Annotated in this window: 60 protein-coding genes, 3 tRNA genes and 3 pseudogenes (1 of these 66 running past the window's edge); 42 read left to right on the forward strand and 24 right to left on the reverse strand. The window is 49.8% G+C overall.

Features of this window, described 5'->3' with window-relative positions:
• Positions 1-255: 255 nt before the first annotated feature.
• The 7 genes from fliA (at position 256) to sdiA (ending at position 5,970) form a co-directional block, all read left to right on the forward strand.
• A complete protein-coding gene (fliA, locus tag FHD02_RS05030; RefSeq protein WP_016153479.1) occupies positions 256-975 on the forward strand; it encodes an RNA polymerase sigma factor FliA in 720 nt (239 codons plus the stop codon).
• Positions 976-1,031: 56 nt separating this feature from the next.
• Positions 1,032-1,583 carry a flagella biosynthesis regulatory protein FliZ gene (gene fliZ / locus FHD02_RS05035; RefSeq protein WP_069323574.1) on the forward strand — a complete coding sequence of 184 codons (552 nt, stop codon included), beginning with the start codon at positions 1,032-1,034 and terminating at the stop codon, positions 1,581-1,583.
• Between the two features lie 100 nt (positions 1,584-1,683).
• Positions 1,684-2,484, forward strand: coding sequence for a cystine ABC transporter substrate-binding protein (gene tcyJ, locus FHD02_RS05040; RefSeq protein WP_137370714.1), 801 nt, complete (start codon positions 1,684-1,686; stop codon positions 2,482-2,484).
• Between the two features lie 107 nt (positions 2,485-2,591).
• Positions 2,592-3,578: a D-cysteine desulfhydrase gene (gene dcyD, locus FHD02_RS05045; RefSeq protein WP_220393656.1), complete on the forward strand. Its 987-nt coding sequence runs from the start codon at positions 2,592-2,594 to the stop codon at positions 3,576-3,578.
• Between the two features lie 21 nt (positions 3,579-3,599).
• On the forward strand, positions 3,600-4,268 hold the full coding sequence (tcyL, locus tag FHD02_RS05050; RefSeq protein ID WP_006684074.1) for a cystine ABC transporter permease: 669 nt from the start codon (positions 3,600-3,602) through the stop codon (positions 4,266-4,268).
• The gene (tcyN, locus tag FHD02_RS05055) at positions 4,265-5,017 is read left to right on the forward strand and encodes an L-cystine ABC transporter ATP-binding protein TcyN (RefSeq protein ID WP_003030477.1); all 753 of its coding nucleotides are present in this window, start codon (positions 4,265-4,267) and stop codon (positions 5,015-5,017) included. Before tcyL ends, tcyN begins: the two co-directional genes overlap by 4 nt.
• Before the next feature lie 230 nt (positions 5,018-5,247).
• Positions 5,248-5,970, forward strand: a complete 723-nt coding sequence (sdiA, locus tag FHD02_RS05060; protein WP_220393657.1) for a transcriptional regulator SdiA — start codon at positions 5,248-5,250, stop codon at positions 5,968-5,970.
• A 66-nt stretch (positions 5,971-6,036) separates the two neighbouring features.
• Here the strand turns inward: sdiA and FHD02_RS05065 are convergent, their stop codons facing one another.
• Positions 6,037-6,261 carry a DUF2594 family protein gene (locus FHD02_RS05065; protein ID WP_006684077.1) on the reverse strand — a complete coding sequence of 75 codons (225 nt, stop codon included), beginning with the start codon at positions 6,259-6,261 and terminating at the stop codon, positions 6,037-6,039.
• 460 nt (positions 6,262-6,721) lie between these two features.
• Between FHD02_RS05065 and uvrY the strand changes: the two genes are divergently transcribed.
• The 6 genes from uvrY to FHD02_RS05095 all read left to right on the forward strand — a co-directional run bounded on the left by uvrY (position 6,722) and on the right by FHD02_RS05095 (position 10,262).
• The gene (uvrY, locus tag FHD02_RS05070) at positions 6,722-7,378 is read left to right on the forward strand and encodes a UvrY/SirA/GacA family response regulator transcription factor (protein WP_006684079.1); all 657 of its coding nucleotides are present in this window, start codon (positions 6,722-6,724) and stop codon (positions 7,376-7,378) included.
• The gene (uvrC, locus tag FHD02_RS05075) at positions 7,375-9,207 is read left to right on the forward strand and encodes an excinuclease ABC subunit UvrC (protein WP_042307718.1); all 1,833 of its coding nucleotides are present in this window, start codon (positions 7,375-7,377) and stop codon (positions 9,205-9,207) included. Before uvrY ends, uvrC begins: the two co-directional genes overlap by 4 nt.
• Positions 9,208-9,262: 55 nt before the next feature.
• Positions 9,263-9,811 carry a CDP-diacylglycerol--glycerol-3-phosphate 3-phosphatidyltransferase gene (gene pgsA / locus FHD02_RS05080; protein WP_038641531.1) on the forward strand — a complete coding sequence of 183 codons (549 nt, stop codon included), beginning with the start codon at positions 9,263-9,265 and terminating at the stop codon, positions 9,809-9,811.
• Between the two features lie 151 nt (positions 9,812-9,962).
• Positions 9,963-10,038: transfer RNA gene (locus tag FHD02_RS05085), tRNA-Gly, on the forward strand.
• A gap of 51 nt (positions 10,039-10,089) precedes the next feature.
• Positions 10,090-10,163, forward strand: a tRNA-Cys gene (locus FHD02_RS05090).
• Between the two features lie 12 nt (positions 10,164-10,175).
• Positions 10,176-10,262, forward strand: a tRNA-Leu gene (locus FHD02_RS05095).
• Positions 10,263-10,375: 113 nt separating this feature from the next.
• On the opposite strand, the pseudogene FHD02_RS05100 reads toward FHD02_RS05095, so the two are convergent.
• From FHD02_RS05100 to FHD02_RS05120, 5 genes and pseudogenes are all read right to left on the reverse strand, one after another.
• A pseudogene (locus FHD02_RS05100) lies at positions 10,376-11,389 on the reverse strand (integrase).
• Complete coding sequence (locus tag FHD02_RS05105) at positions 11,389-11,640, reverse strand: DUF4224 domain-containing protein (RefSeq protein WP_137370754.1); 252 nt, start codon at positions 11,638-11,640, stop codon at positions 11,389-11,391. Before FHD02_RS05105 ends, FHD02_RS05100 begins: the two are co-directional and overlap by 1 nt.
• 79 nt (positions 11,641-11,719) lie before the next feature.
• The gene (locus FHD02_RS05110; protein WP_137370755.1) at positions 11,720-11,998 is read right to left on the reverse strand and encodes a hypothetical protein; all 279 of its coding nucleotides are present in this window, start codon (positions 11,996-11,998) and stop codon (positions 11,720-11,722) included.
• On the reverse strand, positions 11,995-12,633 hold the full coding sequence (locus tag FHD02_RS05115; RefSeq protein WP_255597059.1) for a DNA cytosine methyltransferase: 639 nt from the start codon (positions 12,631-12,633) through the stop codon (positions 11,995-11,997). The genes FHD02_RS05110 and FHD02_RS05115 overlap by 4 nt, the downstream gene beginning before the upstream one ends.
• A gap of 140 nt (positions 12,634-12,773) precedes the next feature.
• Positions 12,774-12,932: a hypothetical protein gene (locus FHD02_RS05120; RefSeq protein ID WP_170975150.1), complete on the reverse strand. Its 159-nt coding sequence runs from the start codon at positions 12,930-12,932 to the stop codon at positions 12,774-12,776.
• A gap of 124 nt (positions 12,933-13,056) precedes the next feature.
• Here FHD02_RS05120 and FHD02_RS24680 point away from each other — a divergent pair.
• Positions 13,057-13,362 (forward strand): annotated as a pseudogene (locus FHD02_RS24680) (LexA family transcriptional regulator).
• A 139-nt stretch (positions 13,363-13,501) separates the two neighbouring features.
• Here the strand turns inward: FHD02_RS24680 and FHD02_RS05130 are convergent.
• From FHD02_RS05130 to FHD02_RS05160, 7 genes and pseudogenes are all read right to left on the reverse strand, one after another.
• Positions 13,502-14,479, reverse strand: a complete 978-nt coding sequence (locus FHD02_RS05130) for a glycosyltransferase (RefSeq protein ID WP_220393658.1) — start codon at positions 14,477-14,479, stop codon at positions 13,502-13,504.
• A gap of 54 nt (positions 14,480-14,533) precedes the next feature.
• The gene (locus FHD02_RS05135; protein ID WP_061381075.1) at positions 14,534-14,944 is read right to left on the reverse strand and encodes a type II toxin-antitoxin system HicB family antitoxin; all 411 of its coding nucleotides are present in this window, start codon (positions 14,942-14,944) and stop codon (positions 14,534-14,536) included.
• A gap of 22 nt (positions 14,945-14,966) precedes the next feature.
• Positions 14,967-15,145, reverse strand: a pseudogene (locus tag FHD02_RS05140) (type II toxin-antitoxin system HicA family toxin).
• A gap of 308 nt (positions 15,146-15,453) precedes the next feature.
• A complete protein-coding gene (locus FHD02_RS05145) occupies positions 15,454-16,263 on the reverse strand; it encodes a glycosyltransferase family 32 protein (RefSeq protein WP_249935516.1) in 810 nt (269 codons plus the stop codon).
• 127 nt (positions 16,264-16,390) lie between these two features.
• On the reverse strand, positions 16,391-16,642 hold the full coding sequence (locus FHD02_RS05150; RefSeq protein WP_137370758.1) for a DinI family protein: 252 nt from the start codon (positions 16,640-16,642) through the stop codon (positions 16,391-16,393).
• Positions 16,643-16,652: 10 nt separating this feature from the next.
• Positions 16,653-16,922, reverse strand: a complete 270-nt coding sequence (locus FHD02_RS05155; RefSeq protein WP_137370759.1) for a hypothetical protein — start codon at positions 16,920-16,922, stop codon at positions 16,653-16,655.
• Positions 16,923-17,287: 365 nt separating this feature from the next.
• Positions 17,288-17,632 (reverse strand): hypothetical protein, encoded by a 345-nt coding sequence (locus tag FHD02_RS05160; RefSeq protein ID WP_220393659.1) that lies wholly within the window; start codon positions 17,630-17,632, stop codon positions 17,288-17,290.
• A gap of 327 nt (positions 17,633-17,959) precedes the next feature.
• Here FHD02_RS05160 and FHD02_RS05165 point away from each other — a divergent pair, with 327 nt between their 5' ends.
• The 5 genes from FHD02_RS05165 (at position 17,960) to FHD02_RS05185 (ending at position 21,265) form a co-directional block, all read left to right on the forward strand.
• Complete coding sequence (locus FHD02_RS05165) at positions 17,960-18,430, forward strand: SRPBCC family protein (RefSeq protein ID WP_137370944.1); 471 nt, start codon at positions 17,960-17,962, stop codon at positions 18,428-18,430.
• 206 nt (positions 18,431-18,636) lie between these two features.
• Positions 18,637-19,779: a transglutaminase-like domain-containing protein gene (locus FHD02_RS05170; RefSeq protein ID WP_137370945.1), complete on the forward strand. Its 1,143-nt coding sequence runs from the start codon at positions 18,637-18,639 to the stop codon at positions 19,777-19,779.
• Positions 19,757-20,113: a mercuric transporter MerT family protein gene (locus FHD02_RS05175; protein WP_137370946.1), complete on the forward strand. Its 357-nt coding sequence runs from the start codon at positions 19,757-19,759 to the stop codon at positions 20,111-20,113. The genes FHD02_RS05170 and FHD02_RS05175 overlap by 23 nt, the downstream gene beginning before the upstream one ends.
• The gene (locus FHD02_RS05180; protein ID WP_042307732.1) at positions 20,110-20,391 is read left to right on the forward strand and encodes a heavy-metal-associated domain-containing protein; all 282 of its coding nucleotides are present in this window, start codon (positions 20,110-20,112) and stop codon (positions 20,389-20,391) included. The genes FHD02_RS05175 and FHD02_RS05180 overlap by 4 nt, the downstream gene beginning before the upstream one ends.
• Before the next feature lie 208 nt (positions 20,392-20,599).
• Positions 20,600-21,265, forward strand: coding sequence for a YecA family protein (locus FHD02_RS05185; RefSeq protein WP_042307734.1), 666 nt, complete (start codon positions 20,600-20,602; stop codon positions 21,263-21,265).
• Positions 21,266-21,292: 27 nt separating this feature from the next.
• On the opposite strand, the gene tyrP is transcribed toward FHD02_RS05185, so the two are convergent.
• A complete protein-coding gene (gene tyrP, locus FHD02_RS05190; protein WP_042307736.1) occupies positions 21,293-22,504 on the reverse strand; it encodes a tyrosine transporter TyrP in 1,212 nt (403 codons plus the stop codon).
• A gap of 226 nt (positions 22,505-22,730) precedes the next feature.
• On the opposite strand from tyrP, the gene FHD02_RS05195 reads away from it, so the two are divergent.
• Positions 22,731-22,970, forward strand: coding sequence for a YecH family metal-binding protein (locus tag FHD02_RS05195; protein WP_042307738.1), 240 nt, complete (start codon positions 22,731-22,733; stop codon positions 22,968-22,970).
• 45 nt (positions 22,971-23,015) lie between these two features.
• Here the strand turns inward: FHD02_RS05195 and ftnA are convergent, their stop codons facing one another.
• Positions 23,016-23,513 carry a non-heme ferritin gene (gene ftnA / locus FHD02_RS05200; RefSeq protein ID WP_042307740.1) on the reverse strand — a complete coding sequence of 166 codons (498 nt, stop codon included), beginning with the start codon at positions 23,511-23,513 and terminating at the stop codon, positions 23,016-23,018.
• 191 nt (positions 23,514-23,704) lie between these two features.
• On the reverse strand, positions 23,705-24,040 hold the full coding sequence (yecR, locus tag FHD02_RS05205) for a YecR family lipoprotein (RefSeq protein ID WP_042307742.1): 336 nt from the start codon (positions 24,038-24,040) through the stop codon (positions 23,705-23,707).
• Between the two features lie 267 nt (positions 24,041-24,307).
• Between yecR and FHD02_RS05210 the strand changes: the two genes are divergently transcribed.
• Positions 24,308-24,946 carry an RpiB/LacA/LacB family sugar-phosphate isomerase gene (locus FHD02_RS05210; RefSeq protein WP_061381085.1) on the forward strand — a complete coding sequence of 213 codons (639 nt, stop codon included), beginning with the start codon at positions 24,308-24,310 and terminating at the stop codon, positions 24,944-24,946.
• 33 nt (positions 24,947-24,979) lie between these two features.
• Here the strand turns inward: FHD02_RS05210 and FHD02_RS05215 are convergent, their stop codons facing one another.
• A complete protein-coding gene (locus FHD02_RS05215; protein WP_220393660.1) occupies positions 24,980-26,401 on the reverse strand; it encodes an MFS transporter in 1,422 nt (473 codons plus the stop codon).
• A 128-nt stretch (positions 26,402-26,529) separates the two neighbouring features.
• Here FHD02_RS05215 and FHD02_RS05220 point away from each other — a divergent pair, with 128 nt between their 5' ends.
• Complete coding sequence (locus FHD02_RS05220; protein WP_005127709.1) at positions 26,530-26,781, forward strand: DUF2766 family protein; 252 nt, start codon at positions 26,530-26,532, stop codon at positions 26,779-26,781.
• Positions 26,782-26,918: 137 nt separating this feature from the next.
• Here FHD02_RS05220 and FHD02_RS05225 read toward each other — a convergent pair whose 3' ends face one another.
• Positions 26,919-27,422, reverse strand: coding sequence for a non-heme ferritin-like protein (locus tag FHD02_RS05225; RefSeq protein WP_038641501.1), 504 nt, complete (start codon positions 27,420-27,422; stop codon positions 26,919-26,921).
• A 556-nt stretch (positions 27,423-27,978) separates the two neighbouring features.
• Between FHD02_RS05225 and FHD02_RS05230 the strand changes: the two genes are divergently transcribed.
• The 6 genes from FHD02_RS05230 to otsA all read left to right on the forward strand — a co-directional run bounded on the left by FHD02_RS05230 (position 27,979) and on the right by otsA (position 34,850).
• Positions 27,979-28,536: a DJ-1/PfpI family protein gene (locus tag FHD02_RS05230; RefSeq protein WP_220393661.1), complete on the forward strand. Its 558-nt coding sequence runs from the start codon at positions 27,979-27,981 to the stop codon at positions 28,534-28,536.
• A gap of 318 nt (positions 28,537-28,854) precedes the next feature.
• A complete protein-coding gene (locus tag FHD02_RS05235) occupies positions 28,855-29,844 on the forward strand; it encodes an arabinose ABC transporter substrate-binding protein (RefSeq protein ID WP_042307751.1) in 990 nt (329 codons plus the stop codon).
• Between the two features lie 115 nt (positions 29,845-29,959).
• Positions 29,960-31,474, forward strand: a complete 1,515-nt coding sequence (araG, locus tag FHD02_RS05240; protein ID WP_038641495.1) for an arabinose ABC transporter ATP-binding protein AraG — start codon at positions 29,960-29,962, stop codon at positions 31,472-31,474.
• A gap of 14 nt (positions 31,475-31,488) precedes the next feature.
• Positions 31,489-32,475, forward strand: coding sequence for an L-arabinose ABC transporter permease AraH (gene araH, locus FHD02_RS05245; protein WP_220393662.1), 987 nt, complete (start codon positions 31,489-31,491; stop codon positions 32,473-32,475).
• A gap of 175 nt (positions 32,476-32,650) precedes the next feature.
• Positions 32,651-33,454 (forward strand): trehalose-phosphatase, encoded by an 804-nt coding sequence (gene otsB / locus FHD02_RS05250; RefSeq protein ID WP_137348885.1) that lies wholly within the window; start codon positions 32,651-32,653, stop codon positions 33,452-33,454.
• The gene (gene otsA, locus FHD02_RS05255; RefSeq protein ID WP_079223701.1) at positions 33,429-34,850 is read left to right on the forward strand and encodes an alpha,alpha-trehalose-phosphate synthase; all 1,422 of its coding nucleotides are present in this window, start codon (positions 33,429-33,431) and stop codon (positions 34,848-34,850) included. The genes otsB and otsA overlap by 26 nt, the downstream gene beginning before the upstream one ends.
• Before the next feature lie 16 nt (positions 34,851-34,866).
• Here otsA and uspC read toward each other — a convergent pair whose 3' ends face one another.
• Positions 34,867-35,295 (reverse strand): universal stress protein UspC, encoded by a 429-nt coding sequence (gene uspC / locus FHD02_RS05260; RefSeq protein ID WP_042307761.1) that lies wholly within the window; start codon positions 35,293-35,295, stop codon positions 34,867-34,869.
• A 793-nt stretch (positions 35,296-36,088) separates the two neighbouring features.
• Here uspC and flhD point away from each other — a divergent pair.
• From flhD to cheW, 6 genes are all read left to right on the forward strand, one after another.
• Complete coding sequence (gene flhD / locus FHD02_RS05265; protein WP_003034622.1) at positions 36,089-36,430, forward strand: flagellar transcriptional regulator FlhD; 342 nt, start codon at positions 36,089-36,091, stop codon at positions 36,428-36,430.
• A gap of 2 nt (positions 36,431-36,432) precedes the next feature.
• The gene (gene flhC, locus FHD02_RS05270) at positions 36,433-37,011 is read left to right on the forward strand and encodes a flagellar transcriptional regulator FlhC (protein WP_042307995.1); all 579 of its coding nucleotides are present in this window, start codon (positions 36,433-36,435) and stop codon (positions 37,009-37,011) included.
• A gap of 124 nt (positions 37,012-37,135) precedes the next feature.
• Positions 37,136-38,023 (forward strand): flagellar motor stator protein MotA, encoded by an 888-nt coding sequence (gene motA, locus FHD02_RS05275; RefSeq protein ID WP_032939611.1) that lies wholly within the window; start codon positions 37,136-37,138, stop codon positions 38,021-38,023.
• Complete coding sequence (motB, locus tag FHD02_RS05280; RefSeq protein ID WP_042307763.1) at positions 38,020-38,949, forward strand: flagellar motor protein MotB; 930 nt, start codon at positions 38,020-38,022, stop codon at positions 38,947-38,949. Before motA ends, motB begins: the two co-directional genes overlap by 4 nt.
• A 4-nt stretch (positions 38,950-38,953) precedes the next feature.
• Entirely contained in the window at positions 38,954-41,002 is a 2,049-nt protein-coding gene (gene cheA / locus FHD02_RS05285) for a chemotaxis protein CheA (protein WP_137370950.1), read from the forward strand.
• Positions 41,003-41,023: 21 nt separating this feature from the next.
• Complete coding sequence (gene cheW / locus FHD02_RS05290; RefSeq protein WP_042307767.1) at positions 41,024-41,527, forward strand: chemotaxis protein CheW; 504 nt, start codon at positions 41,024-41,026, stop codon at positions 41,525-41,527.
• A gap of 79 nt (positions 41,528-41,606) precedes the next feature.
• Here cheW and FHD02_RS05295 read toward each other — a convergent pair whose 3' ends face one another.
• The gene (locus FHD02_RS05295) at positions 41,607-42,866 is read right to left on the reverse strand and encodes a dicarboxylate/amino acid:cation symporter (protein ID WP_042307769.1); all 1,260 of its coding nucleotides are present in this window, start codon (positions 42,864-42,866) and stop codon (positions 41,607-41,609) included.
• 406 nt (positions 42,867-43,272) lie between these two features.
• Here FHD02_RS05295 and tar point away from each other — a divergent pair, with 406 nt between their 5' ends.
• The 6 genes from tar to cheZ are packed head-to-tail and all read left to right on the forward strand — an operon-like array spanning position 43,273 to position 49,583.
• Entirely contained in the window at positions 43,273-44,934 is a 1,662-nt protein-coding gene (tar, locus tag FHD02_RS05300; protein ID WP_061381095.1) for a methyl-accepting chemotaxis protein II, read from the forward strand.
• Positions 44,935-44,977: 43 nt separating this feature from the next.
• On the forward strand, positions 44,978-46,579 hold the full coding sequence (tap, locus tag FHD02_RS05305) for a methyl-accepting chemotaxis protein IV (RefSeq protein WP_042307774.1): 1,602 nt from the start codon (positions 44,978-44,980) through the stop codon (positions 46,577-46,579).
• Between the two features lie 19 nt (positions 46,580-46,598).
• Positions 46,599-47,471: a protein-glutamate O-methyltransferase CheR gene (gene cheR / locus FHD02_RS05310; RefSeq protein WP_038641472.1), complete on the forward strand. Its 873-nt coding sequence runs from the start codon at positions 46,599-46,601 to the stop codon at positions 47,469-47,471.
• Positions 47,468-48,517, forward strand: a complete 1,050-nt coding sequence (locus FHD02_RS05315) for a chemotaxis response regulator protein-glutamate methylesterase (RefSeq protein ID WP_038641470.1) — start codon at positions 47,468-47,470, stop codon at positions 48,515-48,517. Before cheR ends, FHD02_RS05315 begins: the two co-directional genes overlap by 4 nt.
• Positions 48,518-48,535: 18 nt before the next feature.
• Positions 48,536-48,925, forward strand: coding sequence for a chemotaxis response regulator CheY (gene cheY, locus FHD02_RS05320; protein ID WP_042307777.1), 390 nt, complete (start codon positions 48,536-48,538; stop codon positions 48,923-48,925).
• A 13-nt stretch (positions 48,926-48,938) separates the two neighbouring features.
• On the forward strand, positions 48,939-49,583 hold the full coding sequence (cheZ, locus tag FHD02_RS05325; protein WP_029139578.1) for a protein phosphatase CheZ: 645 nt from the start codon (positions 48,939-48,941) through the stop codon (positions 49,581-49,583).
• Between the two features lie 51 nt (positions 49,584-49,634).
• On the opposite strand, the gene FHD02_RS05330 is transcribed toward cheZ, so the two are convergent.
• The 4 genes from FHD02_RS05330 to FHD02_RS05345 all read right to left on the reverse strand — a co-directional run bounded on the left by FHD02_RS05330 (position 49,635) and on the right by FHD02_RS05345 (position 54,659).
• Entirely contained in the window at positions 49,635-50,594 is a 960-nt protein-coding gene (locus tag FHD02_RS05330; RefSeq protein WP_249935529.1) for a fimbrial protein, read from the reverse strand.
• 186 nt (positions 50,595-50,780) lie between these two features.
• Positions 50,781-53,309 (reverse strand): fimbria/pilus outer membrane usher protein, encoded by a 2,529-nt coding sequence (locus FHD02_RS05335; RefSeq protein WP_220393663.1) that lies wholly within the window; start codon positions 53,307-53,309, stop codon positions 50,781-50,783.
• A complete protein-coding gene (locus FHD02_RS05340; RefSeq protein WP_137370955.1) occupies positions 53,309-54,004 on the reverse strand; it encodes a molecular chaperone in 696 nt (231 codons plus the stop codon). The genes FHD02_RS05335 and FHD02_RS05340 overlap by 1 nt, the downstream gene beginning before the upstream one ends.
• Positions 54,005-54,083: 79 nt before the next feature.
• Positions 54,084-54,659, reverse strand: a complete 576-nt coding sequence (locus FHD02_RS05345; protein WP_137370956.1) for a fimbrial protein — start codon at positions 54,657-54,659, stop codon at positions 54,084-54,086.
• Positions 54,660-55,149: 490 nt separating this feature from the next.
• Between FHD02_RS05345 and flhB the strand changes: the two genes are divergently transcribed.
• Positions 55,150-56,301 carry a flagellar biosynthesis protein FlhB gene (gene flhB, locus FHD02_RS05350; protein WP_220393664.1) on the forward strand — a complete coding sequence of 384 codons (1,152 nt, stop codon included), beginning with the start codon at positions 55,150-55,152 and terminating at the stop codon, positions 56,299-56,301.
• On the forward strand, positions 56,294-56,651 hold the start of the coding sequence (gene flhA, locus FHD02_RS05355; RefSeq protein ID WP_137370958.1) for a flagellar biosynthesis protein FlhA. The gene runs 1,721 nt beyond the window's last position; only the first 358 of its 2,079 coding nucleotides appear in the window; its start codon is at positions 56,294-56,296; its stop codon lies off the right edge, out of view. The genes flhB and flhA overlap by 8 nt, the downstream gene beginning before the upstream one ends.

The following is a 56,651-nucleotide window of genomic DNA, read 5'->3' on the forward strand; positions in this document are numbered from 1 at the left end:
GTATCGTCAAGCCAGGTCGAAAGCATAAAAAAGCCCCATCAGAGAATTGATGAGGCTATTGTCGTCTACCCGCCGGATCGTTCAACCGATCATTTTGCTTAACCGATCGGTGTTACGCTCCGGCGGGGTTTTTTATATTTAGCTTTACCCGTAACCCCCAAATAACCCCTCATTTCACTCACTATTCACCCGATTAAAACCCCTGCAGAAACGGATAATCATGCCGATAACTCATTTAACGCAGGGCTGTTTATCGTGAATTCACTGTATACCGCTGAAGGTGTAATGGATAAACACTCGCTGTGGCAGCGTTATGTACCGTTGGTGCGTCACGAAGCATTGCGCCTTCAGGTGCGTTTGCCGGCGAGCGTAGAACTGGATGACCTGCTACAAGCGGGCGGCATCGGGTTATTGAATGCCGTTGACCGATATGACGCTTTGCAAGGAACGGCATTTACCACTTACGCAGTGCAGCGTATTCGTGGAGCGATGCTGGACGAACTACGTAGCCGGGATTGGGTGCCGCGTAGCGTTCGGCGCAATGCTCGCGAAGTGGCACAGGCGATGGGACAACTGGAGCAGGAGTTAGGGCGTAACGCGACGGAAACCGAAGTGGCGGAGCGTCTGGCTATTCCTGTGCAAGAGTATCGTCAGATGTTGCTTGATACCAATAACAGCCAACTCTTCTCCTACGATGAGTGGCGGGAAGAGCATGGCGATAGTATTGAGCTGGTGACGGAAGAACATCAGCAGGAAAACCCGTTACAACAGCTACTGGAGGGTAACCTTCGCCAGCGCGTGATGGACGCGATAGAGGCGTTGCCGGAGCGCGAAAAGCTGGTGTTAACGCTGTACTACCAGGAAGAGCTGAATCTGAAAGAGATCGGCGCGGTACTGGAAGTCGGGGAATCACGGGTCAGCCAGTTGCACAGCCAGGCCATCAAACGTCTACGCACCAAGCTGGGTAAGCTATAGGGGTAATCATTACCCCTGAACAATGCCGCATTACGAATTGACTACCAGGAGTTCTCATGACGGTGCAGCAATCAAAAAGACGGCCTCTAAGCCGCTACCTCAAAGATTTCAAACACAGCCAGACGCATTGTGCCCATTGCCTGAAGTTGCTCGACAGGATCACGCTGGTTCGTCGCGGGCAAATTGTTAATAAAATCGCCATCGCCCGCCTGGACACGTTGCTGGATGAAGCTGAGTGGGAACAGGAGAAAAAAGAGTGGGTGGCGCTGTGTCGTTTTTGCGGTGATTTGCATTGCAAAGAGCAGAGCGACTTTTTTGACATTATCGGTTTTAAACAATTTTTGTTTGAGCAAACCGAAATGAGCCACGGTACGGTACGCGAATACGTTGTCCGCCTGCGCCGTCTTGGCAATCATCTGACCGAACAAAATATCTCTCACGAATTGCTGCAGGAAGGGTTCCTCGACGAAAACCTTGCCCCGTGGCTGCCGGAAACCAGCACCAACAATTACCGCATCGCATTGCGTAAGTATGAGCAGTTTAAAGCCCATACGCATATGGGACATATGCAGAAATCCTCCTGGACAGCCAGTTCTGATATATATTAAAAACGAATAAGGTGTAACAGAGTCGTGTTTGTGGAACACAGCAAACGCTTTACACTGTAGTCATAAATGATAGTCACTAATGACAATATTCGGGGTAACTATGAAATTAGCACTTCTGGGACGTCAGGCTCTGATGGGTGTAATGGCTGTTGCACTTGTCGCCGGAATGAGCGTAAAGACTTATGCAGATGAAGGTCTGTTAAATAAAGTTAAAGAGCGCGGCACGCTGCTGGTGGGCCTGGAAGGGACTTATCCCCCGTTTAGTTTTCAGGGCGATGACGGCAAGCTGACCGGTTTCGAAGTGGAGTTCGCCGAAGCACTGGCAAAGCACCTTGGGGTGAAAGCCACGTTGAAGCCGACCAAGTGGGACGGCATGCTGGCCTCGCTTGATTCCAAACGCATTGACGTGGTTATCAACCAGGTGACCATTTCTGACGAACGTAAGAAAAAATACGATTTCTCTACCCCGTACACAGTCTCTGGTATCCAGGCGCTGGTGAAGAAAGGCAATGAAGGTGTTATTAAGACAGCTGCCGATCTGAAAGGTAAAAAAGTCGGCGTTGGTCTGGGCACCAACTATGAAGAGTGGCTGCGCCAGAACGTGCAGGGCGTGGATATTCGTACCTATGATGATGACCCGACCAAATATCAGGATCTGCGCGTAGGCCGTATCGACGCTATTCTGGTTGACCGTCTGGCGGCGCTGGACCTGGTGAAAAAAACCAAAGATACGCTGGCCGTCACCGGTGAAGCATTCTCCCGCCAGGAGTCCGGCGTGGCGCTGCGCAAAGGCAATGAAGATCTGCTGAAAGCGGTTGATACTGCCATTGCCGAAATGCAAAAAGACGGTACGCTGAAAGCGCTGTCTGAAAAATGGTTTGGAGCGGATGTGACGAAATAATCGGCATCCGATGAAAAAAGGCGCCTTTAACAGCGCCTTTTTTTATTTCATTGCGCCTGAACGTGCATAATAAAAAGAACATCACAACAACGAATACCGGAGGCTGTATGCCGCTGCATAACTTAACGCGCTTTCCACGTCTGGAATTTATTGGCGCGCCAACACCGCTCGAATATCTTCCACGCTTCTCCGACTACCTTGGGCGCGATATTTTCATCAAACGCGATGACGTTACGCCGATGGCCATGGGCGGCAATAAACTGCGTAAGCTGGAGTTTCTGGCGGCGGATGCGCTGCGTGAAGGGGCCGATACGTTGATAACCGCGGGTGCTATCCAGTCTAACCATGTGCGCCAGACGGCGGCGGTAGCGGCTAAACTTGGCCTGCACTGCGTGGCGCTGCTGGAAAACCCGATTGGCACCACGGCGGAAAACTATCTCAGCAATGGCAACCGTCTGCTGCTGGATCTGTTTAATACCCAGATTGAAATGTGCGATGCGCTGAGCGATCCGAATGCGCAACTTCAGGAACTGGCGACGCGGATTGAAGCGCAAGGGTTCCGTCCGTATGTGATCCCGGTTGGGGGTTCTAATGCTCTGGGAGCGCTGGGCTACGTGGAAAGCGCGCTGGAAATTGCGCAACAATGTGAAGGGGCCGTAGAGCTGTCTTCCGTGGTCGTGGCGTCGGGCAGCGCGGGTACGCATGCCGGACTGGCCGTTGGGCTGGAACAGCTGATGCCACACGTTGAGCTGATTGGCGTGACCGTCTCGCGCAGCGTGGCCGATCAAAAGCCCAAAGTTGTTACGCTACAGCAGGACATTGCCCGTGAACTGGAACTGACGGCCTCGGCGGGTATCCTGTTATGGGATGATTATTATGCGCCGGGCTACGGTACGCCAAACGAAGAGGGCATGGAAGCGGTAAAACTGCTGGCGCGACTGGAAGGCATCTTGTTGGATCCGGTCTATACCGGCAAGGCGATGGCGGGTCTGATTGACGGCATCAGCCAGAAGCGCTTTAAAGATGAAGGGCCAATTCTCTTTATCCATACCGGTGGGGCGCCTGCACTGTTTGCCTACCATCCTCACGTGTAACAATCAGGTAGAAAAACGCTAATGCAAGAAAGTATCCAACTGGTGATCGATTCCCTGCCGTATCTGCTTAAAGGCGCGGTTTTTACGCTGCAACTGAGTATCGGTGGGATGTTTTTTGGCCTCGTGCTGGGGTTTATCCTGGCGCTGATGCGCCTGTCGCCGCTGTTACCTGTACGTTGGCTGGCGCGCTTTTATATCTCGGTCTTTCGCGGAACGCCGTTGATCGCCCAATTGTTCATGATCTATTACGGTCTGCCGCAGTTTGGTATTGAGCTGGATCCCATCCCGGCGGCGATGATTGGTTTGTCGCTAAATACGGCGGCCTACGCCGCGGAAACGCTGCGGGCGGCAATCTCCTCCATCGACAAAGGTCAGTGGGAAGCGGGGGCCAGTATTGGCATGACGCGCTGGCAGACCATGCGCCGGGCGATCCTGCCGCAGGCGGCACGCGTTGCACTACCGCCGCTGAGCAACAGCTTTATCAGCCTGGTGAAGGATACATCGCTGGCCGCGACTATCCAGGTTCCTGAACTGTTTCGTCAGGCGCAGCTGATTACCTCGCGTACACTGGAAGTGTTCACTATGTATCTGGCGGCCTCCTTGATTTATTGGGTAATGGCAACAGTGCTTTCTGCACTGCAGAACTATTTTGAAGAACAACTGAACCGCCAGGAGAAAGAGCCGAAATGAGCGCTATCGAAGTCAGAAACCTGGTCAAAAAATTCCATGGGCAAACGGTGCTGCATGGGATCGATCTCGACGTCAAACCCGGTGAAGTTGTGGCGATTATCGGACCGAGCGGTTCGGGCAAGACCACGCTGCTGCGGAGCATTAATTTGCTGGAGCAACCGGAGGCGGGCACCATTAAAGTGGGTGAGATAACCATTGATACCGCACGGTCGTTAACTCAGCAGAAAGGACTGATTCGCCAGTTGCGCCAGCACGTAGGTTTTGTGTTCCAGAACTTTAATTTGTTTCCTCACCGTACGGTACTGGAAAACATTATTGAAGGTCCGGTGATTGTCAAAGGCGAACCGAAAGCCGAAGCGACAGCCCGTGCGCGCGAACTGCTGGCAAAAGTCGGGCTGGCGGGAAAAGAAACCAGCTATCCGCGCCGTCTGTCCGGTGGGCAGCAGCAGCGTGTGGCGATTGCCCGGGCGCTGGCGATGCGACCAGAGGTTATTTTATTCGATGAACCTACCTCCGCGCTTGATCCTGAACTGGTTGGCGAGGTGCTTAATACCATTCGCCAGCTGGCGCAGGAAAAACGCACCATGGTGATTGTGACGCATGAAATGAGCTTTGCTCGTGACGTGGCCGACCGGGCGATATTTATGGATCAAGGACGAATAGTGGAGCAGGGGCCGGCTAAATCTTTATTTACGCATCCGCAACAGCCGCGAACCCGTCAGTTTCTCGAAAAATTCCTCATGCAGTAAATAGTACAAGCGGTACTCACCGACATTGTTTGTGGTGAGTGCTGCTCGCATAACTATTTATAAATATTGCTTTATTATTAACGCTTGATTCTGTTGCTTGCTCTGGCTGTTGAGTAACGCTCAAGTAATTTTTCATTTGTCCGATAATTTGCATATATAAAATACATTTATGTGTTAGCTTATTTCATATGTTTGGATGATTATCAATCTCAGGGGCATTACCACTTAGTATGCAGGATCATGATTTCTTCACCTGGCGACGGAGCATGCTGTTACGCTTTCAGGAAATGGCGACGGCAGAGGATGTCTATAATGAATTACAACAACAGACGCAGCATTTAGAGTTCGATTTCTACGCACTCTGTGTTCGTCATCCCGTACCCTTTACCCGCCCTAAAACGTCACTTCATACGACCTATCCAAAAGCATGGGTGGCGCATTATCAGTCCGAGAATTATTTCGCCATTGATCCGGTGCTGAAGCCTGAAAACTTCAGTCAGGGGCATTTACCCTGGGACGATACCTTGTTTCGTGATGCCCAACCTTTGTGGGACGCCGCACGCAATCACGGTTTACGCAAAGGGATGACGCAATGCCTGATGTTGCCGAATCGGGCGTTGGGATTTTTATCGGTATCGCGAGCGAGTGTCCAAAATAGTCGTTTTGCGAATGATGAAGTGGAGCTCAGAATGCAGCTTCTGGTGCGGGAAAGCCTGTCGGTGCTGACGCGACTGGAAGATGACATGGTCATGGTGCCAGAGATGCGTTTTAGCAAGCGGGAAAAAGAAATATTGAAGTGGACCGCAGAGGGGAAAACGTCTTCGGAGATAGCGATAATACTGTCGATTTCTGAAAATACCGTCAACTTTCACCAGAAGAATATGCAAAAGAAATTCAATGCGCCAAACAAAACGCAGATAGCGTGTTACGCCGCTGCGACCGGGCTTATCTGAATAAATTATCGTTCTGAGTGTCAGACGCAAAACCGGCTGATAGCAATGCTGTCAGCCGGTTTCTTGTTACTGGCGGTAGGCCTGTTTAATTTGCTTAACAGTGCTGGAAAATACCGCAGCCTGTGATTGATCTTCAATCAGCGCGATCTGTTTTTCCATTTTAAGAATCACGCGTCCAGCATCGGCTTGACCCATTGCCTGCAGCATCAGTGTTAACAGGGCTTTCAGACAGGTGACTTCATTGGCCAGTTCTTGGTTATTCTCAGCAGTGGAAAAGTCAGGCGTACTCATTTATTTTCCTCGTTATGTTTCAATGAAAAAGTGCGATGTCAAATCTTAAGGCGGCGGAGTATACCATAAGCGAGGCTAAAAATATCAGTGGTTGTTTTTTGTGCAAGCAAAGGGGGAGGGACATTAAAATAAACAACATGTTGCAGTGCATATATTTTCTCCACTTGTTGTTTATTTCGAGTATTTTCCTCGTTAATTATTGTTACAAGTTTGGCTGCCTGTTTTGCATTCAGCGCAGGAATATGAATTTTTTGTCACTATTCTGAAACAGCTACGCAGATATAAGCGTGGCAGCAGGCTATGTGGCCTGCAAGTTTCCACACGTCGTACAATCTAATTTCCAAAAACGAGAGCAAAATCGAAAGTCGGACGTTTTTTACATTTCAAAGTTGAGATAAAACCCGTTAACATAGGACCGATTAACTATCGGTAGCGTTATCCCTATTCTGGAGATATTCCTTTGATCAACGTTTTTCTTGTTGATGACCACGAACTGGTGCGCGCAGGGATACGACGCATTCTGGAAGATATAAAAGGCATAAAAGTTGTCGGCGAAGCGTGCTGCGGTGAAGATGCGGTGAAATGGTGCCGCTCAAATTCCGTGGACGTTGTGCTGATGGATATGAATATGCCCGGTATTGGCGGTCTCGAAGCAACCCGCAAAATTGCGCGTTCAACGGCAGATATTAAAGTGATTATGCTGACGGTACACACCGAGAACCCGTTACCCGCAAAGGTCATGCAGGCAGGTGCCGCGGGGTATCTCAGCAAGGGAGCCGCCCCCCAGGAAGTTGTGAGTGCGATTCGTTCGGTTTATTCCGGGCAACGTTATATTGCCTCCGATATCGCTCAGCAGATGGCGCTCAGCCAGATTGAACCTGAGAAAACGGAAACCCCGTTTGCCAGTTTGTCTGAACGCGAGTTGCAGATTATGCTGATGATCACCAAAGGCCAGAAGGTCAATGAGATTTCAGAACAACTGAATCTGAGTCCTAAAACGGTGAACAGCTATCGTTATCGAATGTTCAGTAAATTAAACATTCACGGCGATGTCGAGTTGACTCACCTGGCAATTCGCCATGGCCTGTGTAATGCGGAGACATTAACAAGCCAGTGACCGATCAGTTTGATGCCAAAGCGTTCCTGAAAACCGTAACCAGTCAGCCCGGCGTTTATCGTATGTATGATACCGCCGGGACGGTTATCTATGTCGGGAAAGCGAAAGACCTGAAAAAAAGGCTTTCCAGTTACTTCCGTAGCAATCTCGCATCGCGTAAGACCGAAGCGTTGGTCGCGCAAATTCAACAGATTGATGTCACGGTGACACACACCGAAACCGAAGCGTTATTGCTTGAGCACAACTACATCAAGCTGTATCAGCCGCGCTATAACGTATTGCTGCGGGATGATAAATCCTATCCTTTTATTTTCCTCAGCGGCGATACTCACCCACGCCTGGCGATGCATCGTGGGGCAAAGCATGCCAAAGGCGAGTACTTTGGACCGTTCCCCAACGGCTATGCCGTACGAGAAACGCTGGCGCTGCTGCAGAAAATTTTTCCCATCCGCCAGTGCGAAAACAGCGTGTATCGCAATCGCTCGCGACCCTGCCTGCAATATCAGATTGGCCGTTGCCTCGGTCCTTGTGTGGCGGGCCTGGTGAGTGAGGAAGAATATGCACAGCAGGTCGAGTACGTCCGTTTATTCTTGTCCGGGAAAGACGATCAGGTATTAACCCAACTGATTGCCCGGATGGAAAAGGCCAGCCAAAATCTCGAATTTGAAGAGGCTGCGCGTATTCGTGACCAAATTCAGGCGGTACGTCGCGTCACCGAAAAACAGTTTGTCTCGAATTCCGGAGACGATCTGGACGTTATCGGCGTGGCGTTTGACGCCGGCATGGCTTGTGTGCACGTACTGTTCATTCGTCAGGGTAAAGTGTTGGGCAGTCGCAGCTATTTCCCGAAAGTACCGGGTGGTACAGAACTCGGGGAGGTGGTGGAAACCTTTGTCGGGCAGTTTTATTTGCAGGGAAGTCAGATGCGTACCTTACCCGGTGAGATCCTGCTCGATTTTAATCTTAGCGATAAAACTCTGCTGGCGGATTCATTGTCTGAACTGGCCGGGCGGAAGATTAATGTCCAGACGAAACCGCGCGGGGATCGTGCGCGGTACCTGAAGCTGGCACGTACCAACGCAGCGGTGGCGTTAACCACCAGGCTTTCTCAGCAGTCGACCATTACTCAGCGTCTGACAGCGCTGGCATCGGTACTGAAGTTACCCGCTGTAAAACGTATGGAGTGTTTTGACATCAGCCATACGATGGGCGAGCAGACGGTCGCCTCCTGCGTGGTTTTTGATGCCAATGGCCCGCTGCGCGCAGAGTATCGTCGTTACAACATCACCGGCATTACGCCGGGCGACGATTATGCGGCGATGAATCAGGTTCTGCGTCGGCGTTACGGTAAGGCGATAGAAGAAAGTAAGGTTCCGGACGTTATATTGATCGATGGCGGTAAAGGTCAGTTGGGACAGGCGAAAGCCGTTTTTGCTGAGCTGGATGTTCCCTGGGATAAACAGCACCCACTTTTGCTGGGAGTGGCGAAAGGGGCCGACCGTAAAGCGGGTCTGGAAACGTTGTTCTTTGAGCCGGAAGGAGAGGGCTTTAGTCTGCCGCCGGATTCGCCCGCATTGCATGTGATACAGCATATCCGCGATGAATCTCACGATCATGCGATCAGCGGACACCGGAAAAAACGCGCGAAGGTGAAAAGTACCAGTACGCTTGAGACCATTGAAGGCGTTGGGCCTAAGCGTCGGCAGATGTTGTTGAAATATATGGGCGGTTTGCAAGGTCTTCGTAACGCAAGTATTGAAGAAATTGCAAAAGTGCCGGGTATTTCGCAAGCTCTGGCAGAAAAGATCTTCTACTCGTTGAAACATTAGGCCCTCTGTAGCAACATAGGGGTAATTTCACTGACAACAGATAGTTATCCGTCATATGCAATTTAATATCCCTACGTTGCTCACGCTGTTTCGCGTCATCCTGATCCCATTCTTTGTATTGGCGTTTTATCTGCCATTCACCTGGGCTCCCTTTGTTTGTGCGCTGATCTTCTGTATTGCGGCGGTTACCGACTGGTTTGATGGCTATCTGGCGCGTCGCTGGAACCAAAGCACGCGTTTTGGCGCCTTCCTCGACCCCGTTGCTGATAAAGTGCTGGTGGCTATCGCGATGGTGCTGGTGACGGAGCACTACCACAGCTGGTGGGTGACGCTTCCTGCCGCCACGATGATTGCGCGTGAAATTATCATCTCTGCGCTACGTGAATGGATGGCTGAGCTGGGCAAACGCAGCAGTGTTGCAGTGTCCTGGATCGGCAAAGTGAAAACCACTTCACAAATGGCTGCACTGGCGTGGCTGCTGTGGCGTCCAAATATCTGGGTAGAGTATGCCGGGATCGCACTTTTCTTCGTTGCCGCGGTACTGACTTTGTGGTCAATGTTCCAGTATTTGAGCGCTGCATGGGGAGATTTGCTTGAACAGTGATCGTTTCGGCGCAAATTTCAGCAAACGATCGTCGGTGGTGAAAAATATCGTTGACTCATTGCGTCAGGTAAGTAGAATGCAACGCATCGAACGGCAGCACTGATTGCCAGACGATAACAAAATCAAGTGATTAACAAAGTTACTTGATGATGCGGGAATAGCTCAGTTGGTAGAGCACGACCTTGCCAAGGTCGGGGTCGCGAGTTCGAGTCTCGTTTCCCGCTCCAAATTAAAGACATCGGCAATAGCGGGTGTCGGCTGAAAAGCCAGAAGATTTCGGCGCGTTAGCAAAGCGGTTATGTAGCGGATTGCAAATCCGTCTAGTCCGGTTCGACTCCGGAACGCGCCTCCAATTTCTTCCCGAGCCCGGATGGTGGAATCGGTAGACACAAGGGATTTAAAATCCCTCGGCGTTCGCGCTGTGTGGGTTCAAGTCCCACTCCGGGTACCATGGGAAAGAATCAATAAAATCAATGATAAGCAGTGTCGTGAAACCGCCCCTTCAGGCGGTTTTTTTATAACATTTGCTTCACTTCAGAATATGCCTTCAGAACATGCGCCGTATTATTTTTGAGCGCCCGCCACTGGAACAACCTTCACTTTGCGATCATATCGGGCTGTCTGCGTAACGTTTTTGTGTCCGGTGATGGCCTGTTTTTCGTAGACGCTACCTTCCAGGTCAGACACGCCTTTTGCCTTCAGGTCATGGAAAGTAAAATTAAAGTCGATGTTGGGGAAGGTGGCGATAGCTAACTCTCTCGCTTTTCTCCAGCGACTGTTAAAGCCATCCCTTGTATAACCACTGCCTGATTGCTGGCGGAGGACGTAAACTGAACTCATCCCCGGATTTAGCGGTAATGTTTTTGCTAACTGAATAGCGTCATCCAGGCGGGAAGACCAGCCTTTAATTTGAGTGACGTGCGTCTTGCTTTGTTTAATCATTATGCCGTCAGAGACGAATTGGCTTTTCTTCATCTCCAGAACGTCTTTCTGCCTGGCACAGCACAGGTAGGCTAATTCCATAGCAACCTGCACAATCACAGGGGAAACACTGTAAAGCGCCGCGTATTCTTCATCAGTTATGTACCGTTCGCGAGCGACTTCTTTGAACTGCCTTACACCCTTGGTCGGATTGCCTTTCACCATCCCACGCTCAAAGTCCCAGCGGTACACCCTGGATAAAAAAGCCTTCTCCCGGTTAGCCTGGGTCTTGCTGCGTAGGCCGCGCTTATCCAGATATTTCCTGATGTGCTCCGGTTTTATAGCATCCGGCAACATCTTGCCGAATACAGAGAGAACTTTGACCGAGTATTTTCGGTAATCATTGCGCGTATCAACCGCAAGGTCAGAGAAGTCAGGTGAACGGAAAAATGCTTCTACCAGCCCTGATAATGAATTGTCGTCTTTTCTGTCATTGAGCAACGCTTCATAGGCTGTCCATACCTGCGCCTGGGTAGCGGATGAATCACATAGTCAGATCGTACCACCACCTTTAGGCTTAAACTCAAATGCAGAACGGCCCCGATATACGCGGGGTGGCATCCATGAGTCTTCTTTTTTCTTGCGGGAACCTGCCATTAATCAAGTGCTCCAAAATTAGGCTCAGCGACTTCTACAACTGGCGCTTGAGCGCGGTGCTTCAGTGGGTTGTTGAAATGCCCCCACGTTGTCCGTGGGCGACCATCGCGCCGGGTTATAAAGAAAATTCCCGCATCTCGCAATGTGTCACACTGCTTTGAAGGAATTGTATACCCGGTTAACTCTGTGATCACTTCATCTGAAATGATTGTGTTGTCGCCGCTGGTGGCCTGGGTTAATGCTGAATTCACTTTCTAAAACCCTCTAAAACGACGAAGAGAGGAAAGGGGGAAAAATTCAGAAATAATTTAGGGGAGAAAATGCACCTCCCTAGTTGTTAATCTTTACCGGCACTTTCGATGAGGTTAGGTAAAGTACCCTGGTTTCCTTATCTTGTTCTTTATTGCTCATATCGAACCATTCTTTTTTACAATCCAGCCAGCCTTTTTCACCGACCTTTCGCCATTGATATAAAGGTTCCGAACTTATAGCTTTGCAGCGATTTACTGGCGCTTGTGCTGTCCCGGTTTCCTTGCGCCGAATAGCCTCAAGCATGGCCTCATACGCTCCCATTGGGATTTGCACGTAACGCAATTGGTTATTGGTCATTTAATCAATCTTCCCCGATTTGCCAAAAATACTGCTCGCGCGAACCCACGCGGCGTGAGTGAGCGGAGTTGTTTCGTTCTCTCCGATTTGCCACCCAAGTAAGTCCAACCCCAAAATTTTCCAATGTGCTCCACAGGCAGCGGTTCCGGCATCACAAAGCCGTTGCCAGCCCATATGCATGTTTTCTTTGTGTAGCCGTCGCGCGCTGGCATTTTCGGGTGATGGCTTTCCTCTTCTCCTGTCATGTACCCGCCATACTGGTACGGGTGGAAGTAGTAATCCGGTTTGCGCCAATGGGCCGACATTTTGCCCACCGGGTTTTCAACCATCCATTTAGCCCCGTAGAAATCAGCGATTGCCTCTATCATCTGCGCATTCTCCACAGATACTAAACTGGTATGCCCTTCATGCTTCGCGCCAGACACAGCAAGCTCTGTACAGTCAGGGAACGCAAAAATAATATCCGGGCCAGGAATATACATACGCTCCACCCTGTCGATAAATTGGTAATCAATCCACACATCAATGTGATGTACCAATGGATGCTCTTTGCGCCCCACGTACTCGCCGTGATTACCCGATGAGGAATTAAAGCAGTACTCGGTGTGACCATATTCAGCCCACGGCAACCCCATAATCCCTGAGCCGTCAAAAAGAGACCATATAACCATTCTGTTATCGGCCCTTACAAGTGAATCTAACCATGTGTAAGCGCTATTTTCATTAATAAGCCTCCCACAATAATTCCTCACAAAAACAAATTAACTTTAAACATTTAGTTATCACCCTCTAAAAGCTTGTATACATTCTGTGCATTGCGGTGAGTTAACCCAAACTGATTGACCATGAAGTTAATTACCTCCCCATAAGGCATCCCTTCATCTATTTGTCTTCGGATTATTTTTATGTCTTCATCAAGTAATTCTTCGTTCATTCTTTGCCTCTTCAAGTGAATGAAGCGCTATTAGGTAAATAATCAGATCTTGTGCTTCATGGAACGATAGTGGTGCTAATTCTGAACAAGCGGATTAAGGAGCGCTGAAGTGAACAAACTTACCGTGAGACAAAGTGAAGTACTTGGTTCGATCGTGAACTATCAGCGCCGGTTTGGATTCCCTCCAACGATATGTGAACTGGCTGGGCTGATTGGTTGCTGATCACCGAATGCGGCAGCGGAGCATGTGAAGGCCATAGCGAAGAAGGGATATATCTCAGTTGTGCCTGGAGTATCCAGGGGGATTACCGTTACTTCAGCAAACGATGAGGCAGACGCGATATCGATCATAAAGTCACTCATTAACGGTGATAGTGATTCAAAAGAACGCGCCTTGTCATGGCTGGAAGCGAGAGGTGTTCAGCAATGAAATTAACGTTGCCATTCCCGCCAACGGTTAACACCTATTAACCGTGTAACTGAAAATATGGTTACGTACTGAATTTTGTCGTGGGGATGTCTCAGCCTATGGGAAGAAAGCTGCCTATGTTTGGCAGCTTTCTTCTATACTATTTTGTGCCTGCAATCACTCTTAGCTTGTATCTAAATTTATTTGCAAGGCAAAACTCACGGATAAAGCACAATCTAATGCGGCGGCTTATTTTTTGTGTTTTGAAATATGGCTTGAGTGCTTTCTTTATATCATGAATTTGCGTATTGTTAAAAAAACAATAGCCATGAATTCTTTTGCTGATTTTTCTTGCAAAATTGTATGTAATGTATACAGATGGCGATATGATTTCAATCTCATCTTTAGTTTTACCATTAGCTAATTCTTTGAAAACACCCAAAGCATATATTATGTCATCTACATCCATACTTGCCGTGGAGGTGGTTATGCTTCCCTGTCTGATGCGATAGAGCACCAGTTCATCAGTTATACGATGGATTTCTTTTGCTGAAAGGTATATTTTTGGTAAAAGCGCAACATCTTCGTAACGCCTTCCAGCAGGGAATTTAAATTTATTAAATAAATCCTTTTTGTAAACTCTGGCCCAGACATACCATTGACTTCTTAGAAAAGTTTCACGTAAATCACTTATTGAGTTTATTTTAAAGTGTCCATCGGATGACGTTATTAATGGGACTTTCATTTCGTTATCATATTCATAAATCAATTTTATATTAAACTCGATTAGATCAGTTCCGTCATTCTCTATTACTGGGCGGATTTTCTCCCAGAAGGACGGCGCCCAAAGGTCATCGCCATCCAATAGTGCTATATATTTTCCAGATGATGCCTCTATTCCATTATTTCTTGCGATGGATATCCCCTGGTTTTCTTGAGATATCACTCTGACAGTCTGAGTCGATTTTTTGATAAAAGATTCTATTTCTTTAAGCGAGTTATCTGTCGAACCATCATTAATTACAATGATTTCAACACTATCATCAACCTGGCTGCATACAGATTGCAAGCATTCATAAATATAATCTTGGCAGTTGTAGCAAGGAATTATGACGCTCAACAAGAAAGGGGTACTCATTGAATATGTCCTTATTTTACTGAAACTTTTTGTAAACAAAGCCTCTTGCGAGGTTTATCGTTTTTCTCGTCCTATCACTTTATCAGCAGCTACACGGGACAGGAATCCAGAACGGCTACCGTACTCAGGGTGTGCGGCGACAAACTGGTCGATACGGCGGATCAACAAAGAGGGAAGAGTAACATTGATTTTTTCCGCTTTCCCCATCAATCGCGTAACATCCACATCCACCAGCGCCCATACCACATCTGCATAATCAGGATTGTCCAGCCAGTTCTCAATGCTGGTAGCTTCAGGTACTACTTCGCCATCCTCCACCAGCAATTCTATATGTGCGTCGATTGCTTCACGTACACTCTCGATTGCGTCCTGGTAGTTATCACCACCAGAAAAGCAGCCGGGAATATCCGGTACGCGAACGCCGAAGGATGAATCGCCTTTATCAATAGCAATGGGATATAACATTAAAACCTCCAGTAGGTGGGGCTTAAAGCCCCGCCTGTTTTTTGATGCTTTTCAGTGTTGGTAGCGGTATGTCTTTTGTGGATGGTTCACCGTTACCAGCCCTTTCTTCGTTGGGTGTTTGAACTGGTGATGACTGCCTCTTACTCTCACCAGATACCACCCATCGGCTTCTATCATTGCTATTGCATTCCTGCTATCCATCCTCCGGCTCTCTAGTGTTGTTTTGATGGGGTTATAGTAACCCTCGCACGTTCTGGTGTCAATACCTTTTGGGGTTATAAGGGTTATTTTTGGCGGATGATGCGGACAGAAAAAGGGCAAAGAATAGTGAATTGCCGCAGTTGCACTCTTGCAGACGACGCAACTGCGGATTGTACGCGCTTTGTCATTCCAACCAGAATAAATTCTCTGGCTCTCGCCAGCCCACCGGTATTTCGCTTATCGTAAACCCGTTCAATGACTCCGGAAAATCATTGTAATTGTAAACAGCATCAGGTCGAGTAGAGCGATCATGGGGCTCTAAGTAAGAGTAAATATGAGATTTTATTCGTTAGTTTAACTGAAAAAATTAGTTTTTCATTAGATAGAATAGGGAATTCTCCTTTATCTGATTTTTTCTTTAATCGACTAACGATCAGCCTGTTGAAAATTTTTAGTTTATCTTTTCTGCTATGAGATAGTAACCAGGAGCCGGAGAAGTGATGTATGGAATAATTTGTTTTATTATCAATCCTCTCGCAGAAATAATTTGATGGGAAAATTATTTCCTTTTCTCTTAGGTGAATTGTGTTATCAGATAAAAATGGTTGGGATATATTGAATTTTTTGACAAGGAACTCAGTCATTAGCAGTGTGTTTGGTGTTAGGTCAAAAGTGTTTTTAATTATGAATTTTTTATTTTCATATGTATCCAGTAAATCTTTTATAATACCATTTCCCTTAGAAGCACCCAGTACCGCTGATGTAATAGGGAGAGTTTTGCCATTAAACACTTCATGGCAACTAAAAAAATCGAGTGATAGCAGGTTATCAAATTCTTTTGTTACCTCGACATCTGTATCCAGATAGATACCACCGTGATGGTATAAGGCGTGGAGCCTTATATAGTCGGACACAAAAGCCCATTTTTCATTTTTATACGCTTCAATCGCGTAAGTACTTTTAATGGAGTCCAGACATTCATTGCTCCATTCTATAATTTCATAATCTGGGAGGAATTTTTTCCATGTAGCAATACACTCTAAAACAAATGGAGGTTTAGGTTTATTACCTACCCAAATATAGTGAATCTTTTTTGGTATCAAGGTCAGCCTCTTCATTGCTATCAAATAATAGTTATGAAAAATATTACCATTAACCGCGCTTTAGTGCAGGTATTTTCCCACCTGCATGGGTTGTTGCCTCACCAGCACACATTGATAGGCGTAGTGATCATCTCTGAAATCATCAGCGAAAACCTTCTCCATTCACCAGCCACATATCGGCCTTTTCAAACATATCCTCCAGCATGCGGTTCAGCTTTTCCCGATCGCTTTTGCTGGCATCGCTATTCAAGGCGTTCGCCTGCACTGGCTTCACCTTCACTTCGGCATCAGGGAAAATCTGGTGCACTCGCTTCGTCAACTCTGCCAGGATGATCTCTCTGGCCCCCGCCAACCCATCAACATTACGCTTGTCATAAACCAGTTCAACGAACATGACACACCTTTTAGTCGATGAATTTAATGGAAGGATGATCAATGCCAGCATCTATGTAATCGACGGATTTCTTTAGTTCACGCAGGAGATTTTCAGCTTGCCTACGGGACAAGCAGATCGTTTGATCAGGGAATTGCACCGACGGCCATGATGGGACAGAAACCATAGTGTCTGTGAATTTGGCGTGTAACAGAACATGTTCAGTGAGCGCGCAGTAACTGATAGCAAAATCAGTTAACTCAGGCATTGCTCCTGCATTCGACTCTTTTGCGGTTACCATAAAACAATCCTTTTATGCTGGATGTATATACAGTAAGCGAGATCGGGATATGGTCAATGGATACGTAATATTAGCTATTCACTTATTGTAAGTAACTGAATGATAAAAATGGTGTTAACAATAGATGTTATGAAAAAACGCGCTATCTCACTGAGATTAAGAAAGAAAGCGCATGATTTAAAATCCCTCGGCGTTCGCGCTGTGTGGGTTCAAGTCCCACTCCGGGTACCATGGGAAAGAATAGAATAATCAAAGCAATAAGCAGTGTCGTGAAACCACCTACGGGTGGTTTTTTTGTGCCTGCAATCCATCGTTTTATCCTGCGTGATACGTAATCAAACACTTGCTTGCTATAGATAATCACTCTATCGACGAATCGGTGCGTTAAACATAAAGCCCCCTCGTGCAGGGTTGTTGATAAAACCATTACGGGCAGGATTATCGTTGTGGTCCTGGAAACCATTGATCATGATGGGATCGCCAAAGTCATCCTGAATCGCTAAATGTCTGTGGATTCGGTTTCGTGCCCGCAACGTGAATGCGGAATCATCCGTCCCGCCAATGATGATGATGCCATTACCGGCACGGAGTGCTGCGCTCAACTCTTGCTCTCTTGCGGCCTGGTTTTGTAACGCGTTGGCAGTGGCAGATGATGACGCCAGTAGCAGTAATATGAGAACGAAGCATGAAAATACCGATGGCAGTTTCATGATTAATACCTGTTAAGAGTACGGCTATTAAAGTATAGCTTTTTGTTGCCATCCCAACTGAAAAGAAAACCAACAATTTAAGCCAGCTGTCCATACTAAGTCTGAGGGGTTGGGAGACGACGCGCGTGTCTGTGGTTGGGCCGGGAATAATGGCGGTTGATGGTGTTCCCTGCTATGACGTCTGACTGGATAATTATCACGGACTCCCTGCCAAAGTGATCGGCTATGCTCCAGATGGGCAGCGATTAGAAATCGATCTTCTGGAAGCGATGGTTATCAATATCCGTTTTCCCGCTAATTTCTTCACGCCTTGAGGGAGCCTGTACTATGGCTGAGTATCATTTTTCCACGGTCTGGCGGGTTGAGGCTTCAATCCAGGAGGTATGGGATATTTTTTCTCATCCCGATCAGTGGCCGGAATGGTGGGTAAGTCTGGAACGCATCGTTGAGATCAAGAAGGGGGATCTACAGGGCATTGGCGCGCTGCATCGTTATACCTGGAAAGGCGTTCTACCTTATCGCTTAACCTTTGATATCAATGTATTGAATATATTGCCTTGCACTTTGCTTGAAGGACAAGCCAGCGGGGCGGTAGAAGGGCGAGGCGTGTGGTCTTTTATTGCGAGTGGCAAAGAGACTATTGTCAAATATGACTGGAATGTCCGTACCACGATCCGTTGGATGAATTATCTTGCCCCGCTGGCAGCACCTGTATTTCGTTGGAATCACGATATGGTCATGCGCGAGGGGGCCAGAGGGCTAGCCCGTAAGCTGGCAACCAATGTGCATATATTTTGAAGGCGCTCTCACTGCTGTACTTTTTTGCCTGTAAATGGCTTAATAGCGGTCTTGTAGTTTCTCATTTCATTCACAGTTAACAGGTCTGTTATTGATGAATAACCTCCATCTGCTCGCCTTTTTAAGCCAGCGTCTGTCTGCTGTGATGATCGCATACGGTTTCCCAATGGGCCGTAGCTCAACTCTTACAACATGGACAGACAGCAATGCAACGTCGCCAATTTCTCAAAAATAGCGTTCTCCTTTCCGCCGCCGGTTTAGTCGGCCCTACGATTGTTAACCAGACGGTACATGCCGCAGAGCCAACAGTCGCGTCTGTCGCGCGTCGACGCTTTGTCTTATCACAAACGTATAAACTCAATCCTCCTAAGGGATCGCGCGGGGTGGTGAAACTCTGGATCCCGCTACCTGTAGGTACTGTGTTTCAACAAATGACAGCCCTTGCCTTTAGCGGGAACTATCAGCAGGCGTATGTCACCACCAACAATGCCTATGGCGCGAAGACGCTGTTTGCCACCTGGTCAGATTCGCAGGGTGAATTGTTGATTAACGTTGATATCGATATTGAAACCGCCGACTGGGAGCCGTTGCAGCAGGATGCGCTAAAAACCTGGCAAGCACCGGAGCAGATTATTTATCCGCTGGATGTAAAACCCTACTTGTTGCCGACGGCACATACTCCAGTAGATGGGCTGGTTCTGGAAACTGCGCGCAAAATTACCGGTAATGAGCAAGATCCGCTGAAAAAAGCGCGTCTCATTTACGAGTGGGTGAGCAGCCATATGGAACGGGATAATGACGTTATTGGCTGTGGTACCGGTGATGTGGCAGAGATCTTAAAAAGTGGCAAGCTCAAGGGAAAATGTACCGATATGAGCTCCGTTTTTGTTGCTTTGGCACGCGCCAGCGGTATTCCCGCACGCGAATTGTTTGGCATCCGTCTGGGCAAAGCCAATAAGCTCGAACGTTACTCGAAAAGCGCCTTTGGCAAAGCCGACAGCGCAGGCGTTGCCGATGTCAGCGGTGGACAACACTGTCGCGCCGAATTCTATCTCGCAGGTTACGGTTGGTTACCGTGCGATCCCGCTGACGTGACCAAAATGCGTCTGGCTGAGAAAAAATCGCACCAGGATGCCGATGTCCAGGCCGTCAACGCCTACCTGTTTGGTAACTGGGAAATGAACTGGGTAGGATTCAACTACGGACGTGATTTCGAGCTGTATCCGGCGACAGAGCAGGGAGCTATGAACAACTTTGGTTATCCTTACGCCGAAGTCGATGGCGACCCGATCAATTTCTACGATCCTAAAGCGTTCTCCTACCGCTATGTCGCCACAGAACAACGCTAAAGGCGCGGGACTGACCCTGCTGACGGCCGCTGCGGCTGCCGTCACTGCCGGCTTATGCTGCGTTGGGCCGCTGTTATATCTGCTGTTTGGTATCTCTGCGGCGAGCTTTGCTGTTTTAACCCGGTTTGAGTTTTTACGAATGCCTTTGATGCTGCTGTCATTGGGATTACTACTGCGTGTTTTCTGGCGACTCTATTTCTCCAGGCGGTTGTGGTGTTCTGGCTGGCTAACCCTGAAACAGGCGCGCGTTCTCTACTGGTGTGCGCTGGCGTTTATTTTACCGGTGTTATTTTACCCAACGCTGGTTGCCTGGTTTTATGAGGTGTTTGAATGAAGGTTTTCATGTTAGTGGCAGGCTTATTGTTGCCGTTATGGGTTCAGGCGGCCAATCAAAAAGTGGTGCTGGATATCCAAAATATGACCTGCTCATTATGCGTAATTTCTGTCAATCAGGCGTTACGCGAAACTGATGGCGTCATTAAAGCGAAATCCTCCCTCAAGACGAGGCAGGCAGAAGCGATCGTACCTGAAGGTTTTCCTACCGATACGTTACTTAAAGCGGTAGCAAAAACCGGGTATAGCGCGACGCTTAACCGTATTGAGCAACAATAACCGCCTACGGGTGGTTTTGTTCTGTTTTCCCGGTATGATGCCCGGCGGCCTGGTGTTCTCTTTTGTGCGTTAACTACCGGAATTCCCCTCGTATCCTGTTAACCTGAACTGGCGGTAGCTGTAAACCGCCCACGCCCATTTGTATCTGTTATCCCTCCAGCCATGTAGGATGATCACAGGCAAGAATTTTTGACTAAGGAAAAGCGTTATGAAAACGGGACCATTAAACGAGAGCGAACTGGAATGGCTGGATGATGTACTGACTAAGTACAATACGGACAAAGCTATTCTGGATGTGTCAGAACTGGATGGTTTGCTGACGGCGGTGCTCAGTTCACCGTATGAAATTGAACCGGAGCAGTGGCTGGTTGCAATTTGGGGCGGCGCGCAATATGTGCCGCGCTGGTCCTCCGAAAAAGAAATGACGCGCTTCATGAATCTGGCGTTTCAGCACATGGCGGATACGGCCGATCGTCTGGATGAATATCCTGAGCAGTTTGAGCCGCTGTTTGGTCTGCGTGAAATTGACGAGCATGAACTGACCATCGTTGAAGAGTGGTGCTTTGGTTATATGCGCGGCGTCGCGTTGTCGGACTGGTCCGCATTACCGGATACCTTAAAACCGGCGCTCGAGGCTATTGCGCTGCACGGTACGGAAGAAAACTTTGCTGTGGTTGAGAAACTGACGCCAGAAGAGTTTGAGGAAAGCGTGGACGCTATCCGTCTGGCAGCATTGGATCTGCATGCCTGGTGGATGGCGCATCCGCAGGAAACGCCGGTCAAGGTGCCGGTAAAAGTGGATGCCAAGGTCGGACGTAACGATCCGTGCCCGTGCGGCAGTGGGAAAAAATACAAGCAGTGCTGTCTGCATTAACAGAAAGGGGCGTAAAGCCCCTTTTGTTTAACCCACTTCGGGGAGTAACCCTGCTGCAATGGAAAACTGTACCGCTATCACCACAATTCCGCACATAAACACCAGCGCCAGCGCCGGTGCGCCCCCCGCCACGCGGTAGTTAGCCTGCGGGTTATGTTTTCGGCTTTGCCACGCCAGCATAGCGGGGATCAGCAACGCCAGTACCGCGAGGGCAACGCCTGCATATCCCAGCGCCATCACGAAGCCACGTGGATAGAACAGCGCAAATGCCAGCGGCGGCAGGAAAGTCACCACGCCGGTTTGCATCCTTCCTGCTACGGTATTTCGGCGCTGGAAAAGGTCTGCCAGATAGTCAAACAATCCCAGCGCGACGCCGAGGAAAGAGGTTGCCAGCGCAAGATCGGCAAACAAATGCACCGCCAGTTCAACGTGCGGTGACGCCACGACTTCACGTAATGCCTGTAACAATCCGTTTAAACCAGCATGGTTGGCTAACAGTCCCATGAACGTAGACGAGTTAATGCTGCCAAGTGTAGCCAGTTGCCAGAAAATATAGGCGATTAGAGGAATGGCGCTACCGGTGATAAATACCCAGCGCAGTTTACGGATGTTACCGTTCATATAGCTGACGATACTCGGAACGCTGCCGTGAAAACCGAACGACGTGAAGATAACCGGGATCGCGGACAGCGCCAGCCCTTGCTGAAGCGGCAGCGTAAGCAGATTCACTTTATGGATATGCGGCATTAACAGGGCCAGCATCGCCACCAGGAAAATTATCTTGGCACTAAACAACAGACGGTTGAACAGATCGACCAGCGACGTCCCAACGCAAACCACACCACCGGCAACAAAGGTGAACAGCAGCACACCTGTGGTTGGAGAGATAGCTGTCCCGGTCCAGTCGCTTATGCTGGAGGCCAGCAGTTCTCCTGCGCCACTGATATACGCCGCTGTCAGCGCGTACATCAAAAACATCATGCTAAAGCCCGTTACCCATTGTCCGTAACGACCAAGATAACGTTTCGCCAGGGTACCCAGCCCGGTGTCAGCCGGTACGTGTTGATACACTTCAAGCAGCAACAGCGCGGTGTAGCACATCAACGCCCAAAGACTGACTAATAATACCAGCGTGACGCTAAACCCCACGCCTGCCGCAGCCAGCGGCATTGCCAACATTCCGGCACCAATCGTGGTTCCCGCCACGATAAAAATACTACCCAGGGTTCTGTTTTTCACGCTTTCCTCTGTCCCGGAGATAATCAACGGTTATATCTGCGGCGCAGGTTAAGGCAAAACGTTATTTTCGTCAAATCACCGTTACAACACGTGTACATTAAACTTTACGATTATTTGATATTTTAAGATGCATACGAAATAACATTTATCTGCTGGTAAACCTGTGTTAGCGCAAAGCAGCGCCCTGCGGTTCACATTAGGCTATGCCCTTTATTGAGGAGGTAGTATGGAATCTATTCACGGTCATGAAGTGCTCAATATGATGATTGAATCTGGCGAGCAGTATTCAAATGGCAGTCTTGAAGCGGCAATTACGGCACGTTTTGGCGAGCACGCACGTTTTCACACCTGTTCTGCGCAAGGTATGACGGCGGCCGAGCTGGTGGCATTTTTAGCGGCGAAGGGGAAGTTTATTGCAAAAGAAGACGGCTTCTCTACGCACGAAAGCAAGATCTGCCGCCATTAAGATTATCGAATAACGGTGGCAACTCACCACCGTTATCTAACAGAATTAATTCTGTGTATCGAGCGTAGCCAGCTCTTTGTCGATGAAATAAAGACCTTCACCGCTTTTTCCTGCCAGTGATAGCTTATCAATAACAGATTTAAATAATTTCTCTTCTTCATGCTGCTCAGCAACATACCACTGCAGGAAATTAAACGTCGGATAATCCTGGTGGGTCATTGCCGCATGTGCCAGCTCATTAATTTTCTGCGTGATCAGCTGTTCATGTTCGTAAGTCACACGGAACAGTTCGTCCAGAGAAGCATATTCAGCGAAAGGGGAAGAGACGGCATTAATACGCGGTAAGCTACCGGTGTCAGTCAGGTAGTCGAACAGACGCTGCATATGCGTCATCTCTTCCTGGGCGTGACGGCGCAGAAACGCGGCAGCACCTTCAAAGCTGTGATAGCTGCACCACGCGCTCATCTGTTGGTAGAGCAGAGATGAGTATAATTCAAGATTCATTTGCTCATTCAGTTGGTCAATCATTTCTGTTTTCAGCATGGTTCTGCTCCACAAACGTCATTAAATATTACGTGGCGCCACTATAATTTGTTATTTAATTATTTGCAAAAGGTAAAATAATAAATTTATTTATTAAAAATACGAATGGGAATAAAACGCATTAACGCTATTAAGCGGAGGATATAAATAACGAAGTAACTAATGACCAGCAAAAAATGCTGGTCGAAATATTAATAATTGAATGAGGGCGCTTGAGATACCGCGACGCCGTGACACTGCCAGGCGAGCGTAATTTTGGTATTCAAACACAAAGAACCGGCATATACGCTACAGGTTGACACCGGTTGACCAAATGCTGCGGCGCTGGCGTAGCCCATACGCTGGCACTCTTTGGTGGCTGTTCCCTGGGTTACGTAGTCATCGGTTCGTGCCGTTTGCAACATGGCCTGGTTGTAGGTCAGTCGAACCACACCGGTGATAGCGCTGGCTTCGCTGACCTGCGCCTGTTTGGTAATAGTGCATCCTGTCAGCACGAGCGGCAAAAGGGCAAGGATAAAGGTCTTCATGTGATCGCTCTGAAAGTTCGGAGATAGGCTATCATGGCATACGTGTTGACGTATCAATGGCTTGAATAGCCTGAAAAACACCTGCGATTAATCGCAACGACGTCTGGTTCTTGAGGCTATTCTGGGCTGCTGAGGGAAAAATGTGAGCACTACATTAATTTATAAAACAAAAGTTCATTAAATTTGAAAGTGAGTTTGCAAAATAGTAATGTGGCCTGAATGTTATGACTTTCAGCAGTCCCCGCTACGCATTCAGGAGATGACAGAATGAAAATTGCATTGATGATGGAAAACAGTCAGGCAAGCAAAAACGCCATCATTCATAACGAGCTTAAAGCCGTTGCGGATGAGAAAGGTTTTCCCGTTTTTAACGTCGGTATGAGCGATGAAAATGACCATCATCTGACCTACATTCATTTAGGGATTATGGCCAGCATTCTGCTTAATTCCAAAGCCGTGGATTTTGTGGTCACGGGCTGCGGTACGGGTCAGGGCGCAATGATGTCACTGAATATCCATCCGGGAGTGGTATGTGGGTACTGCCTTGATCCGGCGGACGCATTCTTGTTTTCTCAGATAAACAACGGTAACGCACTTTCACTGGCCTTCGCCAAGGGTTTTGGCTGGGGCGCCGAGCTGAATGTGCGCTATATGTTTGAAAAAGCGTTTACTGGACGTACCGGGGAAGGTTACCCTCCGGAACGTAAAGAACCGCAGGTGCGTAACGCCGGTATTCTGAATCAGGTGAAAGCGGCAGTGGTAAAAGAGAATTATCTGGATACATTGCGCGCTATCGATCCTGAACTGGTGAAAACCGCCGTGTCGGGTCCACGCTTCCAGCAATGCTTCTTCGATAACTGCCAGGACAAGTCTATCGAAGCGTTCGTGCGCGAGATTATTGGCTAAATCCTGCTGGCCCGGCGGTGTTCACCTGCCGGGCTATCTGTTCTTATCAGAGACTGCGCTTCCCGCATCACGGGTAAGCCGCAGCGTATCGACCATACCTATCAGACAAATTATGGCGATAACCACAAAGGCCAGACGGAAGCTGATCCCCGGAATATTGCCCAGTGCCAGCCATTCACTGACTTCATCGCCGATACGGATCCCAATAGCGGCTAATGAAATCCCCAATCCCACCGCTAACTGTGTTGCCGTACTGAACAGCGTATTGGCGTAGCTCATTTGCGGCGCGGGGACGTCCGCAAAGGCAAGCGTACTGACGCCGGTAAACTGGATTGAACGGAATACGCCGCCCAGATACAGTACCAGCAAAATAACCCACACGGGAGTTTGCGGCGTTATCAATGCACAGGCCAGCAGCGCCAGGACGTTGAGCGCCCCGTTGATCAGCAGCAATTTTTTAAAGCCCAGCCAGCGTATTAACGGTGTGGTGGCAGGTTTTATCGTCAGATTGCCCACAAACACCGCCAGCACCAGCGAACCTGCGTGAAAAGCGTTCATGCCAAAGCCTACCTGGAACATTAACGGCAGCAGAAATGGTACGGCGCTGATAGAGGCGCGAAACAGCGACCCGCCGTACATCGTGACGCGAAAAGTCGGGACACTCATCGCATCGAGACGAATCATTGGCCAGGCGGCGCGACGAAAATGGCGTAGAGCAAACAGGAAGGTTGCTATTCCCAGCGTGAGAAGTCCGGCAGTTAGCCAACCCTGCGGCTGCTGGGTTCCCAGTAATTCCATGGCATACACCAGGCTCACCATGGCAACAGAGGTTGCGACAAAACCTGCTATATCAAACGGACGGCGCTCGTCGTCATGAATATCCGGAATAAAACGTAGCGCCAGCGCTATCGCCAGCATTCCCAGTGGGACGTTAATGAAAAAGATCCAGCGCCAGTTGGCATAGCTGGTGATGAATCCCCCAAGCGGCGGACCGATGATGGGCGCGACTAACGCGGGCCAGGTCAGGGTCGCAATAGCGGTGATTAACTGATGTTTAGGCGTGGTGCGTAGTACCGCGAGGCGGCCAACTGGAACCATTAGCGCGCCGCCCACGCCCTGTAAGATTCGCATGGCGACAAAGCTCTCAAGACGGGTGGACAAACCGCATAAGATTGAGGCGAGGGTAAATATCGCCAGTGCGAGGGTAAATACTTTTCTGGCACCGAAGCGGTCCGCAATCCAGCCGCTGGCGGGGATAAGTACGGCGAGGGTGATCAGGTAGGCGCTGATACCAATGTTGAGGTCAACCGCCTGTACGCCAAAGCTTTTGGCCATGTCGGGTAGGGCGGTGGCGATCACCGTGCCGTCAATAAACTCCATAAAGAAAGCGCCGGCAACAAGTAATGCCGCTGGGGAGAGACCGCGTTTATTCTCAACCGCTAAATGTTCACTCATTTGTGCTTGCCATCTCAAAAGAAACTGACTGGAACTATTTTTATTTTCTGCGTATCCGCTATGCGTACACCGCTATCGTTTCGATCGCTGAATGGGTACTATGACGACCTTTCTATAAGGAGCTCATTATGTCCCAAACACTGAATGCCGATCAGGAACTGCTCTCGGACGTTGTTGCCTGTCAGTTAGTAATCAAACAAATTCTGGATGTCATTGATGTTATCGCCCCGGTAGAAGTTCGGGAGAAAATGTCCAGCCAGCTGAAAAGCATCGACTTTTCCAGTCACCCTGCGGGGGCCGATCCGGTAACTATGCGCGCAATCCAAAAAGCGGTTGCCTTGATCGAGTTGAAATTCACGCCGCAGAATGAGTCTCACTAAAATAAACCGTTGTTTCAGGTTTTAGAAAGGTTTTTTTGCGTCTCTGAGAATGAGAGGCGCGAGCGTAGAGATCATTGAGCGCTCGCCGGATAAGATGCGTGGCATGACTATCCGGCGAGCGTTATGAAAATTGAAGATTAGTGATGTTGGTAGTTTACGACGTTCAGCAGATGCTTATCGGTTTGCGCCATGCACAGCCCCGCGCGTTTCGCGCTGCGAACTTCATCAAGAATGGTTTGTAACAGCACGCCATCCTGTTGCTGTTCTTTTTCCAGATCGTGGAGAAAGTCAACGGTTGGCTCATCGTTCAATGCTTCTGCTTCATTGGTTAAGCGTGATAGCTTACTCGAACGCTGTTGGTACTCATCCAGTGTTTTCTGAAACAGTTCTTCCAGGGAAGTCAGTTCATCACCCGGAACATCGATGGCCTTGACGATGGGGTTAGCCCCGGCGCTTTTCATAAAATTAAACATACGCATCATTTGAGTCACGTTACCCTGCGCCTGGGTGCGTAGAAACGTTGCGGTGCCTGTCAGGCTATGTTCGTAGCACCATTCGCTAAGGTGCAGGTAAAGATTCGATGCGTAGAACTCAAGATTCATTTGTGTGTTGAGTTTATGAACAATTCCAACAGCAGCCATATCAATATCCTTATTTCCAGAAAGGAGAGTGTACGTTACTAACGTCAGTGCAACGGGCTGCCGCCGCACTTCACATCTACGTACAATTAAAACTGTTAGCAGAATAAATCCGTTCCGCCGGTCCTTTAGTGATCACGAATTATATTCGCTTCCGATCGAGAATCAGCATAGCGCGTGACCAGGAATAAGAAAATCCTTAAATCTGCGTATTTATGTTTTTTTACATATTGTTATAGCAATATTCTTAATGCAGGTATTTCTTAATATAGGATTGGTGAATGTAATTCTTTGATATCTATGGGGTTAAATCTTAATCTCATTTATGAAATGATGTTTCATATCACAAAATAAAATTTAGCGTTCGGTTATCGTCTTGTCTTTGGTGATTTTCGAAGCACTCTGGTTGTAGAAACTTCACGGCTGGCGAGGTAATTGAAAGTTACCAGATGGCTAATTTTTTGCGCCAGATCATTTTTGCCGAAATTAATAACTTTAATGGCCTGTACGATTCAGCATTGATTGTTTGGCTCTATGTGGATAAAGCGAGGTATTACAAATGAAAAAGGTTGCGGTGCTGCTGGCGCCCGGTTTTGAAGAGGCGGAAGCGATAGTTACTATTGATATTCTGCGTCGCCTGAATATCGAAGTCGAAACACTGGCCTGCGCTGAGTCACGTGCGGTGGTGAGCTATCATGACGTGCCGATGGTGACCGATAGCACGTTGGCCGCGCGTCAGGCGCATCTCTACGATGCCATCGTGTTGCCTGGCGGGCCGCAGGGCAGCGTTAATCTTGCCGCCAGTGAGGCAGTCATCCAGTTTGTCATCCGCCATGATGAGGCGGGAAAATTTATTTGTCCGGTGTGCTCTGCGGCCGCGCGCGTGCTGGGTGGCAACGGTCTGCTAAAGGGACGTCGCTACGTGTGCTCGGGAGATTTGTGGCAAAACGTCACGGATGGGGAATATATCGATGCGCCCGTTGTCGAGGATGGCAATCTTATTAGCGGCAAAGGATTAGGGCATATTTTTGATTTTGCGTTTACGCTTTCGGCGCGTCTGTTGGGAGATGATATTCCGGTTCGCGATCACGCCGACCACATTTATTACCCATGGTAAACATTGTTCTCCCGAATGCTTGAGCATTCGGGGACAAGGATTTGCTGACTGATGTTATGGACTAATCTGCTATTTCTCTTTTTCTTCTTCGTCAAAATCGCGTTTTTTTATGTCATTTCTCGCTGAATTTATGTACGCAATTACTGTAATTCTGTGGTGTGATGCCGCTCTCTTATGGAGAATCAATTTCCCGCTAAAAATACTCCCAGCACTGGCATTGATCTTATCAATAAAAGGTAATGCCTTGTTTTACGTCCGAATTACAAAAAATCGTCTGATTTTACCCTACATAAAAGAACGTTAAAGCTGGAGTTGACCATGCACAAATTCACTAAAGCGCTGGCTGCCATCGGCCTGGCTGCCATTATGTCACAATCCGCTATCGCTGAGTCCATGAAGCTCGGTTTCCTTGTCAAACAACCGGAAGAACCGTGGTTCCAGACAGAATGGAAATTTGCCGATAAGGCCGGTAAAGACCTTGGTTTTGAGGTGATTAAAATCGCCGTCCCGGATGGTGAGAAAACCCTTAACGCGATTGACAGCCTGGCTGCCAGTGGCGCGAAAGGGTTTGTGATTTGTACGCCGGATCCCAAACTCGGGCCTGCCATTATGGCGAAGGCGCGCGGCTACGATATGAAAGTCATTGCCGTCGATGACCAGTTTGCCAACGCGAAAGGAAAACCGATGGACACCGTGCCGCTGGTCATGATGGCGGCAACAAAAATTGGTGAACGCCAGGGCCAGGAACTGTACAAGGAGATGCAAAAGCGCGGTTGGGATGTGAAATCTACCGCGGTAATGGCCATTACTGCGAACGAACTGGATACCGCGCGTCGCCGTACTTCGGGTTCAATGGAAGCGCTTAAAGCTGCAGGCTTCCCGGAAAAACAGATCTACCAGGTCCCAACCAAATCGAATGATATCCCCGGCGCATTCGACGCCGCCAACTCCATGCTTGTTCAGCATCCTGAAGTTAAACACTGGCTGATTGTTGGCATGAACGATAACACCGTACTGGGCGGCGTGCGTGCGACCGAAGGGCAAGGCTTTAAAGCGCCAAACGTGATTGGTATCGGTATTAACGGCGTTGATGCGGTGAGTGAACTGTCCAAAGGGGAAGCGACCGGGTTCTACGGTTCACTGCTGCCAAGCCCGGACGTTCACGGCTATAAATCAAGCCAAATGCTCTACAACTGGGTGACGAAAGGTGCAGAGCCACCGGCGTTTACTGAAGTGACGGATGTGGTGCTGATTACCCGCGATAACTTCAAAGAAGAACTGGCGAAGAAAGGTTTAGGCGGTAAGTAACATAAATGCCGGATGCGTCGCCAAAGCGTCTGATCCGGCCTACGAATTACGTACTCAGTAGGCCGGATAAGGCAAAGCCGCCATCCGGTATAAAGATCTGAATCACGGAGACGTTATGCAACAGTCTACCCCGTATCTCTCATTTCGCGGCATTGGCAAAACGTTCCCCGGCGTTAAAGCGCTTACGGATATCAGTTTCGATTGCTATGCCGGTCAGGTGCATGCGCTGATGGGCGAAAATGGCGCCGGAAAATCAACACTCTTAAAAATTCTCAGCGGTAACTATGCGCCAACGACGGGATCTCTGGCGATCCGCGGTCAAGAAGTTTCGTTTGCGGATACCACAGCCGCGTTGAACGCCGGTGTCGCCATTATTTACCAGGAACTGCATCTTGTCCCGGAAATGACCGTTGCCGAAAATATCTATTTAGGGCAACTGCCGCATAAAGGCGGCATTGTGAACCGCTCGCTGTTGAACTATGAAGCGGGGCTACAGCTTAAGCATCTGGGCATGGATATTGATCCCGATACGCCATTGAAATACCTCTCCATTGGTCAATGGCAGATGGTGGAGATTGCAAAAGCGTTGGCGCGTAACGCCAAAATTATCGCTTTTGATGAACCGACCAGTTCCCTGTCGGCACGCGAGATTGAGAATCTGTTTCGCGTTATCCGTGAGCTGCGCAACGAAGGGCGCATCATTCTGTATGTCTCGCACCGTATGGAAGAGATTTTTGCCCTTAGCGATGCCATTACCGTATTTAAAGATGGGCATTACGTTAAAACGTTTACGGACATGCAGCAGGTTGATCACGACGCGCTGGTGCAGGCGATGGTGGGGCGTGACCTGGGTGATATTTATGGCTGGAAATCCAGGCCTTATGGCGCAGAGCGTCTGCGTTTGCATGAGGTCAAAGCCCCCGGCGTGCGGACGCCGATCAGTTTATCAGTGCGTAGCGGTGAAATCGTCGGACTGTTTGGGTTGGTGGGCGCCGGACGTAGCGAATTAATGAAAGGATTGTTTGGCGGCACGCGTATCACCGCAGGCCAGGTGTTTATTGATGAACAGCCAATTGATATCCGCAAACCGAGCCACGCCATTGAAGCAGGGATGATGCTGTGTCCGGAGGATCGCAAAGCCGAAGGGATTATTCCGGTTCATTCGGTGCGTAACAACATCAATATTAGCGCGCGTCGTAAACATGTCTTGGGCGGATGCGTGATCAATAACGGCTGGGAAGAAACCAATGCCGATCACCATATTCGTTCGCTCAACATCAAAACACCGGGGGCGGAGCAACTGATCATGAACCTCTCTGGCGGTAATCAACAGAAGGCTATTCTTGGCCGGTGGTTATCGGAAGAGATGAAAGTGATTTTGCTGGATGAACCTACCCGCGGCATTGATGTGGGCGCCAAGCATGAAATTTATAACGTGATTTATGCCCTCGCGGCGCGCGGTGTGGCCGTGCTGTTTGCTTCCAGTGACCTGCCAGAAGTTCTCGGTGTCGCCGATCGTATCGTGGTGATGAGGGAAGGCGAGATTGCCGGTGAGTTACTTCATGAACAGGCGGATGAACGCCAGGCGTTGAGCCTTGCCATGCCTAAAGTCAGCCAGGCTGTGGCCTGAATAAGGAGAGTATGATGTCTTCCGTTACTACATCGGGTTCAGGTGCTGCGAAGTCGGCACTAAATCTTGGCCGCATTTGGGATCAATACGGGATGCTGGTGGTGTTCGCCGTGCTGTTCCTGGTGTGTGCCATCTTCGTGCCAAACTTTGCCTCCTTCATCAACATGAAGGGGCTGGGGCTGGCGGTATCTATGTCGGGTATGGTCGCATGTGGAATGCTCTTTTGCCTGGCATCCGGTGACTTTGACCTGTCCGTCGCGTCGGTCATTGCCTGTGCTGGGGTCACTACGGCCGTGGTCATCAACATGACCGAAAGCTTGTGGATTGGCGTCGCTGCCGGGCTGTTGCTGGGGATTTTATGCGGTCTGGTTAATGGGTTTGTGATTGCACGGTTAAAAATCAACGCCCTGATCACCACTCTGGCGACGATGCAGATTGTCCGCGGTCTGGCCTACATTATCTCTGACGGCAAGGCGGTCGGGATCGAAGATGAGCGATTCTTCACCCTTGGCTATGCTAACTGGTTTGGGCTGCCGGCACCTATCTGGATAACGATCGTGTGTTTCATCGTATTTGGCTTACTGCTGAATAAAACCACGTTTGGTCGTAACACGCTGGCTATTGGTGGGAATGAGGAGGCTGCGCGCCTGGCCGGGGTTCCGGTTGTTCGCACCAAGATTATTATCTTTATTCTTTCCGGTCTGGTGTCCGCAATTGCGGGAATTATCCTCGCATCGCGTATGACCAGCGGCCAGCCAATGACCTCAATTGGTTATGAGCTGATCGTGATTTCTGCATGTGTTTTAGGGGGCGTATCGCTGAAAGGTGGCATCGGAAAAATCTCATATGTGGTCGCTGGGGTGTTGATTCTGGGGACGGTTGAGAACGCGATGAACCTGCTGAACATCTCTCCATTTGCGCAGTACGTCGTACGTGGTCTCATCCTGCTGGCGGCGGTAATCTTCGACCGTTACAAGCAAAAAGCGGAGCGCACCATTTGATGATTTAAGCCCCAACTTTTCAGTCTAGCTTCTGCTAATCGCCAGCCGCTACCCGGCTGGCGATTGTTTTTCCAAATGGCGAGCATGGTCACACTGTCTATACTTATATCCGTCATACATCATCTATACGGCGCGATCCGCGCGGCGTACAAACCATGATGAGGAGGATAACCGGGTGACAGCATCACTGACATTACCCCCTGAACAATCTGCAAACTGTGCTTATTTTTTTGATCTCGATGGGACTCTGGCTGAGATCAAGCCCTATCCTGACCAGGTCGTTGTCCCTAAGACAATCCTGCAATTATTACATCAGTTGGCGACGCGTAACGCGGGTGCGCTGGCATTGATTTCAGGGCGCTCGATGGCTGAGCTTGACGGCCTCACCACTCCCTTTCGTTTTCCGCTCGCCGGAGTGCATGGGGCAGAACGCCGTGACATCAATGGTCAAACCCATATAGTACGCCTGGCCGCAGGTATTGAACGTGAAGCCGGCGCGTTGTTACAGACGGCGCTGTCGAAGCTGCCTGGCACGACGCTGGAAGCAAAAGGTATGGCTTTCGCGCTGCACTATCGTCAGGCGCCAGAGCATGAAGCGGCGCTGATAACGCTGGCTGAATGCATCACGCATACATGGCCGCAGCTTGCATTGCAGCATGGAAAATGTGTCGTTGAAATAAAACCTAAAGGCACGAATAAAGGCGACGCGATTGCTGCATTTATGCAGGAAGCGCCTTTTGCCGGACGGATCCCCGTATTTTTCGGTGATGATCTAACGGATGAAACAGGTTTCGAGGTAGTTAACCGCGCAGGCGGTATTTCAGTGAAGGTGGGGAGCGGGGCGACGCAGGCGACATGGCGTCTGGATGGCGTCAGGGATGTCTGGCGTTGGCTGGAGCAAATTAACTCTTCGCAGCAACAATCGAATACAACAAACAACAGAAGAGGTGACTATGGGTCGTTTAGTCGTAGTATCTAATCGTATCGCCTCGCCAGATGACAAAGGGAGCGCAGGTGGGCTCGCGGTCGGTGTGTTGGGCGCATTAAAAACTGCTGGTGGACTGTGGTTTGGCTGGAGTGGTGATACCGGTAATGAAGATAAACCGTTAAAAAAAGTCACTCGTGGCAATATTACCTGGGCCTCGTTTAATTTGAGCGAGCAGGATTACGAAGAGTATTACTGCCAGTTTTCGAATGCCGTTTTATGGCCTGCATTCCACTATCGGTTGGATTTAGTTCAGTTTCAGCGCCCGGCCTGGGAAGGGTATCAGCGGGTTAATGCTTTGCTGGTAGATAAGCTACTGCCGCTACTGAGCGAAGATGACATTATTTGGGTTCATGATTACCACCTGTTACCGTTTGCCTATGAGTTGCGTAAACGCGGAGTGAATAATCGCATCGGTTTTTTCCTGCATATCCCTTTCCCGACGCCGGAAATTTTTAACGCGCTACCTCCACATCAGGCCCTGCTTGAGCAGATGTGTGATTTTGATTTACTGGGTTTCCAGACCGAAAACGATCGCCAGGCTTTTCTGGATTGTCTGGCAGTCCAGACTCAGGTCAGTACCCGGAGCGATAAGCACCACAAAGCATGGGATAAAGCGTTTCGCACAGAAGTGTATCCCATCGGCATTGAGCCGGAGGAAATCGCACGCCAGGCTTCTGGTCCTTTGCCGCCGAAAATGGCGCAGTTAAAGGATGAGCTTAAAAATGTGAAGAATATATTCTCTGTTGAGCGTTTGGATTACTCAAAGGGCTTGCCAGAGCGCTTCCAGGCCTATGAGGCGCTGCTGGAGCATTACCCGCAGCACCATGGCAAAATTCGCTATACGCAGATAGCGCCAACCTCGCGCGGAGAAGTGCAGGCCTACCAGGACATTCGCCACCAACTGGAGACAGAGGCTGGGCGGATTAACGGTAAATATGGGCAGTTGGGCTGGACGCCGCTTTACTATCTGAACCAGTATTTTGACCGCAAATTGCTGATGAAAATATTCCGCTATTCGGACGTAGGGTTGGTAACGCCGTTGCGCGATGGTATGAACCTGGTGGCGAAAGAGTATGTGGCTGCACAGGATCCTGCCAACCCTGGCGTTCTGGTGTTATCGCAATTTGCCGGGGCAGCAAATGAGCTAACTTCTGCGCTTATCGTGAATCCTTATGATCGGGATGAAGTGGCTGGCGCTCTAAACCAGGCGCTGACAATGTCGCTTGCTGAACGTGTCTCTCGTCATGCTGAAATGCTCGAGACTATTGTTAAAAACGATATCGACAACTGGCAGGCGAGATTTATATGCGATCTAAGAAAAGTTACGTCGCGCCAGAGCAAACGCCAGTTGTCAGACAATGTGACTCCCTGTTCGAAACTGGCGTGAAGACCTGAAGGCGGTATTAATCTCCAGCCAGAGGAACCAGCAGAACATCCACCAGGCTGGCACCGACCACGCTTTTTGCTGAGCACGAAGCGCGCGAAAAGAAGCTCTGGTTATGGTTGCCGTAAATGACCAGATCGACTGCGTGTTTACGGCAAACGTCGAGAATATGTTCATTCAGTGCCCCATAGGTAATAAAAGTATGTTCGATGGGGTACTGCGCTTCTTTGCTGAGTTTATCGATAAAATCCTGGGTCTCCTCTTGCATTAGTTCACGCAGATCTTCCAGCATGGGGGCGGCAAACTGGTTATACATTTCAGGGTCTGAGACCAATGTGATCAGGCTAATACGAGCGTTGACAGGGCGAGCGATAGAAACTGCCTTGGCTAACAACTGCTGGCTTTCAGGGGTGGCGGCAACCGCCACCAGAATGTGCGCATAGCTCATAACTCGCTCCTTTTTTTCAAGAATTATGAGAGAACTTTTCTGCTTTACTCAGCTTACTCCATACTGCAACGTTTCCTCTTCATATAGTGTGAATGCCATCATGATTATTCATTAATTATTCTTATAAATAGAATAATTGCTTCACATCGTTTGCAAATACGTTCAGCGAACTTAAGTAAAACTCGTCGCTAATGAAAACAATGTGTTAATAAAAAACAAACAAATATTAACATTTGGCGAGTTATCACCACGCGGTATTAATTAATCGCCCTTAATATTTAAGTTATTGTTTATAAACAATTTAATTGAAAAGGTGTTTTGCATGAAATATGTGATCCAGCTCGCTATTTCATGGTGTGATATTAACGTTTGTGAACAAAATACTATTCGCTTTTATTGCAAGAATATTCGTTAGCCAGGAATTGAAAAGATGAAACTTGGTTTAAAAAATAAGCAAAATAAAAGCTACGCTGATGGATTTATGTTAAGTGTTTAGTTGATTTATGTGATCTGTGTCACATATTCTTTAAATTCGCAGCACGGTTCCGTTGTATGTGTAACTGGCGGCGGGTAGAGTTGCGTCGAATTAGGAAAAATCTTAGACAATTGTAAGAATTGATGTGAGCTTGTAAGAAGTGCGCATTCTTCAAAAGGGCTGGTTTACACAACGTGTATGTGTCATCACGCTGCTATGTATTTGACCTTTTGCTTTTTTTTACCGGGGCTTCCCGGCGACATCACGGGGTGCGGTTTTACCGCATGAAAATAATGTTGGTTATTATGGATGCAAATAATGCATACATCCGAGTTGCTGAAACACATTTATGACATCAATTTGTCATATTTATTGCTTGCACAGCGTTTGATCGTTCAGGACAAAGCATCTGCGATGTTTCGCCTTGGTATCAGCGAAGAGATGGCGGACACGTTGGCAACATTAACACTTCCTCAAATGGTCAAACTGGCTGAAACAAACCAACTGGTGTGTCATTTCCGTTTCGACGATCACCAGACTGTTACTCGCCTGACGCAAGACTCCCGCGTTGACGATCTCCAGCAAATTCATACCGGCATCATGCTTTCTACGCGACTGTTAAGCGACATCGATGATGCAGCGCGCAAGAAAAGGGCTTGATGATGAGCGAAAAAAGCATTGTTCAGGAAGCGCGTGATATCCAGTTGGCAATGGAATTAATCACATTGGGCGCCCGTTTGCAAATGCTGGAAAGCGAAACGCAATTAAGCCGTGGTCGACTTATCAAGCTGTACAAAGAATTACGCGGCAGTCCTCCGCCAAAAGGGATGCTTCCTTTCTCCACCGATTGGTTTATGACGTGGGAACAAAATATCCATGCTTCGATGTTTTGCAATGCCTGGCAATTTTTGCTCAAAACAGGGTTGTGTAGCGGTGTGGATGCGGTAATTAAAGCGTATCGTTTATATCTTGAGCAGTGTCCGCAGCCGGAAGAAGGCCCCCTGCTGGCGTTAACTCGCGCATGGACGCTGGTTCGTTTTGTCGACAGCGGATTGCTGGAATTGTCCACATGCAACTGCTGCGGCGGGAACTTTATCACTCACGCACATCAACCCGCAGGCAGCTTTGCCTGCAGTTTATGCCAGCCGCCATCACGGGCCGTAAAAAGACGTAAACTTTCTCAGAATGCTGCCGATATTATTCCACAACTGCTGGATGAACAGATCGAACAGGCTGTTTAACTGATACGGTGTGGATAAACACTCCAGCAGCGGTAAGCGATTACCGCTGCTTTTTTTTGTCCTGACCTCAAGTTAACTACCCGACTGCGCATCCTGTCATAGTCAATTGCGAAAGGATGATGTCGTGCTTATCTTATTAGGTTACCTGGTTGTTATTGGTACAGTTTTCGGCGGCTACATGATGACCGGCGGACACCTTGGGGCACTCTATCAACCGGCTGAGCTGGTGATTATCGGTGGCGCGGGTATTGGGGCGTTCATCGTCGGCAATAACGGAAAAGCCATCAAAGGGACGATGAAAGCGATCCCGATGCTTTTTCGCCGTTCGAAATACACCAAAGCGATGTATATGGATCTGCTGGCACTGCTCTATCGCCTGATGGCTAAGTCACGTCAGCAGGGCATGTTCTCTCTCGAACGTGATATCGAAAACCCTAAAGAGAGTGAAATCTTCGCCAGCTATCCACGCATTCTTGCGGATGCCGTGATGCTTGATTTTATTGTCGATTATCTGCGTCTGATCATCAGCGGCAACATGAATACGTTTGAAATTGAAGCGCTGATGGACGAAGAAATTGAGACTCATGAGAGCGAAGCCGAAGTGCCGGCTAATAGTCTGGCGATGGTTGGCGACTCGCTACCGGCCTTCGGGATCGTGGCGGCGGTTATGGGCGTTGTCCACGCGCTGGCTTCTGCCGATCGTCCGGCGGCTGAGCTGGGTTCGCTGATTGCGCATGCGATGGTGGGGACATTCCTCGGTATTTTACTGGCCTATGGTTTTATTTCTCCACTTGCCAGCGTCCTGCGTCAGAAAAGTGCTGAAACAACCAAGATGATGCAGTGTGTGAAGATCACGCTGCTCTCCAACCTGAATGGTTACGCCCCGCCGATTGCCGTCGAATTTGGTCGTAAAACATTGTATTCCAGCGAACGTCCTTCGTTTATCGAACTGGAAGAGCATGTTCGTGCGGTGAGAAATCCAGCGGCGCAGCAGACGACCGAGGACGCATGAAAAATCAGGCCCATCCCATTATCGTCGTAAAGCGGCGCAAACATAAAGGTCACGGTGGTGGGGCGCATGGTTCGTGGAAAATCGCCTACGCCGATTTTATGACCGCGATGATGGCCTTCTTTCTGGTGATGTGGCTCATTTCCATCTCCAGCCCTAAAGAATTGATCCAGATTGCCGAATATTTCCGTACCCCACTGGCTACCGCGGTGACTGGTGGTAATCGCATTTCGAATAGCGAAAGTCCCATTCCAGGTGGAGGTGATGATTATACCCAGCAGCAGGGAGAGGTGCACAAGCAGCCGAATATTGATGATTTGAGAAAACGCATGGAGCAAAGTCGTTTAAGCAAACTTCGCGGCGATCTCGATCAACTGATTGAATCGGACCCCAAACTGCGTGCGCTGCGTCCGCATTTGAAAATTGATTTAGTTCAGGAAGGGCTGCGGATCCAGATTATCGACAGTCAGAACCGACCAATGTTTAAGACCGGCAGCGCTGAAGTTGAACCGTATATGCGCGATATCCTGCGGGCTATTGCGCCGGTGCTCAACGGCATCCCTAACCGAATTAGTCTTTCTGGGCATACGGATGATTACCCTTACGCCAACGGTGAGAAAGGGTACAGCAACTGGGAACTGTCTGCCGATCGCGCTAATGCGTCGCGTCGCGAGCTGGTTAGCGGCGGTCTGGATGATGGAAAAGTATTACGGGTGGTAGGCATGGCCGCCACGATGCGTCTGAGCGATCGCGGTCCTGAGGACGCCATCAACCGCCGTATTAGCCTGCTGGTTCTCAATAAGCAGGCAGAAGAGGCCATTTTGCATGAAAACGCTGAAAGCCAGAATGAGCCGGTAAGTGTCTTACAACAGCCAGCGGAACTTCCGCCGGTAAGCGTTCCCACATCGCCACCAGCCAATCCGAGGTGATAGCGTGAGCATGGATATTAGCGATTTTTATCAGACTTTTTTTGATGAAGCCGACGAACTGTTGGCCGACATGGAGCAACACCTGCTCGATTTGGTTCCTGAAGCCCCGGATTCCGAACAGCTGAATGCCATTTTTCGTGCCGCGCACTCGATAAAAGGCGGCGCGGGCACCTTCGGTTTTACCATTTTGCAGGAAACGACCCATCTGATGGAAAACCTGCTGGATGAAGCGCGGCGTGGCGAGATGCAGCTTAATGCCGACATTATCAACCTGTTTTTGGAAACGAAAGATATTATGCAGGAACAGCTCGACGCCTATAAAAACTCAGAAGAGCCGGATGCCGCCAGCTTTGAGTACATTTGTAATGCGTTACGACAGTTAGCGCTTGAAGCAAAAGGTGAAACCTCACCCGCGCTCGTCAATACCGCAAAGCTGAGCGTTGTTGACAGCGCGGCGATACAGGAAGAAGCCGTTGCCAATCCCGCTGCGGCCAGCGAAGAGAGCAAGAAACGCATTATTCTCTCGCGTCTGAAATCCAGTGAAGTCGATCTGCTGGAAGAGGAACTGGGGAATCTGGCGACCTTAACCGATGTAGTGAAAGGGAGCGACACGTTGTCAGCAACGCTGGATGGCAACCTCGCGGAAGATGACATCATTGCGGTGCTCTGCTTCGTAATTGAAGCTGACCAGATTGAATTCGAAACCGTCAGCGCAGCGCCCGTGGCTGTTGATACAAAAGCGGAAAGTGAAGCGGTAGCCGCGGTTGCGACGCCGCAGCCGGTTGCCGTTGTGCCTGCGGCTAAAGCCGCCGCCAGTGAAGCGCCACACGCCCGCGCAGAGCGTGACAAACCAGCCCGCGCCAGTGAATCGACCAGTATCCGCGTAGCGGTTGAGAAGGTTGATCAGCTCATTAACCTGGTCGGTGAGCTGGTGATTACCCAGTCAATGCTGGCCCAGCGTTCTAATGAACTGGATCCTGTTAATCACGGCGATCTGATCACCAGTATGGGTCAGTTACAACGTAACGCCCGCGATTTGCAAGAGTCGGTGATGTCGATTCGTATGATGCCGATGGAGTACGTGTTCAGCCGTTTCCCACGCCTGGTCCGCGACCTGGCCGGTAAATTGGGTAAACAGGTTGAGCTGACGCAGGTGGGGAGTTCAACAGAACTCGATAAAAGCCTGATTGAACGCATCATCGATCCATTGACGCATCTGGTGCGTAACAGCCTGGACCACGGTATTGAACTGCCGGAAAAACGTCTCGAAGCCGGGAAAAGCCCCATTGGCAATCTGACGCTTTCCGCCGAACACCAGGGTGGGAATATTTGTATTGAAGTGACCGATGATGGCGCTGGTCTGAACCGCGAACGAATCCTCGCCAAAGCGATCTCCCAGGGGATGCCGATCCACGAAAATATGAGCGATGACGAAGTCGGTATGCTGATTTTCGCTCCGGGCTTCTCAACGGCCGAGCAGGTGACGGATGTCTCTGGTCGCGGTGTGGGTATGGATGTGGTGAAACGAAATATTCAGGAGATGGGCGGCCATGTTGAGATCCAATCGAAGCAAGGACAGGGAACGACCATCCGAATTTTGCTGCCGCTGACGCTGGCGATCCTTGACGGGATGTCCGTACGCGTGGCGGACGAAGTCTTTATTCTGCCGCTGAATGCCGTTATGGAGTCACTGCAACCGCGCGAAGAAGATCTCCATCCGCTGGCCGGAGGAGAGCGCGTTCTGGAAGTGCGTGGCGAATATTTGCCGCTGGTTGAGTTGTGGAAAGTCTTCGAAGTTGAAGGCGCAAAAACCGAAGCAACGCAGGGCATCGTGGTGATTTTACAAAGCGCAGGTCGTCGCTATGCGCTGCTTGTCGATCAGTTAATTGGCCAACACCAGGTGGTGGTCAAAAACCTGGAAAGCAACTACCGCAAAGTGCCAGGTATTTCTGCTGCAACGATTCTCGGCGACGGTAGCGTCGCGTTGATTGTTGATGTGTCTGCATTGCAGGGGTTAAACCGCGAACAACGTGTGGCGATCACAGCCGCCTGATTGAGTAAGAAAGGGAATAATATGACCGGTATGAGTAATGTAACTAAACTGGCCGGCGAACCGTCAGGTCAGGAATTCCTCGTGTTCACGCTGGGGGATGAAGAGTACGGTATCGATATCCTGAAAGTGCAGGAAATCCGTGGTTACGATCAGGTAACCCGCATTGCTAACACGCCAGCGTTCATCAAAGGCGTCACGAACCTGCGCGGTGTGATTGTGCCGATTGTTGATCTGCGCGTGAAGTTTAGCCAGAGCGATGTCGATTACAACGAAAACACCGTGGTGATTGTGCTGAATCTGGGACAACGAGTGGTTGGGATTGTGGTGGATGGCGTATCTGACGTGCTGTCGCTGACAACCGATCAAATCCGACCGGCACCGGAATTCGCGGTTACGCTGTCAACGGAATATCTGACGGGACTGGGCGCGCTGGGAGACCGGATGCTGATTCTGGTCAACATTGAGAAACTGCTGAACAGCGAAGAGATGGCGTTGTTAGATATTGCCGCCGCTCATATGGCATAAACAAGTAAACATATTATCCGGCCTACAATAATTGCTGTTGTAGGCCGGATAAGCGTAGCGCATCCGGCAACTTTCCTTCTTACGCTTTCCGCTCAACCAGCTCCGGTTCTTCTTCCAGTAAACCTTCATCCTGTGCCAGCATCGCCGTTGCAATCCCGTTACCCAATACGTTGATCGCTGAACGACCCATATCGAGGAAATGGTCGATACCCATCAGTAGCAAAATTCCTGCAACCGGAATATTAAAGCTTGGAATGGTTGCCGCCAGCACTACCAGCGCAGAACGCGGCACACCGGCAATCCCTTTGGACGCCAGCATCAGGGTCAACATTAGGACGGTGATTTCTGCAAAGGAGAGATGGATATTGTAGGCCTGTGCGATAAACATAGAAGCAAATGAGCAGTAGACCATGGAACCCACCAGGTTAAACGAATAACCGATAGGCAGTACAAATGACACGATATTGGGTGAGCAACCAAATTTGGTTAATTGCTCCAGCGTTTTCGGATAAGCGGCTTCGGAACTGCTGGTGGTGAAGGCGACCAAAACCGGGTCTTTCAGCATGCTGACCAGGCGGAACACCTCTTTTTTCAGCATCACATAACCCACGGCCAGCAGGACCAGACAGGTCAGCAAAATGGCCACATAATAACCACCAATGAACGACGCATAGTTGAGCAGGATCCCCAGGCCCTGGGTAGAGATAACGGAGGAAATGGCGGCAAAAATAGCCAGCGGCGCAACATACATCACGTAACCGGTTACCTTCAACATAATGTGGGAGACGACATCCAGCGCGGCAACCAGCGGGGCGTTAAATTTTTCGCCGAGCGATGCTCCACCAATACCGAAGAACATCGAGAACACGACGATTTGCAGGATCTCATTGTTGGCCATCGCCTCAGCGATGCTGGTGGGAATGGTATGCGTCAGAAAACCTTTCAGGCTCATACCGCCTACGGCCAGGCCGGTATCGGTGGCTTCCAGCGGGATCGCCAGGTTCAGTCCGCTGCCGGGTTGTTCGAGGGAGACCACAAACAGACCGACCAGAATAGACAGAATAGAAGAGCTGATAAACCAGATCATCGCTTTGCCGCCCACGCGCCCGATGGTTGAGGTTTCGCCCAGGCGCATAATACCCACGGTCAGGGTGCTGAAGACTAAAGGCGCAATCACCATCTTAATCAGGCGTAAAAAGATGTCAGTGAGAAGCGTAATATTATCAGCCCAGGCGGTAACAATGCCGGGGGAGGCATAAGAGTGGATGACTGCACCCGACAGGATCCCCGCCAGCATGAAGATCACAATAAACAACGTGAGTTTGTTTGCATTTGCCACTAAAAAGCCCTCAGTAAGGATTTAACATTTATTGTTCGGTTACTCATTTTTTATACTTATTAAGTGGTAACTAAATATTCATCATATAAATTGAATTAAAGCGTAAGCGGATACAACTTTTTTTAATTTTTTATTCATTTTGTTGTGGTATTTACAAGGTCAATATGTGATCTCTGTCACGATAAAATGCATGATTGTTCTCATCTGGCCACAAGAACAGGCAGAAATAAATGTTATCTATATGATAATTATGGTGTTTTTATGTAAAAGGCTTGTAGTGGCCGTTCAACTGCTGTTCAGTGGTTCTGCCTGACTTTATTTCCTTCCTGTATTTCCCTTTCGCAAACGTAAAGTTATCTCAGCGAGTGCCGATAACGTTGATAACTCGTTTTCAGGAAGGTGCCTTATGTTTAACCGTATCCGCGTTGTCACAATGCTGATGATGGTGCTGGGGGTTTTCGCACTGCTACAGCTTGTTTCCGGTGGTCTGTTGTTTTCTTCATTGCAGCAGAATCAGCAAAGTTTTGTTATTTCTAACGATCTTCGACAGCAGCAAAGCGAACTCACCTCGACATGGGATCTGATGCTGCAGACACGAATTAATTTAAGCCGTTCTTCCGCGCGTATGATGATGGATGCGTCCAATCAGCAAAGCAGTGCGAAAAACGATCTGCTGAAGAATGCGAAAGCATCGCTGGCGCAGGCAGAAACGCATTACGCAAAATTTAAAAACATCACGCCGTTGCCGGAGATGGCAGAAGCCAGCGGCAGTGTCGATGAGAAGTATCAGCAGTACCATGCGGCCTTATCAGAACTGGTCCAGTTTCTGGAAAACGGCAATATGGACGCCTATTTCGCGCAACCCACTCAGGGAATGCAAAACGCGCTCGGCGAGGCGTTGGGTAAGTATGCCAGCGTTAGCGAGAAGCTTTACGTTCAGGCATTCGATCAAAGCGCGCGTGATTACCACTTCGCTCAATGGCAGCTCGGTATTCTGGCCGTGGTGCTGGTGCTGATTCTGGTGGTGGTGTGGTATGGCATCCGTCATACCTTGCTCAACCCTCTGGCGCGCGTTATTGCTCATATCCGTGAGATCGCCAGCGGTAATTTAACCGCGACGCTGACGGTCCATGGACGTAACGAGATTGGTGAGCTGGCCAGTACGGTTGACCATATGCAACGTTCGCTGACGGAAACTGTCACCCTGGTACGTGAAGGCTCTGATGCGATTTATTCCGGTACCAGCGAAATTGCCAGTGGTAACACCGATCTTTCCTCCCGTACTGAGCAACAGGCGTCTGCGCTGGAAGAGACCGCAGCCAGCATGGAACAACTGACCGCAACCGTGAAGCAAAATGCGGATAACGCGCGTCAGGCTTCTCAATTGGCGAAAAGCGCCTCCGATACCGCACAGCATGGCGGCAAAGTGGTTGATAGCGTGGTGAACACCATGCATGAAATTGCCGATAGTTCGAAGAAAATTGCCGACATCATCAGCGTCATCGATGGCATTGCTTTCCAGACCAACATTCTCGCACTGAATGCGGCGGTTGAAGCTGCGCGTGCCGGTGAGCAGGGGCGTGGTTTTGCCGTAGTCGCAGGTGAAGTGCGTAATCTGGCGAGCCGTAGTGCGCAGGCGGCGAAAGAGATCAAAGCATTGATTGAAGACTCTGTTTCCCGAGTGGATACCGGTTCTGTACTGGTAGAGAGCGCCGGGGAAACCATGAATGACATTGTCAACGCGGTGACGCGGGTGACCGACATTATGGGGGAAATCGCCTCCGCTTCAGACGAGCAGAGCCGCGGGATAGATCAGGTTGCGCTTGCAGTATCTGAAATGGATCGTGTGACGCAACAGAACGCCTCGCTGGTTCAGGAATCGGCTGCCGCAGCGGCAGCGCTCGAAGAACAGGCCAGTCGCCTAACCCAGTCGGTGTCGATTTTCCGTCTCGCGTCACGCCCAGCGTCGGCTAAACCCCGTGATACACGGTTACCTGCGGCGGCGACTGTGACTGCATCATCTCCGCGCCAGAATATTGAACAAGATACGAATTGGGAAACATTTTGACTGGTAGTTAAACCGCGGCCTGCGCCGCCTGATGGGAGCGTTGATGTTTAATCGTATTCGAATTTCGACCACGCTGTTTTTGATTTTAATCCTCTGCGGTGTTTTGCAGATTGGCAGTAATGGCTTGTCCTTTTGGGCATTTCGGGACGGTTTTCAAAACCTGAATCAGGTCGAACGGAGTAACCAGCAACGCGCTGCGCTGGCCCAAACCCGTGCTGTGTTATTACAGGCCAGTACGGCCCTGAATAAGGCAGGAACGCTGACAGCCCTGAGCTATCCGCCAGAGGATATCAAAGCCTTGATGACGCTTGCGCGCGATAGCCTGGCGCAGTCCGAGTCAATGTTTAAACGCTTTATGGCGACGTCGGATACCACAGAACAAGGGAAGGCGCTGATTGGCGCGACGGAGAAAAGCTTTAGCCAATGGCATAGCGATCTGGTTCATCAGGCAACCTGGCTTGAGAACAACCAATTGTCGGATTTTCTGACCGCGCCGGTGCAGGCTTCGCAGGCTGCTTTTGATGCGAATGTTAATGCGTGGCAGAGCAACATCGACCGCGTGTTGCAAACAGCAGGGGATCTCAGCCAGCGAAATTATCATATGTCGGGGGTGATTTTCGCTGTCATGGTGGTACTGGCGGTGCTGTTAACCAGTGCGGCGTTGTACTGGTCGCGCAAGATGATTGTCCAGCCGCTGGCGATTATCGGCAGCCATTTCGACAGTATTGCCGCGGGTAACCTGGCACGGCCGGTAGCGGTTTATGGTCGCAATGAGATCTCGGCCATTTTTGCCAGCCTGAAGAAGATGCAGCAGGCGCTGCGTGAAACGGTGAGTGAAGTTCGCCAGGGTAGCTCAGCCATGCATAGCGGCATTTCAGAGATCGCGATGGGCAATAACGATTTGTCTTCACGAACTGAACAGCAGGCGGCTGCACTGGCGCAAACGGCCGCCAGTATGGAACAACTCACTGCTACCGTTGGGCAGAATGCGGATAACGCGCGCCAGGCTTCAGGAATTGCCAAAAGTGCGGCAGATACAGCGCATAAAGGTGGGGAGCAGACCTCGCGGGTCGCCAGTACGATGCATGAGATTTCCGCCAGCTCGCAGAAAATTGGCGACATTATCGGGGTGATTGACAGCATTGCCTTTCAGACCAATATCCTGGCGCTGAATGCCGCAGTAGAGGCTGCCCGTGCGGGGGAACAGGGGCGCGGTTTTGCCGTTGTTGCTGGAGAAGTGCGCAATCTGGCCAGCCGGAGCGCACAGGCAGCAAAGGAAATTAAGGGACTGATTGAGGAGTCTGTCACCCGGGTTCAGCAGGGATCGCAACTGGTGGATATGGCGGCGCGCACGATGACAGAAATTGTCAGCTCCGTTACCCGGGTGAACGACATCATGGGGGAGATTGCCTCGGCGTCCGATGAACAACGCAGAGGCATTGAACAGGTGGCGCAGGCCGTCAGCCAGATGGACTCCGTGACGCAGCAAAACGCCGGGCTGGTGGAAGAAGCCGCATCCGCCACCGGACAACTCGCCACGCAGGCCGATCATCTTTCTGCCTGTGTCGCATTTTTTAAGCTTGAAGAGCAAAACGTAGCAAAACAAGAGTTGGCGCAGCCGCAGGTTGTGCCCGTTGTATCCTGAATGTGATTGAGAAGGCGCTATGACATCATCTCTGCCCTCCGGGCAAACGTCATTATTGTTACAGATGACACAGCGCCTCGCGCTGTCTGACGCGCATTTTCGTCGGATATGTCAATTAATCTACCAGCGTGCGGGGATCGTACTGGCCGACCATAAACGGGACATGGTGTATAACCGCCTGGTCCGCCGTCTGCGAACCCTGGGACTGGATGACTTTGGTCGTTATCTCAGCATGCTGGAAGCTAACCAGAACAGTGCTGAGTGGCAGGCTTTTATTAACTCTCTGACCACCAACCTGACCGCGTTTTTTCGCGAAGGGCACCATTTTCCGGTGCTGTCAGATCATGCTCGTCGGCGTAGCGGTGAATACCGTGTCTGGAGTGCGGCAGCGTCAACCGGAGAAGAGCCGTACAGCATTGCCATTACGCTCGCCGATACCTTAGGTATGGCGCCGGGTCGCTGGCGTGTTTTTGCCAGCGACATTGATACCGAAGTGCTGGAAAAGGCCAGAAGCGGCATTTACCGTCTTGATGAGCTGAAGACGCTGTCACCACAACAGTTGCAGCGTTATTTCATGCGCGGCACCGGACCGCATGAAGGGCTGGTACGCGTCCGGCAGGAGCTGGCGGGGCATGTTGAATTTTCCAGCGTGAATTTACTGGATAAGCAGTACAACGTGCCAGGGCCCTTCGATGCCATATTTTGCCGTAATGTAATGATTTACTTCGATAAAACGACACAGCAGGACATTTTGCATCGTTTTGTTCCACTTCTTAAACCCGATGGGCTGCTGTTTGCAGGTCATTCAGAAAACTTTAGCAACCTCGTGCGCGAGTTTAGCCTGCGTGGACAGACCGTGTATGCGCATGCGCCAGGTAAGGATAAAGCATGAGTAAAATCAGGGTGTTGTCGGTTGATGATTCTGCATTGATGCGTCAAATCATGACCGAAATTATTAATAGCCACAGCGATATGGAAATGGTGGCGACGGCACCGGATCCATTGGTCGCCCGGGATTTAATCAAAAAATACAATCCCGACGTCCTGACGCTGGATGTGGAAATGCCGCGCATGGACGGACTCGACTTTCTTGAGAAGTTGATGCGTCTGCGTCCGATGCCGGTAGTCATGGTTTCTTCGCTGACCGGTAAAGGTTCAGAGGTCACGCTGCGGGCGCTGGAGTTGGGGGCAATTGATTTTGTCACCAAACCACAACTGGGGATCCGTGAAGGGATGCTGGCCTACAGCGAAATGATCGCGGAGAAGATCCGCACCGCATCGCGGGCAAAACTGGCGGCCCATAAGCCCATGGCTGCACCGACGACCTTGAAGGCAGGGCCGTTACTCAGTTCGGAAAAATTGCTGGTGATTGGCGCCTCAACCGGAGGAACAGAGGCAATTCGCCATGTACTCCAGCCATTGCCGCTTTCAAGCCCGGGTATTCTTATCACCCAGCATATGCCGCCAGGATTTACCCGCTCGTTCGCCGAACGTCTGAACAAACTGTGTCAGATCACGGTGAAAGAAGCAGAAGACGGGGAGCGTGTGCTTCCGGGGCATGCGTACATTGCGCCCGGTGACAAACATATGGAACTGGCGCGCAGCGGCGCGAACTACCAAATCAAAATTCATGACGGCCCGCCGGTTAACCGGCACCGGCCTTCAGTGGATGTGCTGTTCCATTCGGTGGCGAAACATGCGGGGCGTAATGCTGTGGGAGTGATCCTGACCGGCATGGGCAACGATGGCGCCGCCGGAATGTTAGCGATGAACCAGGCTGGCGCCTGGACCATTGCGCAAAATGAAGCAAGTTGTGTGGTGTTCGGCATGCCGCGCGAGGCCATCAATATGGGTGGCGTAAGCGAAGTGGTCGATCTTAGCCAGGTAAGCCAGCAAATGTTGGCGAAAATCAGTGCCGGACAGGCAATACGTATTTGAATCAGGAGTCTATTTTTTATGGCGGATAAAGAGCTTAAGTTTTTGGTTGTGGATGACTTTTCCACCATGCGTCGCATCGTGCGCAACCTGCTCAAAGAGCTGGGGTTCAACAATGTTGAAGAGGCGGAAGACGGCGTGGATGCGCTGAATAAGCTGCAGGCTGGGGGATTTGGTTTTGTCATTTCCGACTGGAACATGCCGAACATGGACGGCCTGGAACTGCTGAAAACCATTCGCGCAGATGGCGGAATGTCCTCCCTGCCGGTGCTGATGGTTACGGCAGAAGCGAAAAAAGAAAACATCATTGCGGCAGCGCAGGCAGGCGCCAGTGGTTATGTCGTGAAACCGTTTACGGCGGCAACGCTGGAAGAAAAACTCAATAAGATCTTTGAGAAACTGGGCATGTGAGGGTGTGATAATGATGATGCAACCACAAATTAAACCTGCTGACGAACACTCAGCAGGGGACATCATCGCGCGCATCGGCAGTTTGACCCGAATGCTGCGCGACAGCCTGCGCGAACTGGGGCTGGATCAGGCCATTGCCGAAGCGGCGGAAGCGATTCCCGATGCCCGCGATCGTCTCGATTACGTTGTGCAAATGACCGCGCAGGCGGCAGAGCGCGCGCTGAACAGCGTGGAAGCTTCGCAGCCGCACCAGGACGCGATGGAAAAAGGTGCCAAAGACCTGACCAAACGCTGGGATGAATGGTTCGAAAATCCGATCGAGCTGTCTGATGCCCGTGAACTGGTTACCGACACCCGTCAGTTCCTTGGTGACGTGCCTGGACATACCAGCTTTACTAATGCCCAGCTGCTGGACATCATGATGGCGCAGGATTTCCAGGACCTCACTGGTCAAGTCATCAAGCGCATGATGGATGTTATTCAGGAGATTGAACGTCAGTTGCTGATGGTTCTGCTGGAAAACATTCCGGAGCAGGGCGCTCGTCCAAAACGCGAAAACGAAAGCTTGCTGAACGGCCCGCAGGTTGACACCTCAAAAGCTGGCGTGGTGGCAAGTCAGGATCAGGTTGACGACCTGCTGGACAGCCTCGGTTTCTGATTGTTGCGTGGCTCCCCTCAGGTCGCTGTGTGGGTCTGAGGGGAAAAGTTTTCAGCGTAAATCCATTTTAACGGTCATGTTGCCTTCAAAGCTTCCTGGTTCCGGGCGGCTGGCGGTGGTAGAGACCGGCGCAGCCGTCATGTTAATTATGCCATTTCCCTTTTCATCCAGGGTGACCGGAAAGTCCACAGAACCATCCAGTATTACGTTCTGATTATTTGCATCAAACATTCTGATACCGAGATCGTTTCTGCCAATCAGTTTTGCGATGTAGGACTGGCTACCCTCTACCACGCCCTGATCGGCGGTCAACGTCAGCTTAATCTTGTCGCTGTTGCCGATGGCAGGGCCGTCACAATGGTAGGCGATATCGACATCTTTCAGCGTATAGCCTCTTGGCGGTTGACCCTGGCTAACAAACTGGCTACTGATAATACTCCCCATCTCAACCTCAATGGTGCTACCAGCGTTAATCGTACAACTGAGCGGGGCCGTGAGTTTGCCGCTAAGCCAGATATTGGACACCAGCTGTGCATCGGTGTTCTGGCAAGAACCGCTGCCTGTATATAAACAGGCATAGCTTTGCACGACCAACGTTGGGTTGATGATCTCTTCACCCAAAATCGGTTTTTTTATGTATAAATAAAAACGTATTACGCTCGGCTTGAACTTTCGTTTTATCGTTGCGCCTCCGGTCGGTCGCGTTTCATCGTTACAAACGTCAGCATTACCTTCAGTCTGTTTTTGCAATGCTTTTTCTCCGGGCATATTGGCCATTGGGGTGGGGTACTCGGTGATTCTGATTTCACTTAAGCCATCGCCATCGGGATTGTCGATAGCGTCATTAAATCCCGAAACCTTGATATCCAGATTCTCTGTTAAGACTCCGTATCCACTGACGCCTGCCGTCAGCGGGCTTCCGGCGAAATTGTATTCATTAATCGCTGATGCTGACGTGGTGTTGGCGGGACATGTGCAACTGGCTTCGAGCTCCGGCCCGGTGCCTGGCATGTAGCTCCGCGTTAAGTATGAATAATTTGTGATATTTTCCGTGCTGCTGAGTTCATGTTCATATGACACTGAATAGTCAACAGGTGCTCCAAAGCAATTCGTTAACAGTGCGATCGCCGCCTGGACTGAACCAGGTAATATAAATAGAGCAGAGGTCAATACGACCGCAAAAGTGTGGCGCATATGTTATTCCTGTTTGCAAATGGCTTGGGTTGAGAAAATGCCTGCAAGATTCTCAACGTGTTCGGTCTCAGAGAGAACCACGCTGGCATGGCATTGCTGTTCACGACCCTTCCCCCACTGAATGGTTATCGGAAAGGTCGTCGGAACCCCTGCGAGGTAGACGGTGCCGGTATCATCAACGATACCGAGAATTGAGGCATTATCGACGGAGACCATCGCACCAAAAGGAATCACTTGTCCCCTGGCATCGGTGAGATGGAGTAGCATCCGATAACCTATGTGGGCGACAAAGTTAGCCGCCACCGCAGCGCTACGGCTTGGAATGACTGTGGCAGCGGTTGCATCGGTGTCAACATCATCCGGCAGGCTTGTGGTATCAATACGAATGCTGTTTTTTTGATACGGCGTCAGAGAGGGAATCACCGCATTGCCCTGCCAGTCAGTTCGGACACCGCGCTGATTCTGAAACCGGATACCTTTAGCTCCTTGTGCAGAGACAATAGCAAATTGATCGCCCAGCGGTTGAGAGAGAGTGACGCCATGAGGATGGGCGACTATCGCGCCGCTGGCACCCAGACTCAGCTGCTGCGAGTTATCTGACGAGGTGTAGTAGCCAGCGTTCAGATTGGCATACTGCGAGCGGTAGCTGCTGTAAATACTGCTGGTATCCTCGCCATCGTGGTTGCTGTGGCTTTGTTGTAGGGAGTAGCTCAGGCGCTGATCGTCAAGTAGAGTGCCGTTCAGGCCGATGTTATGGCGGGTATATCCATGCTTGCTGCTGCTGACGTTGTAGTTCGACCAGGCATTGGGCAGCCAGCGGCTGAGTGGCACGCTGAGCCCGAAGGCTACCATTTGATCGTCTGGCCCATCACTGGTTTTACTGTAGGTATAAGTCAGATGATAGCTAATCTTATTGATCGTCGTATTTATCCCGGCAGACAGGCTGCGTTCCGACTCTGAAGTTCCCCAGTAGTCCTGCTGATAACCGTTCAGGTAGATGCTGCTACCCAGCAATGTTTGGCTGATGCTGGCCTGAATGCGATTACGTTTGTTATAGCTGAACATCAGGTCATCTTCATTGCCACTATATTTTTTATTGGCATCACTAAAGCTGTAATAGCCCTGCGTTGAGTAGCGATAGCTGGCGAGCGTGAAATTGGTGTCGGTACGCTCTATCTTCCCTGAATAAAGCAGGCGATACGACTGTCCGGAACTTGTTTGATCATTATCCAGCGTAGTTCTGGCGGCTGTGACATCAGCCGAGAGTGCGCCCAAATTACTCAGTGCAATGCCGATACCGGCGTTCGCAGCCTGATAATCACCAGAAGAAGTGGCTCCGCCGAACAGCGTTGCGGCATTGTTCAAACCGTAGATAAAACTGGCCTGAGCGAATTCGGGCTCTTTCTCGTTGCTGCCGCTGGCCGCCCGATAACGGGCCGCGGTAACTTCGTATTTTATCCCGCCGGGTCGTAACATCACGGCGGTGCTGGAGTAGGGTTGGGTAAAATGATGTTCTGTGCCGTCGGCTTCTTTTACGGTGACCTCCAGATCGCCGCTGTTGGTAGTAGAGTAGAGATCGGAAATCTCAAAAGCTCCTGGGGCAACGTTTTGCTGGTAGATCAAATAGCCATTTTGCCGGATAGAGACTTCTGCATTTGAACTGGCGATCCCGCGTATGATGGGTGCGTAGCCGCGCTGGCTATAAGGTAACATTTCATCATCAGAGGCCAGGTTTACACCTGTGTACTGAATACTGTCGAAGACATCGCCACGGGTGCTGTTTTCACCCGCGGTAAACTGGCTGCGTAGCACATCAATATCATGTTGTAGATAGGTATTAATGGCATCCCAGGCATTGATGCTTTCAGATTTGCTCCAGGTGGAATAGTTGCGTACCCGCCACCCGCCCAGGTTAAGACCACTACGCAGATTGAGGTACTGGCTGTCAGAGGTATTATGGTTACCGTCACGGGTCTGTGAACCTGAATAACTGTAATCCGTGAACAGAACCGGTACGCCGTCATCCCACAGTGACGAGTCAATACCGTCCCTGGCCGGATTCGCAATGGCGGCCTGCGGCATGCTGATATTGAGCGTCATCGTGGAAAAGTCGAGCGATGATGAGGCTTGTGGGATGTAATACCCCAACGGATGTGGCAGAGGAACATTCGCTGGGGAATCTGCAAGTGACTGATTGTTCTCAATTTTAACGCCCCAGTGGCGCAGCATTTCCGGCGTGATCTGCGCCTGAAGCGCACCATCTGCGGCACTTATATAGGTAACCAGTTCTTCACCCAACAATGTCTTATTGAGCCGTAGTCGTGAAGGCCAGGTACCGGGCATTTGTGCATTTTCGCGAGAAAAAAGCGACAAATCGATATTCTGCTGCGAGAGTTCGTTGCCCTCCAGTGATGAAGAGGAAAAGGAGTATTCTCGCGCGAGAGCGTTGCCTGAAACGACAAATGCAACGCTAAGAAGACCGCGGATTAATAACGATAGCTTCGAAGAAGGAAACGTTGAACGTCGCAACATTAACCCCCCTTGCTCAACGGGGCTGAGTATTGTTGTGAGGCATTTCCGTAGTCGGTAATGCAATGCCATGTGACCTGCTTACCGTTATCCTGCTTGGGTAATGGGAAAGTGGCGGTGCTGAAAGGTGCCACCATATCTGCTTTCGGGAGTGAAACTGTTCCCAAGTGCAAACTATCGAAAACCGTATAGAAGGCGTTATTATTCGTTACCTGTAACTGGTTACCTGAGCGCACAAACTGTAATTTCTCACAGCTTTGTTCCGGTGAGCCCGTAATATTTTTAGGGCGCCAGAACAGTTTGAGTCGGGTTTTATAGATTAGCCGAAGAATATTTTTACTTTCATCCTCTTTGACGGTGGCCGGAATAGTGCGCACGTTCATATAAAATAGCGATTCTTTATTCTCTGGCATCGGCGTTCCGTTCCAGGTGATACGCAGACTCTGCTCTCTTTGCGCGTTGAGGCGAAAAAGTGGTGGAGTAACGATAAAAGGTCCCCGCGTTTTCTCATCCCCTGTATCAGTCCACGACTGAATTAACCATGGCAGTTGCGTGTCAGTATTGGTCAACGCCAGTGCGACCTCCTTTTTCTTAGCATCAAAAATAATCCGTGTGCGGCCAACCTGAATTCCACTCGCCGGACAAAAATGCGAGTAAAAGAGAGGTGGAAATAATGCCACCATAATAAGGATACGCATAAAATGGATCCGTAATAGTATTAAATATTGTCAACAGCATTGAGTGCCTGGATTATTCCAGGCGTAAAAACAGGAAGTATTAGCGATATAAAATATTAATTGTCATGTCCGCATCGGCTGGGCCAGCAGTAACTTCTTTTGCGAACGATTTATAGCGAGCCTGAAGATGAGCCTGAATGGTATCGGTGGACTCTGTTGATAGCGGGACATAAACTTGCCCTTCGGAGCCATCAAATGCCAGCAACGTTGTTGGTAAGTTAGCTGGGCTAAGAGCAATGCCGATTCCGGTAGCGGCCGTCTCTCCTGCGGTCGTGATCTGGCTGACGTCAAGCAGCGTTTTGGACTTAGTTAATGCGGTAGGGCCGTTAAAGGTTAACTGCACGGAAGTCAGGCCTTCTGTCGTTACCGGACAGTCAGTCAGTTTTATATCGACATCGACCAGATCTGTTTCTGTACCCACAGTGGTAAATAATGATGTCGGCCAGGTACCCAGCGGTATAGTACTTTCGTTGCCATTATCGCCATCAATGACACAACTTGGTTCGATAATCTCTCCAGTAAAATGAATCGTCCCGGCATTCATTTCTGCGGCTAATAGATTAAATGAATATGCTGAGAACAGAGCAAAAAATACAACGCCTTTCCTCATTTTCATGATTTGATTGCCCCTGTAAATGTTAATATTTTATTCCATAAAAATATGGATGTAGCCCAATGGTAATATTATTAGGTCGCCAGTATACATGAGGTTTAATCGTTGTGGAGTAGGGGGGGTTAAGTTTGTTATAATTCAGGGTTATAGGTTTTATTTTAATATTGAGTCTGGCAGGAGTAATAAACAATGTGATTATGTTAAGTGTTTCTTATATTTTCTGTTTTCTAAAACTTAGACGAAATTGCCTTTTTTTTATTCGATTTTGTTTTGTTACGGAGTCATGTTCGTCTTTGTTTTAATGTTTCTTAATTCAAAAATTAATAAATATTATGCTGCGATGGCGATTTTAGCCGACGATGAGACGGTATTGCGGAGGCTGTATCAGCCGGGTAAACCTCGAAAAGAGCATGATTGCGCGGTTTTTTCTCGCCATTGCTTATGGGCCATGCTGGCATGATAAGTAAGACGTAATGGGTAGCGAGCACGTACTGTGGCAGAAGAAAGCGACGACGACAAAACAGAAGCCCCCACACCCCACCGACTTGAAAAAGCACGGGAGGAAGGGCAGATCCCCCGATCCAAAGAGCTGACTTCACTGCTTATTTTGCTGGTGGGAGTGTGCATTATCTGGATTGGCGGGGAGTCGCTGGCCCGCAGACTGGCTGGCATGCTGTCGGCTGGGCTACGGTTTGACCACAGTATGGTCAATGACCCAAATCTGATCCTCAGCCAAATCATCCTGCTGATTAAAGACGCGATGATTGCGCTGTTGCCGTTGATTACTGGCGTCGTTCTGGTGGCATTGATCTCACCCGTGATGCTTGGTGGCTTGATCTTCAGTGGTAAATCTCTGCAACCCAAGTTCTCTAAGCTGAATCCGCTGCCGGGCATTAAACGCATGTTTTCCGCGCAAACCGGTGCCGAACTACTCAAAGCGATACTGAAGTCCACGTTGGTGGGAAGCGTGGCCGGATTTTATCTTTGGCATAACTGGCCAGCGATGATGCGGCTGATGGCGGAATCTCCGATTACGGCGATGGGCAACGCCCTGGATTTAGTCGGTATGTGCGCGCTGTTGGTGGTGCTGGGCGTCATTCCCATGGTCGGGTTCGACGTTTTTTTCCAGATTTATAGCCACCTGAAAAAGCTGCGCATGTCGCGTCAGGATATCCGTGACGAATTTAAGCAAAGTGAAGGCGACCCGCACGTTAAGGGCAAAATACGCCAAATGCAGCGCGCGGCGGCACAGCGTCGCATGATGGCGGATGTACCGAAAGCGGACGTCATTGTGACCAACCCAACGCACTACTCGGTGGCGTTGCAGTATGACGAGAACAAAATGAGTGCGCCGAAAGTTGTTGCCAAAGGCGCGGGGCTGGTGGCGCTGCGTATTCGTGAGATTGGCGCCGAGCATCGTGTTCCAACGTTAGAAGCACCACCGCTGGCGCGTGCATTATATCGCCATGCAGAGATTGGTCAGCAAATACCGGGTCAATTATATGCCGCCGTTGCCGAAGTGCTGGCATGGGTATGGCAGTTAAAACGCTGGCGTCTGGCAGGCGGCAAGCCGCCACCACAACCTGAAAACCTTCCGGTGCCTGACGCACTGGATTTTATGAACGAGAAGAATACTGATGGCTAATCTGGTCGCGATGCTGCGCCTGCCCGGCAACATGAAATCCACGCAATGGCAAATCCTTGCCGGGCCGATCCTCATTCTGCTGATCCTGTCGATGATGGTACTGCCGCTGCCGGCTTTCGTCCTCGATTTGCTGTTCACGTTTAACATTGCGCTGTCGATCATGGTGCTGCTGGTCGCGATGTTTACACAGCGCACGCTGGAGTTTGCTGCATTCCCGACGATTTTGCTGTTCACCACATTATTGCGCCTGGCCCTGAACGTCGCGTCGACGCGTATCATTTTGATGGAAGGACATACCGGTGCGGCGGCGGCGGGGAAGGTGGTTGAAGCCTTTGGTCACTTCCTGGTGG

The organism is Citrobacter sp. EC_71, from assembly GCF_019584005.1.
In the GTDB taxonomy this organism is placed as follows: Bacteria; Pseudomonadota; Gammaproteobacteria; order Enterobacterales; family Enterobacteriaceae; genus Citrobacter; species Citrobacter werkmanii.

Coding starts and splice junctions, on each gene's coding strand:
- FHD02_RS05115 (WP_255597059.1), bottom strand. CDS start 12,633: ATGGGGTTGCCGTGGGCTGAATATGGTCACACCGAGTACTGCTTTAAT.
- motB (WP_042307763.1), top strand. CDS start 38,020: ATGAAAAATCAGGCCCATCCCATTATCGTCGTAAAGCGGCGCAAACAT.
- FHD02_RS05110 (WP_137370755.1), bottom strand. CDS start 11,998: ATGACCAATAACCAATTGCGTTACGTGCAAATCCCAATGGGAGCGTAT.
- uspC (WP_042307761.1), bottom strand. CDS start 35,295: ATGAGCTATGCGCACATTCTGGTGGCGGTTGCCGCCACCCCTGAAAGC.
- tcyL (WP_006684074.1), top strand. CDS start 3,600: ATGCAAGAAAGTATCCAACTGGTGATCGATTCCCTGCCGTATCTGCTT.
- flhC (WP_042307995.1), top strand. CDS start 36,433: ATGAGCGAAAAAAGCATTGTTCAGGAAGCGCGTGATATCCAGTTGGCA.
- FHD02_RS05340 (WP_137370955.1), bottom strand. CDS start 54,004: ATGCGTATCCTTATTATGGTGGCATTATTTCCACCTCTCTTTTACTCG.
- pgsA (WP_038641531.1), top strand. CDS start 9,263: ATGCAATTTAATATCCCTACGTTGCTCACGCTGTTTCGCGTCATCCTG.
- FHD02_RS05335 (WP_220393663.1), bottom strand. CDS start 53,309: ATGTTGCGACGTTCAACGTTTCCTTCTTCGAAGCTATCGTTATTAATC.
- FHD02_RS05330 (WP_249935529.1), bottom strand. CDS start 50,594: ATGCCAGGCACCGGGCCGGAGCTCGAAGCCAGTTGCACATGTCCCGCC.
- cheY (WP_042307777.1), top strand. CDS start 48,536: ATGGCGGATAAAGAGCTTAAGTTTTTGGTTGTGGATGACTTTTCCACC.
- FHD02_RS05195 (WP_042307738.1), top strand. CDS start 22,731: ATGGAATCTATTCACGGTCATGAAGTGCTCAATATGATGATTGAATCT.
- FHD02_RS05185 (WP_042307734.1), top strand. CDS start 20,600: ATGAAAACGGGACCATTAAACGAGAGCGAACTGGAATGGCTGGATGAT.
- FHD02_RS05175 (WP_137370946.1), top strand. CDS start 19,757: ATGTCGCCACAGAACAACGCTAAAGGCGCGGGACTGACCCTGCTGACG.
- araH (WP_220393662.1), top strand. CDS start 31,489: ATGTCTTCCGTTACTACATCGGGTTCAGGTGCTGCGAAGTCGGCACTA.
- ftnA (WP_042307740.1), bottom strand. CDS start 23,513: ATGCTGAAAACAGAAATGATTGACCAACTGAATGAGCAAATGAATCTT.
- FHD02_RS05155 (WP_137370759.1), bottom strand. CDS start 16,922: ATGGTAACCGCAAAAGAGTCGAATGCAGGAGCAATGCCTGAGTTAACT.
- FHD02_RS05145 (WP_249935516.1), bottom strand. CDS start 16,263: ATGAAGAGGCTGACCTTGATACCAAAAAAGATTCACTATATTTGGGTA.
- FHD02_RS05215 (WP_220393660.1), bottom strand. CDS start 26,401: ATGAGTGAACATTTAGCGGTTGAGAATAAACGCGGTCTCTCCCCAGCG.
- FHD02_RS05235 (WP_042307751.1), top strand. CDS start 28,855: ATGCACAAATTCACTAAAGCGCTGGCTGCCATCGGCCTGGCTGCCATT.
- yecR (WP_042307742.1), bottom strand. CDS start 24,040: ATGAAGACCTTTATCCTTGCCCTTTTGCCGCTCGTGCTGACAGGATGC.
- FHD02_RS05065 (WP_006684077.1), bottom strand. CDS start 6,261: ATGAGTACGCCTGACTTTTCCACTGCTGAGAATAACCAAGAACTGGCC.
- FHD02_RS05170 (WP_137370945.1), top strand. CDS start 18,637: ATGCAACGTCGCCAATTTCTCAAAAATAGCGTTCTCCTTTCCGCCGCC.
- fliZ (WP_069323574.1), top strand. CDS start 1,032: ATGACGGTGCAGCAATCAAAAAGACGGCCTCTAAGCCGCTACCTCAAA.
- araG (WP_038641495.1), top strand. CDS start 29,960: ATGCAACAGTCTACCCCGTATCTCTCATTTCGCGGCATTGGCAAAACG.
- flhD (WP_003034622.1), top strand. CDS start 36,089: ATGCATACATCCGAGTTGCTGAAACACATTTATGACATCAATTTGTCA.
- FHD02_RS05315 (WP_038641470.1), top strand. CDS start 47,468: ATGAGTAAAATCAGGGTGTTGTCGGTTGATGATTCTGCATTGATGCGT.
- cheW (WP_042307767.1), top strand. CDS start 41,024: ATGACCGGTATGAGTAATGTAACTAAACTGGCCGGCGAACCGTCAGGT.
- FHD02_RS05345 (WP_137370956.1), bottom strand. CDS start 54,659: ATGAAAATGAGGAAAGGCGTTGTATTTTTTGCTCTGTTCTCAGCATAT.
- sdiA (WP_220393657.1), top strand. CDS start 5,248: ATGCAGGATCATGATTTCTTCACCTGGCGACGGAGCATGCTGTTACGC.
- FHD02_RS05150 (WP_137370758.1), bottom strand. CDS start 16,642: ATGTTCGTTGAACTGGTTTATGACAAGCGTAATGTTGATGGGTTGGCG.
- tar (WP_061381095.1), top strand. CDS start 43,273: ATGTTTAACCGTATCCGCGTTGTCACAATGCTGATGATGGTGCTGGGG.
- FHD02_RS05130 (WP_220393658.1), bottom strand. CDS start 14,479: ATGAGTACCCCTTTCTTGTTGAGCGTCATAATTCCTTGCTACAACTGC.
- FHD02_RS05135 (WP_061381075.1), bottom strand. CDS start 14,944: ATGTTATATCCCATTGCTATTGATAAAGGCGATTCATCCTTCGGCGTT.
- FHD02_RS05165 (WP_137370944.1), top strand. CDS start 17,960: ATGGCTGAGTATCATTTTTCCACGGTCTGGCGGGTTGAGGCTTCAATC.
- cheR (WP_038641472.1), top strand. CDS start 46,599: ATGACATCATCTCTGCCCTCCGGGCAAACGTCATTATTGTTACAGATG.
- FHD02_RS05120 (WP_170975150.1), bottom strand. CDS start 12,932: ATGAACGAAGAATTACTTGATGAAGACATAAAAATAATCCGAAGACAA.
- FHD02_RS05230 (WP_220393661.1), top strand. CDS start 27,979: ATGAAAAAGGTTGCGGTGCTGCTGGCGCCCGGTTTTGAAGAGGCGGAA.
- tap (WP_042307774.1), top strand. CDS start 44,978: ATGTTTAATCGTATTCGAATTTCGACCACGCTGTTTTTGATTTTAATC.
- tcyN (WP_003030477.1), top strand. CDS start 4,265: ATGAGCGCTATCGAAGTCAGAAACCTGGTCAAAAAATTCCATGGGCAA.
- dcyD (WP_220393656.1), top strand. CDS start 2,592: ATGCCGCTGCATAACTTAACGCGCTTTCCACGTCTGGAATTTATTGGC.
- FHD02_RS05180 (WP_042307732.1), top strand. CDS start 20,110: ATGAAGGTTTTCATGTTAGTGGCAGGCTTATTGTTGCCGTTATGGGTT.
- FHD02_RS05220 (WP_005127709.1), top strand. CDS start 26,530: ATGTCCCAAACACTGAATGCCGATCAGGAACTGCTCTCGGACGTTGTT.
- FHD02_RS05210 (WP_061381085.1), top strand. CDS start 24,308: ATGAAAATTGCATTGATGATGGAAAACAGTCAGGCAAGCAAAAACGCC.
- FHD02_RS05160 (WP_220393659.1), bottom strand. CDS start 17,632: ATGAAACTGCCATCGGTATTTTCATGCTTCGTTCTCATATTACTGCTA.
- otsA (WP_079223701.1), top strand. CDS start 33,429: ATGGGTCGTTTAGTCGTAGTATCTAATCGTATCGCCTCGCCAGATGAC.
- FHD02_RS05225 (WP_038641501.1), bottom strand. CDS start 27,422: ATGGCTGCTGTTGGAATTGTTCATAAACTCAACACACAAATGAATCTT.
- tcyJ (WP_137370714.1), top strand. CDS start 1,684: ATGAAATTAGCACTTCTGGGACGTCAGGCTCTGATGGGTGTAATGGCT.
- cheZ (WP_029139578.1), top strand. CDS start 48,939: ATGATGCAACCACAAATTAAACCTGCTGACGAACACTCAGCAGGGGAC.